This window comes from Methylobacterium frigidaeris (genome assembly GCF_022179185.1).
GTDB lineage: Bacteria > Pseudomonadota > Alphaproteobacteria > Rhizobiales > Beijerinckiaceae > Methylobacterium > Methylobacterium frigidaeris.
Genome location: NZ_BPQJ01000031.1, coordinates 1 through 54,041, shown reverse-complemented (window position 1 = coordinate 54,041; position 54,041 = coordinate 1). Strand labels below are relative to the sequence as shown.

At 70.5% G+C, this 54,041-nt stretch carries 55 protein-coding genes and 1 other RNA gene (1 of these 56 running past the window's edge); 22 read left to right on the top strand and 34 right to left on the bottom strand.

The genetic code is table 11. The annotated features are described in order from the left end of the window. Positions 1–182, bottom strand: partial view of a phosphonate C-P lyase system protein PhnG gene (gene phnG / locus MFF64_RS25525; protein ID WP_099907454.1) — the 5' portion only. Its footprint begins 292 nt before the window's first position; only the first 182 of its 474 coding nucleotides appear in the window; the start codon lies at positions 180–182; its stop codon lies off the left edge, out of view. Positions 183–283: 101 nt separating this feature from the next. Here phnG and phnF point away from each other — a divergent pair, with 101 nt between their 5' ends. Both phnF and MFF64_RS25515 read left to right on the top strand, forming a co-directional pair. Next, positions 284–1,033, top strand: a complete 750-nt coding sequence (gene phnF / locus MFF64_RS25520) for a phosphonate metabolism transcriptional regulator PhnF (RefSeq protein ID WP_099907452.1) — start codon at positions 284–286, stop codon at positions 1,031–1,033. Positions 1,034–1,316: 283 nt separating this feature from the next. Next, positions 1,317–1,556, top strand: a complete 240-nt coding sequence (locus tag MFF64_RS25515) for a hypothetical protein (protein WP_099907450.1) — start codon at positions 1,317–1,319, stop codon at positions 1,554–1,556. A gap of 14 nt (positions 1,557–1,570) precedes the next feature. Here MFF64_RS25515 and MFF64_RS25510 read toward each other — a convergent pair whose 3' ends face one another. From MFF64_RS25510 to MFF64_RS25495, 4 genes are all read right to left on the bottom strand, one after another. Beyond that, positions 1,571–2,806 (bottom strand): ABC transporter substrate-binding protein, encoded by a 1,236-nt coding sequence (locus MFF64_RS25510; protein WP_099907448.1) that lies wholly within the window; start codon positions 2,804–2,806, stop codon positions 1,571–1,573. A 220-nt stretch (positions 2,807–3,026) separates the two neighbouring features. Beyond that, entirely contained in the window at positions 3,027–4,526 is a 1,500-nt protein-coding gene (ubiB, locus tag MFF64_RS25505; protein ID WP_425324410.1) for a 2-polyprenylphenol 6-hydroxylase, read from the bottom strand. Positions 4,527–4,587: 61 nt separating this feature from the next. After that, positions 4,588–5,346, bottom strand: a complete 759-nt coding sequence (ubiE, locus tag MFF64_RS25500) for a bifunctional demethylmenaquinone methyltransferase/2-methoxy-6-polyprenyl-1,4-benzoquinol methylase UbiE (RefSeq protein WP_099907445.1) — start codon at positions 5,344–5,346, stop codon at positions 4,588–4,590. A 116-nt stretch (positions 5,347–5,462) separates the two neighbouring features. After that, positions 5,463–6,119, bottom strand: coding sequence for a hypothetical protein (locus MFF64_RS25495; protein ID WP_238192739.1), 657 nt, complete (start codon positions 6,117–6,119; stop codon positions 5,463–5,465). A 201-nt stretch (positions 6,120–6,320) separates the two neighbouring features. On the opposite strand from MFF64_RS25495, the gene mutM reads away from it, so the two are divergent. Beyond that, complete coding sequence (gene mutM / locus MFF64_RS25490) at positions 6,321–7,211, top strand: bifunctional DNA-formamidopyrimidine glycosylase/DNA-(apurinic or apyrimidinic site) lyase (protein WP_099907442.1); 891 nt, start codon at positions 6,321–6,323, stop codon at positions 7,209–7,211. A gap of 322 nt (positions 7,212–7,533) precedes the next feature. Then, positions 7,534–8,130: a phasin family protein gene (locus MFF64_RS25485; RefSeq protein WP_099907440.1), complete on the top strand. Its 597-nt coding sequence runs from the start codon at positions 7,534–7,536 to the stop codon at positions 8,128–8,130. A gap of 160 nt (positions 8,131–8,290) precedes the next feature. Here the strand turns inward: MFF64_RS25485 and MFF64_RS25480 are convergent, their stop codons facing one another. From MFF64_RS25480 to MFF64_RS25455, 6 genes are read right to left on the bottom strand one after another with little or no spacing between them, the layout of a single operon-like run. After that, positions 8,291–9,040: an SDR family oxidoreductase gene (locus MFF64_RS25480; protein WP_238192738.1), complete on the bottom strand. Its 750-nt coding sequence runs from the start codon at positions 9,038–9,040 to the stop codon at positions 8,291–8,293. A 16-nt stretch (positions 9,041–9,056) separates the two neighbouring features. Beyond that, entirely contained in the window at positions 9,057–9,713 is a 657-nt protein-coding gene (locus MFF64_RS25475) for an ABC transporter ATP-binding protein (protein ID WP_238192737.1), read from the bottom strand. Then, entirely contained in the window at positions 9,700–10,470 is a 771-nt protein-coding gene (locus tag MFF64_RS25470; RefSeq protein ID WP_238192736.1) for an ABC transporter ATP-binding protein, read from the bottom strand. The genes MFF64_RS25475 and MFF64_RS25470 overlap by 14 nt, the downstream gene beginning before the upstream one ends. Then, complete coding sequence (locus tag MFF64_RS25465; RefSeq protein ID WP_099905991.1) at positions 10,467–11,399, bottom strand: branched-chain amino acid ABC transporter permease; 933 nt, start codon at positions 11,397–11,399, stop codon at positions 10,467–10,469. The genes MFF64_RS25470 and MFF64_RS25465 overlap by 4 nt, the downstream gene beginning before the upstream one ends. A 31-nt stretch (positions 11,400–11,430) precedes the next feature. Then, entirely contained in the window at positions 11,431–12,363 is a 933-nt protein-coding gene (locus tag MFF64_RS25460; protein WP_099905989.1) for a branched-chain amino acid ABC transporter permease, read from the bottom strand. Positions 12,364–12,367: 4 nt separating this feature from the next. Further along, positions 12,368–13,705, bottom strand: coding sequence for an ABC transporter substrate-binding protein (locus MFF64_RS25455; RefSeq protein WP_238192735.1), 1,338 nt, complete (start codon positions 13,703–13,705; stop codon positions 12,368–12,370). 536 nt (positions 13,706–14,241) lie between these two features. Between MFF64_RS25455 and MFF64_RS25450 the strand changes: the two genes are divergently transcribed. Beyond that, positions 14,242–15,240: an SDR family oxidoreductase gene (locus MFF64_RS25450; protein ID WP_099905987.1), complete on the top strand. Its 999-nt coding sequence runs from the start codon at positions 14,242–14,244 to the stop codon at positions 15,238–15,240. A gap of 39 nt (positions 15,241–15,279) precedes the next feature. After that, positions 15,280–15,603, top strand: coding sequence for a YnfA family protein (locus tag MFF64_RS25445; RefSeq protein WP_099905986.1), 324 nt, complete (start codon positions 15,280–15,282; stop codon positions 15,601–15,603). A 7-nt stretch (positions 15,604–15,610) separates the two neighbouring features. On the opposite strand, the gene MFF64_RS25440 is transcribed toward MFF64_RS25445, so the two are convergent. Continuing rightward, positions 15,611–16,609, bottom strand: coding sequence for a helix-turn-helix domain-containing protein (locus MFF64_RS25440; RefSeq protein WP_099905984.1), 999 nt, complete (start codon positions 16,607–16,609; stop codon positions 15,611–15,613). Between the two features lie 210 nt (positions 16,610–16,819). Between MFF64_RS25440 and MFF64_RS25435 the strand changes: the two genes are divergently transcribed. Beyond that, positions 16,820–18,223: an amidase gene (locus tag MFF64_RS25435; RefSeq protein ID WP_238192734.1), complete on the top strand. Its 1,404-nt coding sequence runs from the start codon at positions 16,820–16,822 to the stop codon at positions 18,221–18,223. Between the two features lie 115 nt (positions 18,224–18,338). On the opposite strand, the gene MFF64_RS25430 is transcribed toward MFF64_RS25435, so the two are convergent. The 8 genes from MFF64_RS25430 to MFF64_RS25395 form a co-directional block, all read right to left on the bottom strand. Next, a complete protein-coding gene (locus MFF64_RS25430; protein WP_238192733.1) occupies positions 18,339–19,025 on the bottom strand; it encodes an urease accessory protein UreF in 687 nt (228 codons plus the stop codon). Further along, positions 19,018–19,554, bottom strand: a complete 537-nt coding sequence (locus MFF64_RS25425; RefSeq protein ID WP_099898540.1) for an urease accessory protein UreE — start codon at positions 19,552–19,554, stop codon at positions 19,018–19,020. The genes MFF64_RS25430 and MFF64_RS25425 overlap by 8 nt, the downstream gene beginning before the upstream one ends. A gap of 18 nt (positions 19,555–19,572) precedes the next feature. After that, positions 19,573–19,941, bottom strand: coding sequence for a DUF29 domain-containing protein (locus MFF64_RS25420; protein WP_099898543.1), 369 nt, complete (start codon positions 19,939–19,941; stop codon positions 19,573–19,575). Positions 19,942–19,983: 42 nt separating this feature from the next. Then, positions 19,984–21,711: an urease subunit alpha gene (gene ureC, locus MFF64_RS25415; protein ID WP_238192732.1), complete on the bottom strand. Its 1,728-nt coding sequence runs from the start codon at positions 21,709–21,711 to the stop codon at positions 19,984–19,986. Between the two features lie 16 nt (positions 21,712–21,727). Next, positions 21,728–22,129 (bottom strand): type II toxin-antitoxin system VapC family toxin, encoded by a 402-nt coding sequence (locus MFF64_RS25410; RefSeq protein ID WP_238192731.1) that lies wholly within the window; start codon positions 22,127–22,129, stop codon positions 21,728–21,730. Beyond that, positions 22,126–22,476: an AbrB/MazE/SpoVT family DNA-binding domain-containing protein gene (locus MFF64_RS25405; protein ID WP_099898546.1), complete on the bottom strand. Its 351-nt coding sequence runs from the start codon at positions 22,474–22,476 to the stop codon at positions 22,126–22,128. Before MFF64_RS25405 ends, MFF64_RS25410 begins: the two co-directional genes overlap by 4 nt. A gap of 8 nt (positions 22,477–22,484) precedes the next feature. Beyond that, positions 22,485–23,105: an urease subunit gamma gene (locus MFF64_RS25400; protein ID WP_099898549.1), complete on the bottom strand. Its 621-nt coding sequence runs from the start codon at positions 23,103–23,105 to the stop codon at positions 22,485–22,487. A 120-nt stretch (positions 23,106–23,225) separates the two neighbouring features. After that, positions 23,226–24,086, bottom strand: coding sequence for an urease accessory protein UreD (locus MFF64_RS25395; RefSeq protein ID WP_099898552.1), 861 nt, complete (start codon positions 24,084–24,086; stop codon positions 23,226–23,228). A gap of 200 nt (positions 24,087–24,286) precedes the next feature. Between MFF64_RS25395 and MFF64_RS25390 the strand changes: the two genes are divergently transcribed. Together MFF64_RS25390 and MFF64_RS25385 are read left to right on the top strand one after the other, a co-directional pair. Further along, the gene (locus MFF64_RS25390; RefSeq protein ID WP_099898555.1) at positions 24,287–25,615 is read left to right on the top strand and encodes an NAD(P)/FAD-dependent oxidoreductase; all 1,329 of its coding nucleotides are present in this window, start codon (positions 24,287–24,289) and stop codon (positions 25,613–25,615) included. Between the two features lie 48 nt (positions 25,616–25,663). Next, entirely contained in the window at positions 25,664–26,101 is a 438-nt protein-coding gene (locus MFF64_RS25385) for a cupin domain-containing protein (RefSeq protein WP_099898557.1), read from the top strand. A 7-nt stretch (positions 26,102–26,108) separates the two neighbouring features. Here the strand turns inward: MFF64_RS25385 and MFF64_RS25380 are convergent, their stop codons facing one another. After that, the gene (locus tag MFF64_RS25380; protein ID WP_099898559.1) at positions 26,109–26,897 is read right to left on the bottom strand and encodes an alpha/beta hydrolase; all 789 of its coding nucleotides are present in this window, start codon (positions 26,895–26,897) and stop codon (positions 26,109–26,111) included. A gap of 268 nt (positions 26,898–27,165) precedes the next feature. On the opposite strand from MFF64_RS25380, the gene MFF64_RS25375 reads away from it, so the two are divergent. Together MFF64_RS25375 and infC are read left to right on the top strand one after the other, a co-directional pair. Next, positions 27,166–28,398, top strand: a complete 1,233-nt coding sequence (locus MFF64_RS25375; protein ID WP_238192730.1) for a glycosyltransferase family 4 protein — start codon at positions 27,166–27,168, stop codon at positions 28,396–28,398. Positions 28,399–28,645: 247 nt separating this feature from the next. Beyond that, the gene (gene infC, locus MFF64_RS25370; protein ID WP_063928361.1) at positions 28,646–29,167 is read left to right on the top strand and encodes a translation initiation factor IF-3; all 522 of its coding nucleotides are present in this window, start codon (positions 28,646–28,648) and stop codon (positions 29,165–29,167) included. Between the two features lie 130 nt (positions 29,168–29,297). Here the strand turns inward: infC and MFF64_RS25365 are convergent, their stop codons facing one another. After that, complete coding sequence (locus tag MFF64_RS25365; protein ID WP_099898589.1) at positions 29,298–31,562, bottom strand: amylo-alpha-1,6-glucosidase; 2,265 nt, start codon at positions 31,560–31,562, stop codon at positions 29,298–29,300. Positions 31,563–31,880: 318 nt separating this feature from the next. Next, positions 31,881–33,014 carry a glycosyltransferase family 4 protein gene (locus MFF64_RS25360; RefSeq protein WP_099898561.1) on the bottom strand — a complete coding sequence of 378 codons (1,134 nt, stop codon included), beginning with the start codon at positions 33,012–33,014 and terminating at the stop codon, positions 31,881–31,883. A gap of 349 nt (positions 33,015–33,363) precedes the next feature. On the opposite strand from MFF64_RS25360, the gene rpmI reads away from it, so the two are divergent. The 8 genes from rpmI to MFF64_RS25320 all read left to right on the top strand — a co-directional run bounded on the left by rpmI (position 33,364) and on the right by MFF64_RS25320 (position 41,874). After that, positions 33,364–33,567, top strand: coding sequence for a 50S ribosomal protein L35 (rpmI, locus tag MFF64_RS25355; protein ID WP_007561407.1), 204 nt, complete (start codon positions 33,364–33,366; stop codon positions 33,565–33,567). A 66-nt stretch (positions 33,568–33,633) separates the two neighbouring features. Then, positions 33,634–34,011: a 50S ribosomal protein L20 gene (rplT, locus tag MFF64_RS25350; RefSeq protein WP_048451616.1), complete on the top strand. Its 378-nt coding sequence runs from the start codon at positions 33,634–33,636 to the stop codon at positions 34,009–34,011. A gap of 171 nt (positions 34,012–34,182) precedes the next feature. Beyond that, positions 34,183–35,265, top strand: a complete 1,083-nt coding sequence (gene pheS / locus MFF64_RS25345) for a phenylalanine--tRNA ligase subunit alpha (RefSeq protein ID WP_099898563.1) — start codon at positions 34,183–34,185, stop codon at positions 35,263–35,265. 23 nt (positions 35,266–35,288) lie between these two features. Further along, positions 35,289–35,603 carry a hypothetical protein gene (locus MFF64_RS25340; protein ID WP_099898565.1) on the top strand — a complete coding sequence of 105 codons (315 nt, stop codon included), beginning with the start codon at positions 35,289–35,291 and terminating at the stop codon, positions 35,601–35,603. Further along, a complete protein-coding gene (locus tag MFF64_RS25335) occupies positions 35,603–36,082 on the top strand; it encodes a hypothetical protein (RefSeq protein WP_099898567.1) in 480 nt (159 codons plus the stop codon). Before MFF64_RS25340 ends, MFF64_RS25335 begins: the two co-directional genes overlap by 1 nt. A 17-nt stretch (positions 36,083–36,099) precedes the next feature. After that, positions 36,100–38,523, top strand: coding sequence for a phenylalanine--tRNA ligase subunit beta (gene pheT / locus MFF64_RS25330; RefSeq protein ID WP_099898569.1), 2,424 nt, complete (start codon positions 36,100–36,102; stop codon positions 38,521–38,523). A 62-nt stretch (positions 38,524–38,585) separates the two neighbouring features. Next, positions 38,586–39,503: a DUF1186 domain-containing protein gene (locus MFF64_RS25325; RefSeq protein ID WP_099898571.1), complete on the top strand. Its 918-nt coding sequence runs from the start codon at positions 38,586–38,588 to the stop codon at positions 39,501–39,503. A gap of 388 nt (positions 39,504–39,891) precedes the next feature. Then, a complete protein-coding gene (locus MFF64_RS25320) occupies positions 39,892–41,874 on the top strand; it encodes a methyl-accepting chemotaxis protein (RefSeq protein WP_238192729.1) in 1,983 nt (660 codons plus the stop codon). A 28-nt stretch (positions 41,875–41,902) separates the two neighbouring features. On the opposite strand, the gene MFF64_RS25315 is transcribed toward MFF64_RS25320, so the two are convergent. Beyond that, positions 41,903–42,682: a HesA/MoeB/ThiF family protein gene (locus MFF64_RS25315; RefSeq protein WP_099898573.1), complete on the bottom strand. Its 780-nt coding sequence runs from the start codon at positions 42,680–42,682 to the stop codon at positions 41,903–41,905. Between the two features lie 135 nt (positions 42,683–42,817). On the opposite strand from MFF64_RS25315, the gene dapE reads away from it, so the two are divergent. Both dapE and MFF64_RS25305 read left to right on the top strand, forming a co-directional pair. Next, positions 42,818–44,008: a succinyl-diaminopimelate desuccinylase gene (gene dapE / locus MFF64_RS25310; RefSeq protein WP_425324285.1), complete on the top strand. Its 1,191-nt coding sequence runs from the start codon at positions 42,818–42,820 to the stop codon at positions 44,006–44,008. Positions 44,009–44,073: 65 nt separating this feature from the next. Then, on the top strand, positions 44,074–44,643 hold the full coding sequence (locus tag MFF64_RS25305) for a hypothetical protein (RefSeq protein WP_099898575.1): 570 nt from the start codon (positions 44,074–44,076) through the stop codon (positions 44,641–44,643). A 125-nt stretch (positions 44,644–44,768) separates the two neighbouring features. Here the strand turns inward: MFF64_RS25305 and MFF64_RS25300 are convergent, their stop codons facing one another. From MFF64_RS25300 to ffs, 8 genes are all read right to left on the bottom strand, one after another. Beyond that, positions 44,769–45,119, bottom strand: coding sequence for a CCDC90 family protein (locus tag MFF64_RS25300; protein ID WP_099898577.1), 351 nt, complete (start codon positions 45,117–45,119; stop codon positions 44,769–44,771). Positions 45,120–45,197: 78 nt separating this feature from the next. Further along, complete coding sequence (truA, locus tag MFF64_RS25295; protein ID WP_099898579.1) at positions 45,198–45,950, bottom strand: tRNA pseudouridine(38-40) synthase TruA; 753 nt, start codon at positions 45,948–45,950, stop codon at positions 45,198–45,200. Then, positions 45,950–46,882: a methionyl-tRNA formyltransferase gene (fmt, locus tag MFF64_RS25290; protein ID WP_099898581.1), complete on the bottom strand. Its 933-nt coding sequence runs from the start codon at positions 46,880–46,882 to the stop codon at positions 45,950–45,952. Before fmt ends, truA begins: the two co-directional genes overlap by 1 nt. A gap of 5 nt (positions 46,883–46,887) precedes the next feature. After that, positions 46,888–47,403: a peptide deformylase gene (gene def, locus MFF64_RS25285; RefSeq protein ID WP_099898583.1), complete on the bottom strand. Its 516-nt coding sequence runs from the start codon at positions 47,401–47,403 to the stop codon at positions 46,888–46,890. Positions 47,404–47,505: 102 nt separating this feature from the next. Next, positions 47,506–48,111, bottom strand: a complete 606-nt coding sequence (recR, locus tag MFF64_RS25280; RefSeq protein ID WP_099898585.1) for a recombination mediator RecR — start codon at positions 48,109–48,111, stop codon at positions 47,506–47,508. Between the two features lie 67 nt (positions 48,112–48,178). Then, positions 48,179–48,499 carry a YbaB/EbfC family nucleoid-associated protein gene (locus tag MFF64_RS25275; RefSeq protein ID WP_099898587.1) on the bottom strand — a complete coding sequence of 107 codons (321 nt, stop codon included), beginning with the start codon at positions 48,497–48,499 and terminating at the stop codon, positions 48,179–48,181. 78 nt (positions 48,500–48,577) lie between these two features. Then, complete coding sequence (locus MFF64_RS25270; RefSeq protein ID WP_238192728.1) at positions 48,578–50,548, bottom strand: DNA polymerase III subunit gamma/tau; 1,971 nt, start codon at positions 50,546–50,548, stop codon at positions 48,578–48,580. Positions 50,549–50,611: 63 nt separating this feature from the next. Next, positions 50,612–50,708, bottom strand: an RNA gene (gene ffs, locus MFF64_RS25265) — signal recognition particle sRNA small type. 299 nt (positions 50,709–51,007) lie between these two features. On the opposite strand from ffs, the gene MFF64_RS25260 reads away from it, so the two are divergent. Further along, positions 51,008–51,997 carry an alpha/beta fold hydrolase gene (locus tag MFF64_RS25260; RefSeq protein WP_099903826.1) on the top strand — a complete coding sequence of 330 codons (990 nt, stop codon included), beginning with the start codon at positions 51,008–51,010 and terminating at the stop codon, positions 51,995–51,997. Between the two features lie 93 nt (positions 51,998–52,090). Here the strand turns inward: MFF64_RS25260 and MFF64_RS25255 are convergent, their stop codons facing one another. Both MFF64_RS25255 and MFF64_RS25250 read right to left on the bottom strand, forming a co-directional pair. Continuing rightward, positions 52,091–52,678, bottom strand: a complete 588-nt coding sequence (locus MFF64_RS25255; RefSeq protein WP_238192727.1) for an NUDIX domain-containing protein — start codon at positions 52,676–52,678, stop codon at positions 52,091–52,093. Between the two features lie 91 nt (positions 52,679–52,769). After that, a complete protein-coding gene (locus MFF64_RS25250) occupies positions 52,770–53,906 on the bottom strand; it encodes a M20 family metallopeptidase (RefSeq protein WP_099899209.1) in 1,137 nt (378 codons plus the stop codon). Positions 53,907–54,041 lie beyond the last annotated feature (135 nt).

Sequence of the window (54,041 nt, the reverse complement as noted above, 5' to 3'; positions counted from 1 at the left end):
CGGCCGCGGGTCATCACCAGGCCGGTCTCCGGCGCACGCAGGTCCTCGGGCTCATCGGCGGCCCCGATCTCCGCGAGGGCGGCCCGCAGTTCCTCCGCACGGGCCTCGCCGCACAGGGCCATCACGGCGCGGCGTGCGGCGAGATCGGGCGCTGCGCCCAGGGATGAGGTATGGTCGGGCATCGGGGCTGCCTGCTGGCTTCCGTGCTATCGCGTGGCTGTGTCGGTTGTCTAATGGTATAGACAACCGACAACCGAGGAGCAAATGAAACTTGGATGACGGTATGAGCGCGGGCGGCGACGGCCCAGTGACGGTCCTGGCGCGGGGCGAGGGCCTGGCGGCGTGGCGCCAGATCGCGGACGGCCTGACTGCCGAGATCGAGGCCGGGCGCCTCGCGGCCGGGGTGCAACTGCCGACGGAGGCGGCCCTGGCGGCGCGGTTCGGCGTCAACCGCCATACCGTGCGCCGGGCGCTGGCGGTCCTCGCCGAGCGCGGGCTGGTGCGGGCGACGCAGGGACGCGGCACCTTCGTGGAGACGCCACGGCTCGCCTATCCGATCGGCCGGCGCACCCGCTTCTCGGAGATCGTGAGCAGGGCTGGCCGCGAGGCCTGGGGCGACCTGATCGCGGCGGACAGCGTGCCGGCCGACCCCGCCACCGCGGAGGCGCTGGGGATCGCGCCCGGGGACCCGGTGCTCGAATTGCAGACGATCCACCGCGCCGACGACACGCCGCTCTCGACGGCCCGCACCTGCCTGCCGCTGCCGCGCTTCGCCGGGCTGGACCAGGCCTACGCGGCGCTCGGCTCGCTCACCCGTGCCTACGCGGAGTTCGGCATCACCGATTACACCCGCCGCTCGACCCGCATCACCGCCCGCCCCGCCAGCGCCGACGAGGCCGCCCGTCTCGACCTCGCGCAGGGTCGTGTCCTGATCGTGCTCACCAGCGTCAACGTCGACGCGGCGGGCGTGCCGATCCAGGCGACGCGCAGCCTGTTCGCGGCGGACCGGGTGGAGCTGGTGGTGGAGGGGTAGGGACCCTTCGATCCAAGCTCCCCCTTTCCCGGACGACTGGAGCGAAAGCGGAAGGAGATCCGGGATCCGGAGCGAACGATCGCGAAGCGTCCGCCTGTCTGCAGCGTTGCAACAACAGAGCCGCTACGCGGCACTTCTTCCGCTGGATCCCGGATCTCTTTCCGCTTCGCTGCAATCGTCCGGGACAGGGGAGCATGGGAAATCGGCCCGCTGGCACGGGCACTCGTCCCGAACTTCCTGCCGCAGCGGAAGTTGTCCCGGCAACGTCAACCCGGAGCCCCCGATGCCCACCCGCCTGACCTGCCTCGCCCTGTTCTCCCTCGCCGTCGCCCTGCCGCTCGGCTGGCCCGTACCCGCGGCGGCCGGGCCGGCGCAGGACTACCAGTACCAGCGCAGGCAAACCGGCCGCGGACAGTTCTGCCGGCCGCCGCTGAAATTCGCGGCCGGCGCTTGCGTGCGGCGCTGCCCCGCGGGCTACCAGGACAATGGCGGCTATTGCCGCCTGCGCAACATGCAGCGCTGACCGAGGGCCAGGCCCTACTTCGCCGCTGCCTTCACCAGAGGGCAGCCGCCCTCGGCGAGCGGCCGGAACGCCTCGTCGCCGGGCACGGTGGCGACGAGCTTGTAGAGGTCCCACTCGCCGGTCGACTCCTTCGGCGTCTTGACCTGCATCAGGTACATGTCGTGGACCATGCGGCCGTCCTCGCGGATCCGGCCGTTGGTCGCGAACATGTCGTTGACCGGCATCTCGCGCATCTTCGCCACCACGGTCTTCGCGTCGTCGGTGCCGGCCGCCTGCACGGCCTTGAGGTAGTGCAGCACCGAGGAATAGACGCCGGCCTGGTGCATCGTCGGCATCAGCCCGGCCTTCTCCTTGAAGCGGTTGCCGAACGAGCGGGTCTCCGGCGTGCGGTCCCAGTAGAACGCGGTTGTCAGAAGCAGGCCCTGCGCCACCTCGATGCCGAGGCTGTGGACGTCGTCGATGTTGATGAGCAAGGCCAGCAAGGTCTGGCCGCCCTGGACGATGCCGAATTCATGCGCCTGCTTGATCGCGTTGACGGTGTCGCCGCCCGCATTGGCGAAGGCGATGAGCTTGGCGCCGGACCCTTGCGCCTGGAGCAGGAAGGACGAGAAGTCGGCGGTGGCGAAGGGCGCGCGGACGGTGGACAGCACCTTGCCGCCGGAGCGCTTCACCTCCGCGATGGCGTCGCGCTCGAGCGCGTGGCCGAAGGCGTAGTCGGCCGTGACGAAGGCCCAGGTGTCGAGCCCCTTCTTCACCGCGGCGCTGCCGGAGACGTGGGAGAGCGCGTAGGTGTCGTAGGTCCAGTGGATGCCCGTGGGCGAGCATTGCGCGCCGGTGAGGTCCGAGGTGCCGCCGCCCGAGACGATCAGCACCTTGCCCTTCTCCTTGGCGATCTGCTGCACCGCGAGCGCCACCGAGGAGGTCGGCACGTCGAGGATCACGTCGACGCCGTCGCGGTCGTACCATTGCCGGGCGATGTTGGAGCCGACGTCGGGCTTGTTCTGGTGATCGGCGAAGACGACCTCGATCGGCTTGCCGTCGAGGGTGCCCCCGAAATCCTTCACCGCCATCTCGGCGGCGATCACCGAGCCGCGGCCGGTGGAATCGGCGTAGACGCTCGACATGTCGTTGAGCACGGCGAGCTTGACCTTGCCGTCGCTCAGGCGCGGCTCGGCGGCGGGAGCCGGGGCGGCAAGGGCGCAGAGAGCCGCGGCGGTGAGCAACGTGGCGCGGAGGGCGGTGAAGGGCATGAAGGGCGTTCTCCCGGGCGCGTCCGCTTCTGGTCGAGCGGATCGTGGCGCCCCGGGGCCCATCAGAGGGGGCGGAGCGGCCGGGCGCAAGCCCCGATAGGGTAGGGGAGTGCCAGCGCGGATCGCCAACCACCGACCTGCCACCGTCACTCCGGGATCCGCGACGCGGCCCCGGGATGACGGAGAGAAGCGGAAGAAGCGGATGCTGGTTCTTCCACCTTTACCGCAAAGCGATCGCCACCAGCGACCCGGCGATCACCCACCAGGCCAGGGTCGACCACACCATCCGCCTCGTCTCGATCCGGATGCGGCGCTCCACGCGAGACACCTCGCGCAGGCCCTCCTCGTCGAGGCGCACCAGCACGCGCTTGGCGCGCTGGGCGAGGTCGGGCACGTCCGCCACCACGTCGGCGAGCGTCAGAACCGCCCGGCGCGCCTGGTCGGCCCGGCCGATCGGCCCGAGGTTGCGCGCGAGCCAGCTCCGCACCACCGGCTCGGCGGTGGTCCACATGTCGAGGCGCGGGTCGAGCGAGCGGGCGACGCCCTCGACCACCACCATAGTCTTCTGGAGCATCACCAGCTCGGTGCGGGTGCTCATGTCGAAGAGCGCGGTGACGTCGAAGAGCAGCGTCAGCACCTTGGCCATCGAGATCTCGTCGGCCCGGCGCTGATGGATCGGCTCGCCGATCGCCCGGATGGCTTGCGCGAAATCGTCGACGGAGTGGTGCGAGGGCACGTAGCCGGCCTCGAAATGCACCTCCGCCACCCGGCGGTAGTCGCGCAGGATGAAGCCCAGCAGGATCTCCGCCAGGAAGCGGCGCTCCTTGAGGCCGAGCCTTCCCATGATGCCGAAATCGACCGCGACGAGCCGTCCGGCCGGATCGACGAACAGGTTGCCCGGGTGCATGTCGGCGTGGAAGAAGCCGTCCCGGATCGCGTGGCGCAGGAAGGACTGGATCACGGTCCGTCCGAGGGCTGCCGCGTCGTGGCCGGCCGCCACGATCGCCTCGCGGTCGTTGAGGCGGATGCCGTCGATCCACTCGCTCGCCAGCACGTCCCGGCCCGTCAGCTCCCAGACCGGCTGCGGCACCCGGAACTCGGTGTCGTCCTTGATGTTCTCGGCCAGCTCCGAGAGGGCGGCGGCTTCGAGCCTGAGGTCCATCTCCATCGCGACGGAGCGGGCCAGCGTCTCCACCACCTCGCGCGGGCGCAGGCGCTCGGCCTCGGGGCGCAGGGCCTCGACCACCCGGGCCATGAAGCGCATCGCCTGGATGTCGCGGGCGAAGCGCTCGCGCACCCCCGGCCGCATGATCTTGACCGCGACCACCCGCTCGGTGCCGTCGGGCTCCCGCAGATGCGCCTTGTGGACCTGGGCGATCGAGGCGGCGGCGATCGGCTCGCTGAACGAGGTGAACAGCTCGGAGAGCGGCTTGCCGAGCGTCCCCTCCAGGGTCGCGACCGCGACCGCCTGCGGGAAGGGCGGCACCCGGTCCTGCAGTCGCTCGAGGTCGCGGGCCGCCGCCATGCCGACGATGTCGGGCCGGGTCGCCAGGAACTGGCCGAACTTGACGTAGGACGGCCCGAGCCGCGTCAGCGCGGCGGGCAGGCGGCCCGGGCCGAGGCCCGGGCGCTCGAGCTTGCGGCCGAGCCGTAGGACGAGGCGCAGGTGGGGCGGCAGTTCGGCGGCGTCGACGAAGGCGAGGGCGCCCTCGCGGGCCATCACCCAGCCGACATGGATGCCCCGCGCGAGGTGGGCGACGAGGCTCAGCACGGGCGGCGGCTCACGCGAGCTTCCAGCCGGAATGGATGGCGCAGATGCCGCCCGAGAGCGGCCGGTGGGTGACGTGGCCGAAGCCGGCCTCCTCGATCATCCGGGCGAAGCTCCCGGCGGTCGGGAAGCGGCGGATCGACTCGACGAGGTACTGGTAGGATTCCTTGTCGCCGGCAACGAGCGAGCCGAGGCGCGGGATGACCTTGAACGAGTAGGCCTCGTAGATCTTGTCGAGCCCCGGCACGTCGACGTGGGAGAATTCGAGGCACAGGAAGCGCCCGCCGACCTTGAGCACCCGGTGGGCTTCCTTGAGCGCCAGCTCGATCCGCGGCACGTTCCGGATGCCGAAGGCGATGGTGTAGGCGTCGAAGGTCTCCGAGGGCAGGGGCAGCGACTCGGCGTTGCCGGCGACGAAATCGATGCGCGAGCCGTAACGATGGCCCGCCCGCTCGCGGCCGACGCCGAGCATCGCCTCGTTGATGTCGAGGACGGTGACCTTGGTGTCGGGCCCGCCGGCCTCGAGCGTCCGGAACGCGATGTCGCCGGTGCCGCCGGCGACGTCGAGCAGGCGGAACGGCCGGGTGCGCGAGGGCCGCAAAGTCGACACGAAGGCGCTCTTCCACGCCCGGTGCAGGCCCCCCGACATCAGGTCGTTCATCAGGTCGTAGCGCTTGGCCACCGAGCGGAAGACCTCGTTGACGCGGTCCTGCTTCTCCGCGAGCCTGACGCGCTCGAAGCCGAAATCGGTGCTGGTCTCGTCGCCGGCCATGCCTTCAGGTCCCCTGTCGTGGCGGCCTGCATAGCGAAGGTGAGGGGAAAGCACCATCTTACGCAGCGCGTTCGAGGGGTGCGCTTCGTCGCGCCCACGGCTGTACCGGCGAGGGCTCAGGCTTCCGCAGCGGCGACGCGGTACAGCCCCGCCTCGTCGGTCGTGACCAGGACGGGCGTCTCGCCGCTCTTGTCCTTCCCCGACAGGCCACGGTCGCGTTCCAGCATCTCGATGATCCTGTCGGCGTCGCTGCCCTGCAGGTCCTGCGCGGCGGCGACGAGGCCGGTGAGCGAAATGCCGAGCGTGTCCAGTTCGAGGTGCTTCTCGATGAGATGGAACAGCAGGTCCGGCGTCTTCTGCTGCCTCAGGATCGAGACCGTCTCGGGATCAAGCTTCATCCGCTCGGCGATCCTGTTGATCATGGCCCCGTCGTCCGGCCTCGCGGTCAGCGTGATCATGGCCTCCCTGATCGCGACGCTGAACTCGGCGAACGTCTTGTACTTCGATCGCTCGACACCGAGCACGTTGCCCAGCTGCTCGGCGCGCTGCATCAGCAGCGTCTCGCCGGTCACGCGGTTCACGCTGAACAAGGCGGCGGTCGCCGCGGCGCGAGCCTTCCGGTCGGCGCCCGGGCCGGCGGCGAGGGGGTCCTTCGTCGGGTCCTGCGGCGCGAGGCTTCTGGGGGTCACGTGCGGCAAGCCGGCCTCCTCACGGATGGCGGTCCGTTGCAGCATCAGCAGGGCCGCATTCCCGGTGGTGGGGACAATCTTCATCGCACGCTCCGCCGTCTGCGGCATCGGGCCGTGATCGGGAGCGAAGCCCTGCCGCCGGCGACCAGCAACCTATCCATTCTAACCTAAGGTCAGGTGAACGACGGCGATCGGACGTAGCGAAACCTCAGGGCCGCCTTGGCGAAACCGGTGCGGCGCCCCCATCTCACGGGACCGGGCTCCGCGCCCGCGTCCCAGGATGCCATGCCAGAACTGCCCGAAGTCGAGACCGTGCGCCGTGGCCTGGAGCCCGCCCTGGTCGGCGCCCGCTTCAGCGAGGTCGTGCTGAACCGGCCGAACCTGCGTTTTCCCTTCCCGCACCGCTTCGTCGAGCGGGTGAAGGGGCAGGAGGTCACCGCCCTGTCGCGGCGCGCCAAGTACCTGGTAGCCGAGCTGTCCTCCGGCGAGGCGCTGATCATGCATCTCGGGATGAGCGGGCGCTTCGACGTGCACCTGCCCGATGGCCGCACGGTCTCGCCTGGCGACTTCTACCTCGAAGGGGCGCAGGGGCAGGCGAAGCACGATCACGTCCGGTTCGGCCTCTCGAACGGCGCCCGGGTGGTCTACAACGATGCGCGCCGCTTCGGCTTCATGGACCTGGTGCCTTCCGCCGATCTCTCCTCCTGCCGCCACTTCGCCGGCATGGGCATCGAGCCGCTCGGCAACGCACTCTCGGGCGAGGCGATCGCAGGGCTGTTCGCGGGCAAGCGCACGCCGCTCAAGGCCGCGCTCCTCGACCAGCGGCTGATCGCGGGCCTCGGCAACATCTACGTCTGCGAGGCCTTGCACCGGGCGAAGCTCCATCCGGAGGCCCCGGCCGGCACGCTGGCGGATGCCGCCGGCCGGCCGACCCCTAAGGCCAAGCGCCTCGCCACGGTGATCCGCGATGTCCTCACCGAGGCGGTGGCAGCGGGCGGCTCGACCCTGCGCGACTACGTCCATACCGACGGCAGCCAGGGCGCCTTCCAGCACGCCTTCCGGGTCTACGACCGGGAGGGACTGGGGTGCACGGCGAAGGGCTGCCGCGGCGTGGTGCGGCGGCTGGTGCAGTCGGGGCGGTCGACGTTCTTCTGTGAGACGTGCCAGCCGCGGTGAGGACGGATCGCCCCCCGATCGCCTGTACACTGGTCCACACGAAGGGTTGTGCGCCTCGCCCCTCTCCGTGCGCCAAGAGAGGCGCCTGCCCGTGCATGGGACAGGACACGATGATCGTAATCCCGACCCTCCTCGAAATTTCCGATCGTATCTTATGTTATCGCACGCCCGTCCCAGTTGTATTTTAAGCACGTTGCACCGCAAAAAATCAAGAACAGCGATGCTGAAGTAAAGCAAAATCAACGAAAATCCTGAGACGAATTCCATCCTGGGGAGGAATGGGGCTGAAGCGCATCGATTGGCAGAGACCAGGAGAAGCGAAATGGCGACGACCCAGCAATCCGAACAGTCCAAGAAGACCGAGCCGATGAAGGGCGCTCTCGACGGCACCTCCAACGGAATCGAGAACGGCGCCGCGCAGGCGTCCAAGATGGCCGACATCGCCAAGGACAGCATCGACAAGGCCGGGGCGCTGCAAGGACGAACCGCCGACACCGCGCAGCAGATCGTGCAGATCGGCGTCGAGACGGTCTCGCGCACGGCGCGGGAGTTCAACGAGCAACTGCAGCGCACCATGGGCGTCGGCAGCGAGGACGGGGCGCGGTTCGCCGAGCAGGCCCGGCAGAACTCCGAGGCCGTCAGCCGCTGCGGCACGGTGATGAACCACGCCCTGCAGGATGCCTGGCGCAGCTCCGTCGAGCTCGGTCAGAAGCGCTGGCAGCGCAACCTGGAAGGGCTCAAGCGCCTCGCCGGCGCGCGCACGATGCAGGAATTCTCGATGCTCCAGAGCGAGATGATGCGCGAGAACGTGCAGAGCCTGGTCGAGGATGCCCGCACCATCGCCGAGACGTCCCTGCGCTCCTTCGAGGAGGTGGGGAAGATCTGTGCCAGCGTGAAGCCGCTGCCGGCCTCTCGCTGACGCGAGCGGGCCCGCGCTCCCGGACCGGGGGGCGCGGGCCCCAAGCAGGGTCGCATCGCGCAACTCTGCTTGGGATCTTGGTTTACCATCATTGTCGCCGCCGAACCGGTGACCGCTCCGGCACCGGCCGGTTGCGGGCGGCGGAACGATGCTTGGCGGATCAGACCGTGCGGCCGCCGTCGATCGGCATCTCGACGCCGGTGATGAACTCGGCCTCGTCGGAGGCGAGGAAGAGCGCCACGTTGGCGATGTCGGAGGCGCGCGACATCCGGCCGAGCGGGATCGTGGCGACGAACTTCGCGCGGTTCTCCGGGGTGTCCGGCACCCCCATGAAGGCCTCGAGCAGGCCTGTCTCGCCCATCACCGGGCAGAGCGCGTTGACGCGGATCTTCCACGGCGCCAGCTCGACGGCGAGCGACTTCGACATCAGGTTCACCGCCCCCTTCGAGGCGTTGTACCAGGTCAGGCCCGGCCGCGGCCGGATGCCGGCGGTCGAGCCGACATTGAGGATCACGCCGCCGCCATTGTCGCGCATCGCCGGGGCCAGCGCCCGGACGAAGTGGAAGATCGACTTCACGTTCACGCGGAACACCCGGTCGAAGACCTCTTCGTCGACATCCATCAGCGGCTGGTTGCGATGGGTGGTGCCGGCATTGTTGACGAGGATGTGCGGCGTGCCGAACGCCTCGGTGGTGCGCCGCACCGCCGCCTGCACGTCCTCGGCGCTGCCGACATCCGCCGCGATGGCGATCGCCGCCGCGCCGATCTCGCCCGCCACCCGCTCGGCGGCGTCGCCGCGCAGGTCGAGCACCGCGACCTTGGCGCCTTCCTCGGCGTAGCGCTTGGCGATGCCCTCGCCGAAGCCGCCGCCGGCGCCGGTGACGATCGCGACCTTGCCGTTGAGTCTCATGGACAACTCCTTAACATCAGGCGGCCGAGATCTCGCCGCGCTCGATTTGGATGGTGGTGTCGACCAGCGCCCGCAGCAGGTCCGGGCTGCTCTCGGTGATCAGGATCGCGACGTCGGGAAGCGCAGCGCGCAGGCGCGCCAGGGCCTCGGCGTAGCGAAGGGCGAGCGCCGGGGCGAGGCCCTGGAACGGCTCGTCGAGGAGGACCGCCCGCGTGCCGACCATCAGCGCGCGGCCGAGCGCCACCATCTTGCCCTGGCCGCCCGACAGGCCCGCCGCCTTGCGGGGGGCGAAGTCCTTCAGCTCCGGCAGGAGCGCGTAGACCGCGTCGAGCCGCCGCGAGACTTCCGCCTTCGGCAAGCTCAGGACCTGGGCCGGCAGCAGCAGGTTGTCCTGCACCGTGAAGCTGCCGAACAGCTTGCGCTCCTCCGGCGCGTAGCCGATGCCGAGTCTGGCGCGGTGATGGGCCGGCACCTCCCCGGCCTCCTGCCCGTCGAGCACGAGCCGCCCGGCCTGCAAGGGGAGGAGCCCCATCAGGGCGCGGAGCGTCGTGGTCTTGCCGGCGCCGTTGCGGCCGATCAGCGCCACGCGCCCGCCCGGCGGCACCTGGAGCGAGACGCCGCGCAGGACCGGAGCCCCCGCGATCTCGACCGCCGCTCCCTCAAGCCGCAGCATGTGTGCCTCCTACGGGTGCGATGCCGATCACCGTGCGCTGCACCTCCGGATCGTTGAGGATCTGGGACGGCGGTCCCAGAGCCGCGATCCGTCCCTGGCCCCACACCGCGACCCGGTCGGCGAAGCGCCCGACCACCTCCATGTCGTGCTCCACGAACACCGCCGTCACGCGGGCCTCGCGCAGGACCCGCACCAGGGTCTCGACGATGGCCATCTTCTCGGCGGCCGCGACGCCGCTCGTCGGCTCGTCCATCATCAGGAGGCGAGGGCGGAGGGCCACCGCCATCGCGATGTCGACGAGCTTGCGGGCGCCCTCGTTGAGGGCGTCGGCCCGCACCTCGGCGATGCGGGTGAGGCCGAAGCGCGCGATCAGCTCCGCCGCCTCGTCGCGGAAGCGCGGACGCAGCAAGGGGTTGAGCACCGACCACACCCCCTCGCGGGCCGCCACCGCCAGCGCCACGTTCTGCAGCACCGTGTGCTCGGTGAAGAGCTGCGGCAGCTGGAAGCTGCGCGCCACCCCGAGCCCGACGATGCGGCGCGGCGACAGGCCGAGGATCGGCTTGCCCTCGAAGGCGATCGTGCCGCCCTGGGGTTTGAGGTACCCGGTCGTCATGTTGATGAAAGTGGTCTTGCCGGCGCCGTTCGGGCCGATGATCGCCAGGAACTCCCCCGCTTCCACGTCGAGGTCGATCCCATCGGCCGCCTTGAGGCCGCCGAAGGCGAGGCGCAGGCCCTTGGCCGAGAGCAAAGCGGTCATGCGGCCCTCCTGCGGCTCGAGATCATTCCCCAGATGCCGCCCGGCGCGAACACGATGACGCCGAGGAGCACGAGGCCGAGCACCATCTGCCAGGCATTGGCGAAGGTGGCCGCGGCGTAGACCCGGGTCAGCTCGTAGGCGGCCGCCCCCAGGAACGGCCCGATCACGCTGCCGGACCCGCCGAGGATCGCGATGAAGACGAGTTCGCCGGACGTGGTCCAGTAGCTGAGGGCCGGGGTGACGTGGCGCGTCGTGAGGGCGATGATCGCGCCGGCGAAGCCCGCCATCACGGCGGAGGCGACGTAGGCGGCGAGCAGCACGCGCTTCGGCGACACGCCCATGAAGTCGAGCCGCGTCTCGCGGGTCTTGATGCCGGCGAGCGCTTCGCCGAGCGGCGAGGCCAGCGCCACCCGCACCAGGGCGCCGCAGGCGAGCGCCAGGACGAGGGCGAGGCCCAGCACCGTCCACTCGCCCGTCTCGCCGGCGAGCGGCTGGCCGAGGACGGTGACCGGCGGGAGCCGGATGCCGTCGGCGCCGTGGGTCAGCGCGTAGAACTTCTCCAGCACCGAGTAGAACACCATGCTGAGCGCCAGATTCAGCATGCCGAAGAAGATCTCGCGGTAGCGCACCACGAAGAGCCCGATCAGCAGGCCGAGAACGCCGGCGAGCAGGGCCGCGAGGGGCAGGAGCAGCAGCGCCTCCGGCACGGCCATCGCCCCGAACGCCACCGTGTAGGCTGCGAGCGCGAGGTAGAGCGCGTGGCCGAAGCTGACCTGGCCGGCCCGCAGCAGCAGAAGGATGCCGAGCACCGCCAGTCCCTTGGCGAGCGCGATGGTGAGGACGAAGCGCAGCCACGGCACCGCGTAGGCGAGCACGACGATCAGGGCGGCGCCGGCGAGGGCAAGGAGAGTTTCCGATCGGCGGGTCATGGCGCCACGCCTCCTTGGGTGAGAGCGCAAGTCATATCCGCCGGGTCTCCGCCACGCCGAACAGGCCTTGGGGCCGGAACAGCAGCACCGCCACCATGATGGCGTAGGGCACCACCACCTCGAATTCGGGAGCGACGTAGACCGCGAAGGAGCGGCCGAGGCCGATGAGGAGGGCCGCCACCGCGGCACCCTCGATCTGGCCGAGGCCGGCGGTCGCCACCACCGCGAAGGACAGCACGATGGTCGAGGCGCCGACCCCCGGCACCAGGGACACGGTGGGGGCGGCGAGCGCCCCCCCGAGAGCCGCCAGCGCGGCCCCCACCGTGAAGGTGAGCATCGTCACCTTGGCGGCGTCGATCCCCATGGCCCGCGCCGCCTCGCGGTCGACCGTGACCGCCACGACCATCCGGCCGGTGAGCGTGTAGCGAAGCACATAGGCGAGGATGGCGAGGGTGGCGAGCGCCACCCCCGGCAGCACGTAGAGCTGGTAGGCGGTGAACGGGATCACGTCCGTGCCGAAGGGCACGTCGACGGTGCCGAGCCACTTGAGCGGCGCGTCGAACACCACCGGCTGCACGCCCCAGACCAGCTTCTGCAGGTCTTCGAGGATCATGAACAGCGCGAAGGTGACGAGGAGCTGCAGCACCGGCTCGCGGTCCTGCATCCGGCGCAGGAGCAACCGCTCGATCACCGGCCCGAGCAGGGCGCCGACCAGCACCGACGCCGCGAGCAGGATCGGCAGACCGAGCCAGGGCGGTGCGCCGAGCGACGCGGCGAACAGCCCGAGCGAGGCGGCCGCATAGCCGCCGATGGCGTAGAGGCTGCCATGGGCGACGTTGAGCACCCGCAGCACGCCGAACACCAGGTTCAGCCCGACCGCCACCATGAAGACGGCGGCGGCGTAGGACAGCCCGTCGAGCAGGGCGAGCCCGACGAGGATCCCGTTCTCCGACAACCAGGCCATGACGCTACTTGAACGCCTGCGCCTGCGGGAGCTTCGCCACCATGTCGGGGGTCAGCGTCTTGAGCCAGTCGGCGCTCTTCTGGCCGGCAGGCGTCGTCACGGTCTCGGCCGGGAAGACGATCATGTCGGTGAGCACCGGGAAGGGGTACTTGTCCGAATGCAGCGTCGTGCCGATGAGCTGGTTCTCGAGGCCCTGGCCGTCCTCGCGGATGCGCACGCTGGCGGTGGGCGAGGGGAATTCGAGGCCCTTGAACGCGGCCGCCAGCTCGGCGTCGGTCGGCCAGCCGCCGCCCTTGGCGGCGACGGCCTTCTCGATGCCGACCTTCATCGCCGAGACGGCTTGCGCCATGTGGAAGCAGGGATAGATCGGCCAGGCATTGTACTTGGCGCGGTAATTGTCGCTGAACCGCTTCAGCCGCTCCGGGTCCGCCGGGGAGGGATGCAGGAACCAGTGGTCGCCGCGCGCGCCCACGATGTGGCCGGCCGGCAGCGCCTTGCCGACGCGCTGGAGCGAGGATTCGGCGAGCGGCATCACGAAGGTCGAGCGCTCGAACAGCTTGCGGTCCGAGGATTGGCGGATCAGCGCGTCGAGGTCACCGCCCCAGGAGGTCGACAGGACCACGTCGGGCCGCAGGGCCAGCACCCGGGTGATCTCGGTCGAGAAGTCGGTGGCGCCGAAGCGCGGAAACAGCTCGGCCGAGACCTTCACCCCGGGCTTCAGGGTGTTCATCGCGGTGCGGAAGATGTCCCAGGAATCGCGGCCCCAGGCGTAGTCCTGGTTGATCACCGCGATCGACTTGAAGTCCGGCTTGACCTTCAGGAGGTAGAGGAGCGCCGACAGGATCTCCGGCGTGGCATTGGCCTGGGTGCGGAAGGCGTAGTTGTAGCGGTTGTCCTCGAAGATGCGCTGGGTGCCGCAATCCCACAGCAGGGTCGGGCGCTTCAGCTCGTCGGCGAGCGGCGCGCAGGCGATGCAATCGGCCGACGAGATCGCCGCGAAGATCAGGTGCACGCCCTCCGACTGCACCAGCCGGCGGTACTCGCCGACCACGTGGTCGACGCCCGGACCCTCGTCGACGAAGATCGGCCGCACCTTCACCCCGGCGATGCCACCGGCGGCGTTGATCTCGTCGAACAGCATCTCGGCGGTCTGGCGGCCGGGCACGCCGAAGACGCTGGCCGGGCCCGACAGGTAGGTGGCGATGCCGACCTTCAGCTCGGCGGGCTTCGCCCCCTGCGCCCAGGCCGCGCCGCCCGGCAGCATCAGGCTTCCTGCCGCCGCGCCCGCTCCGATCAGCGCCTCGCGCCGCGTGACCATACCGGCACGCCCCGTCCCTGCCATAGGCTTCCTCCCTGATTTCACGCGCGGACGGGCCCCTCTGGAGTTTGGCGTCGGGTGCCTCGTCGCGAGCAGGATCATGGGGGCCTGGTGTCCTCGTGTCCAATAGCTTGTTCGGGCTCGTGCCAGAGGATCGAGATATGGGACGGGCGGGTGCGGCTTCGTCGTGGTGCGGAGCGGTGCGTGGCGACAGAGGCGAGATCGCGATCGGGCAGAAAGTCACCTGAGCCTCGATCCAGACAATTACTGCGCCCCTTCCCGGACGACTGCAGCGAAGCGGAAGGAACGCCGGGATCCCGTAGGGAAAGCGCCGCGAAGCGGCTCTATCTTTGCAACGCGACGGGCATACGGCCGTTTCGCGATTCCTTGTGCTGGATCCCGGTTCTGCTTCCCCTGACGCTCCAATCGTCCGCAAAAGGGGGGAGAGAGGCCGAATCGGTCGCGGAACGCCACCTGCATCCATGCCGGCGCACCCGAATGAACGAAGGCGGCCCACCATCGTTAGGGCCTGGATACCCCCATCCTGTACGGAGGATTCCATGAGCCACGCCCACAAGCCCCTCGACCAGCAGGTGATCGTCATCACCGGCGGATCCAGCGGCATCGGGCTCGCCACCGCCCGCATGGCGGTGCGGGCCGGCGCCCGGGTCGTGCTCGCCTCGCGCAACGCCGAGGCGCTGGCGACGATCCAGGAGGAGATCGAGGCGGCGGGCGGCGAGGCGACCCACGTCGTCGCCGATGTCGGCCGACGCGAGGACGTGCAGGCGATCGCCGACAAGGCGGTGCAGCGCTTCGGCGGCTTCGACACCTGGGTCAACGATGCCGGCATCTCGATCTACGGCCGCCTGGAGGAGGTCTCGGACGAGGACCACGACCGCCTCTTCCAGACCAACTTCTGGGGCGTGGTCTACGGCTCGCTCGTGGCGGCCCCTGCCTTGCGCCGGCGCGGCGGCGCGATCATCAATCTCGGCAGCATCGCCTCCGACCTCGCGATCCCGCTCCAGGGCATGTACTCGGCGAGCAAGCACGCGATCCGCGGCTTCACCGACGCGCTCCGGGCCGAGCTGGAGCAGGACCGGGCCCCCGTCTCGGTGACGCTGATCAAGCCGGCGGCGATCGACACGCCGTTCCCGCAGCACGCCCGCAACTATCTCGACCGCGAGCCGAAGCTGCCGCCGCCGGTCTACCACCCGGACGAGGTCGCCCACGCGATCCTGCACGCTGCGGTCTACCCGCAGCGCGAGATCATCGTCGGCGGCGGCGGTCGCGCCATGACCGGCCTGAAGAAGCTCGCGCCGGGCACCTTCGACCGCCTCGGCAGCGTGATGGCGGGCCAGCAGCTCCGCGCCGAGCCGCCGCGAGACCCGCATGGCGCGCTCCATCAGCCGACCCAGGACGGCCACGTGCGCGGCGACCATCCGGGGATGGTGCGCCACACCAGCACCTACACGAGGGCGAAGCTCCACCCGCTCACTACCGGCGCGGTGATGGCCGGCGTCGGCCTCGCGGCGGCGGCGCTGATGAAGCGGCGGGCCTGAGGCTTTCCGGGTGCGGCATGGCGTGGGAGAAGCCCCGCCATGCCGACCTTCCTCCTGTACGCCGCCGCCGCCCTCGCCGAGATCGCCGGGTGCTTCTCGGTCTGGGCCTGGTGGCGGCTCGCCGCCTCGCCGCTCTGGCTGCTGCCGGGGATCCTGGCGCTTTGTGCCTTCGCGTTCCTGCTGGCGCTCACCGAGTCGGACGCCGCCGGCCGGGCCTTCGCGGCCTATGGCGGCATCTACATCGCGGCGTCGCTCGCCTGGCTGTGGGGCGCGGAAGGGCAGCGGCCGGACCGGTTCGACTGCGCCGGGGCCGCCCTGTGCCTCGCCGGAGCGGCGGTGATCGTGCTGGCGCCGCGGGGATAGCGCCGGCTCAGCCCGCCGCCCGCAGCACCGATTTCGGCATCACCCCGTAGGCTTTCTTGAAGGCGCGGCTGAAATGCGAGAAGTCGCTGAAGCCGCATTGCATCACCACCTGACCGACATTGCGGGCCTGGCCCTCCTCGAGAAGCCGGTGGGCGAGCGCCAGCCGCTGCTGCCAGAGCCACCGGATCGCCGTGGTTCCGTCCGCCGCGAAGGCGCGGCAGAGGGTACGCAGGGATACGCCGAGGCGGTTCGCCACCGTGGAGAGGTCGAGGTCGGGATCCTCGATATGGGCGAGCAGGAAGGTCTTGGCCTGGCGCACCAGATCGTCGTCGGCGACCTTGCGCCCCGGGGCCGTCAGGCTCGCCTCCAGCGAGGCGGTGAGCAGCTCGAGAAACGAGTTGCCGAGGCGCTGCGAGCAGCTCTCGCTCAGGGGCGTCTCGAGCTCGACGATGTCGGTGAGGGTGTGGGCGATGGTCGAGGCGAGGGGCTGGTCGGGCCGGATGATCCGCGCGGCCAGGTGCTCGAAGTCGGGCAGCCGCGCCGCCATCTGCCGCCGGGCGATGCGGGCGACGATCATCCGGGTGTCCTGCTCGAACTCCCACAGGAACGGCCGGGCCGAATCGTAGACCACCAGGTCGCCGACGGCCGGAAGGGCGCAGCGGTCGTCCTGCACCAGCCGGCCGGTGCCGGTCTTCATGAGCGCGACGAACACGTCGTCGTCCGGCATCCGCCGCAGGCAGGCCGCGTCGCGGCGATTCTCCATCGGCGAGAACCGGATGTCGCAGACATTCACCTTGCCCAGAGCCACCTTGCGCAGCCGCGCCGCGAACGGTGCGTCGTCGATCTTCCGCATCGTCTCCGACGGGCTCAAATGGGCGCAGATCGCGTCGCGCCAGTAGGAGAAGCGGTACTTCTCGGCGAGCACGGTGGTGTCGAAGGTGGTGATCGGCGCGGGCGACGGCGATGGGGACGAGGCCGATGGCGACGAGGCGGTGAGCGATGCCATGAAGTCCCTCCGGCGGATCGACGGCGTGGACGTGAGCGGCTTCGGCCGTCGAGCGAACCCATGATGCGCGTCGCGTCCGCACCCGATCAAGCAATGACGATGCCAGCCATGACGAGCGCTGACGATCATAGGCCAAGCAGGGTGGCCCGTCGGAGCAAGACGGGTGCAGGGCCCTTTGCAAGGATGCGGCCGCACGACGGGAGGACAGCGATGACCGCGACCCTGCACGACGAATCCCTGGTCTTCATCGCCGGGGCGATCCGCCGGCGACAGGTGAGCGCGGTCGAGGTGACGACAGCGATGCTCGCGCGCATCGACGCCCTCGACGGCGAGCTTCGCAGCTACACCACGGTCACGGCGGATCACGCGCTCGCGGCCGCCGCGCGGGCCGACCGGGAGACGGCGCTGGGCCTCAGCCGCGGGCCGCTGCACGGCGTGCCGCTCGGCATCAAGGACCTGTGCGACACCCGTTTCGCCCCCACCGGCGCCGGCACGGCGATCCATCGCGAGCGCGTGCCCGAGGCCGACGCCACGGTGGTCGAGCGGCTGGAGCAGGGCGGGGCGGTGATCCTCGGCAAGCTCGCGATGACCGAGGGCGCCTATACCAGTCACCACCCCGACAATCCGGGCCCGCTCAACCCATGGGGCCGGGGCCACTGGCTCGGCTCGTCCTCGACCGGCTCGGGCGCGGCCACCGCGGCGCGGCTGTGCTTCGGGTCGCTCGGCTCCGATACCGGCGGCTCGATCCGCTTCCCGTCCGCGACCTGCGGGCTCACCGGCATCAAGCCGACATGGGGGCGGGTGAGCCGCCACGGCGTGTTCCCGCTGGCGGCCTCCCTCGACCATGTCGGCCCGATGGCCCGCAGCGCGGCCGACGCGGCGGCGATCCTCGGCGTCATCGCGGGCGCCGACCCGCGCGACCCGACCGCCTCGGCCGCGCCGGTGGACGACTATCTCGGCGGCCTCGGCCGGCCGATCCGCGGCCTCACGATCGGCATCGACCGGCACTTCACAACCGAGGGAATCGACCCGGAGGTGGTGGCGGCCCTCGACGCGGCGGAGGAGACCTTGCGCGACCTCGGCGCGCGCATCCGCGAGGTCGCGATGCCGCCGACCGACCGGCTGGTCCGCGGCTGGATCCCGTTCTGCTCGGTCGAGACCGCGCTCGCCCACCGGGAGACCTACCCGGCCCGAGCGGCGGAGTACGGCCCGGACCTCGCCGGGCTGATCGACCAGGGCCGGAGCGTCACCGGCCGCGAACTCGGGGCGGTCTACCACGACCGGCTGGACTTCTCGGGCGCGCTCGCCGCCTTGTTCGAGGAGGTCGATCTTCTCCTGGTGCCGACCATGCCGGTGCCGGTTCCGAGCCTCGCCCGGATGGGTGAGTACGGCCAGGATCCGGAGGTCCTGCTGCGCATCTTGCGCTTCACCGCGCCGTTCAACTTCTCCGGCAGCCCGACCATCACCCTGCCGGCGGGGATCGACGCCGCCGGGCTGCCGCTCAGCGTCCAGCTCGTCGGGCGGCCTCTGTCGGAGGCGCTGCTGTGCCAGGCCGGCCACGCCTTTCAGCAGGTCACGGATTGGCACGCGCGGCGGCCGGTGGATCTGGCGTAGTCGCGGTCCAGCACCGCGACCCTTCCCGAGACATCTTTCCGTTGACGCCACGATCGTGCGATCGACGGTTCGACGGTTCGACGCAGAGAGCCCGTCACCGGGCTCCGACAAACAGTTACGACCGGAAGATCCGCGTATACTGCGTCTCGTGCCGGAAAGAGCCGAGATCGAGCCGCACGGTCCCGGTCCCGGCCTCGTCGAGCGGCGCCCCTTGCACGGCTCGCGCCAGGGCCGCGGCCCGGGGCATCAGCGCAGCCACCACCCGCGTACCGGCGGTCTGACCGACGGGGGCGAGGCGCAAGCTCGCCGAGACGAGGTTCTGCAGGAAGGCCGCGAGATAGGCCGCCAGCACCGTGCCGCGATCGAGCCCGTGGGCGCCCGACGCGGCGCCGACCGCGACCGGGTAGGCCACCGGCCCGTCGAGATGGGGCCCGAGTTCCGCGAGGTGTGGCACGTCCCAGGCGGCGCGGGTCGCGTCGAGGAACGAGCGGCCCTGCTGGCTGGTCTCGAGGTGCAATTCCCGCGACGGGCTGAGAGCCAGGGCAAGGTCGTTCACGGCGACCAACGCGTCCGCGTCGCCCGCCGCCGCAGCGGCATGCGCGTGGGCGGCCAGGATCGCGTCGCTGCGGCCGGCGCCGTGCTCCAGGACGTCGGCGAGCCAGTCGCGCAGGGACGCCTCGTCGCGCACGTCCCCGGCCTCCACCGCCCATTCGAGCCCGTGCGAGTAGGCGTAGGCCCCCACCGGGTAGCCGGGGGAGAGCCAGGCGAGCAGCACCAGGGCGTCCGGGACCCGCTCAGCCATGGGAGTGGTCGTGCGGGTGGCCGTGATGGTGGTGATGCCCGTGCCCGCCATGCCCTTTCCCCGCCGCATGATCGTGCCCGTGATCGTGCGCGTGCCCGCCCGCATAGGCTCCGCCCTCCGGCCGGAACGGCCGCTCCACCGGCGTCGCGGTGCCGCCCAGGCCCTCGACCATCGCGGCGAGCACGTGGTCGTGGGCGATCCAGAGCGCGTCCGCGCCGATCTCGGCCGGGATGTGCCGGTTGCCGATGTGCCAGATCAGCCGCTTGAGGGCGTGGTCGGTGGGAGCGCGGATCTCGAGCAGCCGCTCGGGCGCCGCCTCGACCCAGACCAGGCGGCCATCCTCGAGCCTGAGCGCGTCGCCGTCGTCGAGCAAAGCGGGCTCGGGCAGGTCGAGCAGGAAGGCGAGGCCGCCGACGCCCCGCATCGCCATGCGGCGGCGGTGCCGGTCGCCGGAATCGAGCACGATGCGGTCGACGATCTCGCCGGAGCCGAGGGCGTCGCGGCGGATGACGCGGGTGGCGCGGATCATGGGCGGTGTGATTCCAATCTAAAGATAATCAGACGACATCCGGCTCCTCCGGACCCGGATAGAACCGCTCGCGCGCAGGCTCGGGCTCATCGTCACGACGTCGTCCAGACTCACGCGCTGCTCGACGATCGTCGCCCGCCACCCGTATCTCCGCTGCTGGAGCTTGAACTCCCATTTCAGCAGGTGATGCAGGAGGACGGTCAGGCGAGAGCGGATCTCGGATTTCTGCGATCCGCCCAAACCGGCGATCTCCTCCGCCAGGGCCTCGCGATCGAGCGCGGCCCAACGGCCGGCCCGGATCAGAGCCGCTTGCTCCTGCGTCCAGAGGAAGTAGTCGGTCTCGGGCGAGACGCCGGCATCCGGCGCCCGCTCGGCGAGCTTGGGCATGGTCGAGCCCTCCTGCCCCCAGGATACCCCAAAGGGCATCACTCAGAACAGGAAGTAGCGCTGCGCCATCGGCAGCACCTCGGCGGGCTCGCAGACCAGCAATTCGCCGTCGGCGCGCACGTCGTAGGTCTCGGGGTCGACCTCGATCACCGGCGTGGCGTCGTTGTGGATCATGCTCTTCTTCGAGATTCCGCCGCGCACGTTCTCGACCGCGACCAGCTCCTTCATCACCCCGAGCTGCTCGCGAAGTCCCGCCTCGATCGCGGCCTTCGACACGAAGGTGAGCGCGGTCGTCGCCGGCACGCGGCCGAAGGCGCCGAACATCGGGCGGTAATGCACCGGCTGCGGCGTCGGGATCGAGGCGTTGGGATCGCCCATGGGGGCCGCCGCGATGGCACCGCCCTTGACGACGAGGTCCGGCTTCACCCCGAAGAAGGCCGGCGACCACAGCACCAGATCGGCGAGTTTGCCGGGCTCGACCGAGCCGATATGGCGCGAGATGCCGTGGGCGATGGCCGGGTTGATCGTGTACTTGGCGACGTAGCGCTTGGCCCGGGCATTGTCGTTGCCCGTCGCGTCGCCCGGCAGGGCGCCGCGCTGACGCTTCATCTTGTCGGCGGTCTGCCAGGTGCGGATGATGACCTCGCCGACCCGGCCCATCGCCTGGCTGTCCGACGACATCATCGAGAGCGCACCGATATCGTGCAGGATGTCCTCGGCGGCGATCGTCTCCTTGCGGATCCGGCTCTCGGCGAAGGCGAGGTCTTCCGGAATCGACGGGTCGAGGTGGTGGCACACCATCAGCATGTCGAGATGCTCGTCGATGGTGTTGCGGGTGAAGGGCCGCGTCGGGTTGGTGGAGGAGGGCAGCACGTTTGACAGCCCGGCCACCTTGATGATGTCCGGCGCGTGGCCGCCGCCGGCGCCTTCGGTGTGGAAGGCGTGGATGGTGCGGCCCTTGAACGCCGCGATCGTGTCCTCGACGAAGCCCGATTCGTTGAGCGTGTCGGTGTGGATCATCACCTGGATGTCGTGGGCGTCGGCCACCGACAGGCAGCAATCGATCGCCGCGGGCGTCGTGCCCCAATCCTCGTGCAGCTTGAGGGCGCAGGCGCCGGCGCGGATCATCTCCTCCAGGCTGTCGGGCTTCGAGGCGTTGCCCTTGCCGGCGAAGGCGAGGTTCATCGGGAAGGCGTCCGCCGCCTCGATCATCCGGGCGATGTGCCAGGGCCCGGGGGTGCAGGTGGTGGCGAAGGTGCCGTGGGCCGGCCCGGTCCCGCCGCCGAGCATGGTGGTGACGCCCGAATTCAGCGCCTCGTCGATCTGCTGCGGGCAGATGAAGTGGATGTGACTGTCGAACCCGCCGGCGGTGAGGATCTTGCCCTCGCCCGCGATCACCTCTGTGCCCGGCCCGACCACGATGGTGACGCCGTCCTGGATGTCCGGGTTGCCGGCCTTGCCGAGGGCCGCGATGCGCCCGCCCTTCAGGCCGACGTCGCACTTCACGATGCCCCAATGGTCGAGGACGACCGCATTGGTGATGACGGTGTCGACGGCGCTGCCGGCATTGCTGGCCTGGCTCTGCCCCATCCCGTCGCGGATCACCTTGCCGCCGCCGAACTTCACCTCCTCGCCGTAGCGGGTGTGGTCCTGCTCGACCTCGATGACGAGAGAGGTGTCGGCGAGGCGGATGCGGTCGCCCTTGGTCGGCCCGAACATCGCCGCGTAGGCGGCGCGGGGGAGGCTGGCGGGTTTGGGGGTGTTGGACATGGTTGGCGTGGTCCGGTCAGGCGGGCATGGGCGAGAAGGTCGGGTGCTTCGCTGCTGCGACGTCGAAGGTGAAGGTCGTGCGCAGGCCGCGCTCTCGGTTAAGGCAGCCGATCAGGTAATCCTGGAAGCCCGCCTTGCCGGTGCGCCACGTCTCCACCGCCGCCGCGACGGCGGACCTATCGGCAAAGATGATCCGGCGTGATGCGAGCAGTTTATCGAGCATCGCGATGGCGTCGTCTTTTTCAAAGCCATCTTGGCGCAAGACTGTCCAAACGAATTCGAGCAGGACGACGAGGTTGACGAAAGCTGGTTCGCTCAACCGATCGTCGCTCTCCAAGAGGGCTGCCGCTCGCGGCGACTGCCTGGCATCATCGTCGAGCGCGTAACGAAGCAAGACGTTCGTATCGATTCCGATCATCGGCCGGACTTCGTGCGCTCGTCCTCGGCCAGAAGATAATCGCCGATCGGATCGTCGCTGGGCGCGGGCGGCCGGGCGCGGGCCCGGGCGCGGCGAGCGATGCTCCTCAGGCTGAACAAGGCATCGGGCTTCTCGAGGGTCGCGCGCCCGGCATCGTCCACAACAAGAGTCAACCGTTCACCCGGCGCGACGCCGAGGGCGTCGCGGGCCTCTGCCGAGAGGGCGACGTACCCTTCCGGCGTGAGCGTGAGTGCGAAGTGCCGCATGATGCCTCCCGCTAGATCTGCCGCGCGCTCAGCGAACGCCTTGTATGGAACGTGGTCGGTGCCCGGGCCGATCGCCAGCACGAAATGTTTCAGAGGGTGCCCATCACATCACCCCGGAACCCGTACACCGCGCGCCCGCCGCCCATCGGGATCAGCACCACCTCCCGGGTCGAGCCCGGCTCGAAGCGCACCGCCGTGCCCGGCGCGATGTCGAGGCGCTGGCCGCGGGCCTTGTCGCGGTCGAAGCGGAGCGCCGGGTTCACCTCGAAGAAATGGTAGTGCGAGCCGACCTGGATCGGCCGGTCGCCGGTATTGGCGACCTCGATCACCGTGCGGGGCGATCCCTCGTTGAACACGATCTCGCCGTCCGGGGTCGTCACCGCGCCCGGCACGTCGGCGGCGGGGGTGCCGCGGATCGGGTGGTGGACGGTGACGAGCTTGGTGCCGTCCGGGAAGGTCGCCTCGACCTGGATGTCGTGGATCATCTCCGGCACCCCCTCCATCACCTGGTCGGCGGTGAGGACCTGGGCGCCTAGACGCATCAGCTCGGCCACGGTGCGGCCGTCGCGGGCGCCCTCGACCACGAAGTCGGTGATCAGCGCCACCGCCTCCGGGTGGTTGAGCTTCACGCCCCGGGACAGGCGGTTGCGGGCCACCATCGCCGCCATGGCGACGAGGAGCTTGTCCTTCTCGCGGGGTGTCAGCAGCACGGGAGAATCCTCTGGGTCAGCGTTGCCTCCATCCTTCTCCGAGGCTTGGGCACGAGGCAAGGCCGAGACTCGTGCAGGGTCCGGGAGCAGGAACCGAGGAGCAAGAACCGAGCCGCGCGCTCACGTCTGCCACACCCGCGGCAGGGGGCGGCCGCGGAACCCTTCGAGGATCCGCGCGGCGACGAGGCGCAACGGCCCGATCTCCGCCCCGAGCAGGCGCAGAACCAGCATGCCGTTCCAGGCGCTGGCCCCGGCCTCGACCGAGACGGCGTCGCAGCCCGACGCCGCGATCAGGTCGCGGGCCTGGTCCAGGCGGCTCTCGGCGTCGGGGGCGAGGTGGAGCAGCGTCGCCATCGCGCGGGCACCACCCGCCACCGCCTTGCGGGCAAGCCTGTCGGCGATGTCCCCGTCGAGGCGGAACGTGTCGGCGTAAGCGAGGCGCCCGGCGCGGCGGATGCGCCAGGAATCGGCGAGCAGGCCGTCCCGCATCACCTCGCCCTTCGCGGCGCGTCCGAACACCAGGGCCTCGAACAGGGTGAGCCGCGCGTCGATCGCCATCTCGGCGGAGAAACCGCGGGCGAGGCGCGCGCCGTCGAACAGGATCGTCTCCTGGGGCAGCCAGGCCAGGGCGGCCTCGGCCCCGAGGGTCAGCGCCACGTCGAGCCGCGTCACCGGCCCGTCCGAGCGGTAGATCTTCTCCGCTGCCGTGGTGGTCAGCACGAGATCGGCTCGGTCCGCCAGCCCCGCCTCGATCGTGAACCGGTCGCCGCAGGCGATGCCGCCGGCGGTGTTGAGCAGCACCGCCTCCATCGGCCCAGCCCGCGGGCCATGTTCCGGGCGGGGCAGACGCAGGCGCAAGGGGCCGGATTCGGCGAGATCGGTGATCCGCGTGGCGCCGCCCGGCATCCGCGCCACCGCGAGCGCGACGTGCCCGATCGAGCGCTGGCGGCGGAGGGCGTCGGGACCAGGGGAAGCTTGCATCGTGAGCCCGCAGGCGGGCGCGGACGGCCCTCTCGGTCACGCTTAGACCGCGCCGACGGCCCGGCAGGCAAGCCCCTCTCGGCATCGGATCATGCCGGAGAGCCGCCGAACGCACGGCAGAATCTGCTGCGAAGCCCGGGCTCTCCGGCGCCCACGCGCGGGCGCCCCTGCTACGGTCTCCCGATCAACGGGAGCCCTCGATGCCAGCACCTCTCCTCCATATCGACACCACGCCGGACCTGCCGGCTGCCGTCGACGTCGTGGTGATCGGCGGTGGCGTGGTCGGCACCTTCGCGGCCTATTACCTCGCGCGCCGTGGCGTCAGCGTGGCTCTCGTCGAGAAGGGCCGCGTCGGCGCCGAGCAGTCGAGCCGCAACTGGGGCTGGTGCCGGCAGCAGAACCGCGACGCCCGCGAATTGCCGATGGCGACGAAGAGCCTCGACCTGTGGGACCGCCTCAAGGCGGAGATCGGCGAGGATCCGGGCTTTCGCCGCTGCGGCCTGCTCTACCTCAGCAACGACGAGGCCGAGATCGCCCGCTGGGCGAAGTGGCGCGACTTCGCGGTGGCGGAGGGCGTCGTCACCCACATGCTGAGCGAGGGCGAGGCCCGGGCGCGCGGCAGCGCCACCGGGCGCAGCTGGAAGGGCGGGGTGTTCTCGCCCGCCGACGGCATCGCCGACACCTCCCGGGCGGTGCCGGTCGCGGCGCTCGGCGTGATGAAGGCGGGCGGCAGCGTGCATCAGTCCTGCGCCGCTCGCGGCCTGGAGCTCGAGGGCGGCCGGGTGTGCGGCGTGGTGACCGAGAAGGGCACCATCCGCACCCGCATCGTGGTGATGGCCGGCGGCGCCTGGGCCTCGTCGTTCTGCCGCCAGCTCGGCATCCGCTTCCCGCAATCGGCGGTGCGCTCGTCGATCCTGGCGGTCGGCCCCCACATCGCCGACCTGCCGGACGCGCTCCACACCGCCGAGATCTCGGTGACCCGCCGCGGCGAGACCGGCGGCCACACGCTGGCGATCAGCGGGTGGGCCAGCGTCGATCCCACGCCGCAGCAGATCCTGTTCGCGCGAGAATTCGTGCCGATGTTCGCCAAGCGCTGGCGCGCCCTGCGGCCGGGCGGCACCGAGGGCTGGCGCAGCGGCCACGAGACCGCGTCGCGCTGGCGCCTCGACGAGCAGACCCCGATGGAGCGCATGCGCATCCTCGACCCACGGCCCGACGCGCGGCTGGTGGCCGAGACGCATCGCCGGGCGCTCGACTTGCTGCCGGCCCTGCGCGGCACCGCGATCACCGCCTCCTGGGCCGGCTACATCGATTCGACCCCCGACGGCGTCCCGGCGATCGGCGAGGTCACGGGCGTGCCGGGTCTGATCCTGGCGGCGGGCTTTTCCGGCCACGGCTTCGGCATCGGCCCGGGCGCCGGCCACCTCGTCGCCGATCTCGCGACCGGCGCCGCGCCGATCGTCGATCCGCGTCCCTACCATCCGGACCGGTTCGCGGCCGCGGCCTGGGGAAAGGTGGCGGATTTCTAAAGCTCGTCGTCTTGGCCTAAGCTCCTCCGCTCCAGCGGAGGACGCGCCATGGACCTGTCGTCACCCCAGATCCCATGCCGGGTCGTTCGCCCGGGTCCCGATTACGTCGGCAAACAGGCCCTCACCTACGCGCCGGCGGTCTCGGCCGAATCCGTGGGGTCGAAGGGGCTGCACATGCAGCTCGTCACCCTGCCGCCGGGAGCCCGCGCGAAGGCGCACCTGCACGAGGCGCACGAGACGGCGCTCCACGTGCTCTCAGGCGTCGCCGGCATGTGGTACGGCGAGCGGCTGGAGCAGCACCTGTGGAGCCGGGCCGGCGACTTCGTCTACATCCCGGCCGGAATGCCGCACCTGCCCTACAATGCCAGCCGGACCGAGACCTGCACGGCGGTGATCGCCCGCACCGACCCGAACGAGCAGGAGAGCGTGGTCCTGCTGCCGGAGCTCGACGGGCTGCGGCCGGCGGAGGGGGACGTGATGGCTTAGGAGCCTGTCACGTCCCCGTCGTCGCTCCGCGTGCCGCACCCTCGCCCAGAGCGATGCCCTCGACGGCCGAGACCAGCCGGTCGAGGTCGGCGGGACCGGATAGGCGGTGATCGCCCTCCTTGATCAGGGTGAGGACCACGCCGGCCTCCGGCAGCCGCTCGACGAGTCGCATCGCGTGCGGCCACGGCACGTCCGGGTCGGCCATGCCCTGCAGGATGTGCACCGGGCAGCCCGGATCGATCGGTCCGCCGAGCATCAGGTGGCGCCGCCCGTCCTCGATCAGGGCGCGGGTCACCGGCGTCGGCTCGGGCGAGTACTGCGAGTCGCGCCGCCACACCCCGTCCTGCATCACCTGCCGGCGGATCTCATCCGGGAACTGCTCCCACATCAGCGCTTCGGTGAAGTCCGTCGCCGGGGCGATCAGGACCAGGCCGGCGGGCCGGACCTCGGCCGCGGCGAGCAGCGCGATCCAGCCGCCCATCGAGGAGCCGACCAGGACCGGCCGCTGCGGCGCCAGCGCGGCGATCACGTCCTGCGCGTCGGCGAGCCAGTCCGAGATCGTGCAATCGGCGAAGGTCCCTTCCGATTCGCCGTGACCCGTATAGTCGAAGCGCACGAAGGCCCGGCCAACCCGCGCCGCCCAGGCATCCAGGGCCTCGGCCTTGGTGGCGCGCATGTCCGACCGGAAGCCGCCGAGCCAGACCACCGGCGGTCCGGCGCCGGGCCGCACCAGGGTGGCGAGGCGGCGGCCCCGCACGGGCAGCATCTGGGCGGGTAGGCGTGCCGGCTCTTGCATGACGTTATCCCCGTTATTCCGTGTGCAACCCTGGTCGCGGGCGGCCGGCGCCCAAGGTTTACCGATCCGCAACAAGGCCGCGCGACCTTGATGCATCGTCCGTAAGTGGACCGCGACGGCCGGCTTCTACACCGGCGGCGGCCGGCGACCATATGCGAGATCCGGCCGGCACCCACCGGCCATTCGTTGATTCCTGCTGTCGATTCCTGCGCGGAGCGGGCACCGTCACGCCGCGAGTGCTGCGATCAGAACACTGACCCGGAGTCCCATGCCGTCGAGCCAGGCTACGCCGTTCCCGGCCGCGAGCCATCCGCTGGCGGGCCGCACCGTTCTGCAGATCATCCCGGAACTCGACGCCGGCGGCGCCGAGCGCACCGCCGTCGACGTGGCGGCCGCCCTCGCCGCCGCGGGCGCCCGGGCGCTCGTCGCCACCGAGGGCGGGCGCCTCGTCGGCGAGTTGCAGGCCAAGGGCGGCGCCTGGGTGCCGTTCCCGGCGCGTGCCAAGAACCCCTTCGCCATGGCGCTCAATGTCGGGCGGCTGATGCGGATCTGCCGGTCGGAGCGGGTCGACCTGATCCATGCCCGCTCGCGCGCCCCGGCCTGGGTGGCCCTCGGCGCGGCGCGGCGGCTGCGCGTCCCCTTCGTCACCACCTATCACGGCAGCTATGCCGGCCGCTCGCCGGCCAAGCTCCTGTACAATTCGGTGATGGCCCGCGGCGACGTGGTGATCGCCAACTCGCACTTCACCGCCGACGCGATCCGGCGCCTCTTCCCGCAGGTCGCCGGGAACCGGGTGCGGGTGATCCACCGCGGCACCGATCTCGCCGCCTTCGCGCCCGCCCAGGTCGCGCCGCAGCGGGTCGAGGCCCTGCGCCGGGCCTGGGGCGTCGCTCCGCACGAGCGGGTGGTGCTGCTCGCCGCCCGCCTCACCCCATGGAAGGGCCACCGGGTGCTGATCGAGGCGGCTGCCGCGCTGCGCGCGCAGGGCCTCGCCGAGTTCACGGTGGTGCTGGCGGGCGATCCGCAGGGGCGCAACGCTTATGTGCGCGAAATCGACGCGATGATCGCCGCCCACGGCCTAGCGGACCAGGTGAAGCGCGTCGGCCATTGCAGCGACATGCCGGCGGCCTACCGGGCGGCCTCGGTGGTGGCGGTGCCCTCGACCGAGCCCGAGGCCTTCGGCCGCTCCGCGGTCGAGGCCCAGGCCCTCGGCACCCCGGTCGTGGTCTCGGATCTCGGCGCCGTGCCCGAGACGGTGCTCGCCCCGCCGGAGGTGCCGGCGCACGAGCGCACCGGCTGGCGCGTCCCCGCCGGCGACCCGCAGGCGCTGGCCGGCGCCGTCGCGGAGGCGTTGCAGCTCGGTGCCAGCGCCCGCGACGCCCTGGTGCGCCGCGCCCGCCGCCACGTCGAGACGCACTTCTCCCTCGAGCTGATGCTCGCCGACACCCTGGCGGTCTATGCCGAACTGCTCGGCGCGGATCCCGCAAGGGAGGGGGCCTGAACGGGGATATGGCGGCCCCGCCCAGGTCAAGACTTCGGCGATGTTTGGTTGCCCACCGTTTGGGCATCCGGCAACCAAGTCCCGCATCCGTGAGTTGACAAATCGGGCGATCTCGCCAAGGTGCTAGCGTACACCCGAGTATGCCCGCGCGGTGGTTCGGGACCGGTCCGGAACGGGCGCGGTCGGCGGGCCGCCGCCGGACGACGTGATTGAGGAGAATGAAGCCATTCGCAGACCTATGAGAGCCATGCCGGCCCCGCAGAAAGACGGGCCGCGCGCCAACCGGGACATCCGCGGCGTCCGCGAGGTGCAGCTCATCGACGATACCGGCCAGAACCGCGGTGTCATGGGCTTCTTCGAAGCGCTGCAGGTCGCCGAAGAGGCGGGCCTCGACCTCGTCGAGATCGCGCCGAACTCCGTGCCTCCGGTCTGCAAGCTTCTCGACTATGGCCGCTTCCGCTTCAACGAGCAGAAGAAGCAGGCCGAGGCGCGCAAGCGGCAGAAGACCGTCGAGGTCAAGGAGATCAAGCTCCGGCCCGGCATCGACAAGCACGACTACGAAGTCAAGATGAAGGCCGTGCAGCGGTTCTTCGAGGAAGGCGACAAGGTCAAGGTGACGCTCCGCTTCCGCGGTCGCGAGATGGCGCACCAGGATCTGGGTCTGCGCCTGCTCGAGCGCGTCAAGGCCGAGACGCAGGAAGTCGCCAAGGTGGAGAGCGAGCCGCAGCTCGAAGGCCGCCAGATGATCATGATCCTAGCGCCGCGCTAAACCGCACGGCGCCTTCTCCGCGTTTCTTTAGCAGCGCGGGATGGATCACGGAGCGCTCCGGGCGCGGGCTTCTTAAAAAACCCGCGCGGGGAGCATCGAAGGGCCGGGCATGTCCCGGCCCATCGCTTGTCTACTTCAGCAGAACGACCTGCGCGTCGCCGGTCCGGCGCACCACGTTCACCGTCACGTCGCTGCCGTGGCGATGGATCAGCAGGTCGACGCGGCTGTCGCCGAGCTTCAGGTTGCGGATCAGCACGTCGTCGAGGAAAGTCGGCAGGATCGGCTCGCGGAAACGGATCCGGTTGCGGTCGTGGCGCAACTCAAGCCCGAGGCAGGCGGCCAGGAACGCGAAGGGCGCCGCCGCTGCCCAGGCCTGCGGGCTGCATGCCACCGGATAGTTCGTCGGCCCGCGCTGCTTGCGCTGGATGAAGCCGCAGAAGAGTTCCGGCAGCCGCCGTCCTTCCTGGTAGAGCGAGGCGCCGTGCTGGCCCTCGAACACCCGCGCGGCCTCCGCCTTCAGGCCGTAGCGGGCGAGGCCCAAGGCGATCAGCGCGTTGTCGTGCGGCCAGATCGAGCCGTTATGGTACGACATCGGGTTGTAGCGCGCCTCGCCGCTGGCGATGGTGCGCACGCCCCAGCCGTTGAACCCGTCCTTCGACATCAGCGCCGCAGCGACGCTCTCGGCGCGCTCCGGATAGGCGATGCCGGTGAACAGCGCGTGGCCGGCATTCGAGGAGCGCACGGCGCAAGGGCGCTTCTCGCCGTCGAGGGCGAGGGCGTAGGTGCCGAGTTCGGGGAGATAGAACTTCTCGTCGAACGCCTGGCGCAACCGCTCGGCCTCGCCCTTCAGCCGCTCGGACAGACCATCGTCGCCCATGAGGGCGGCAAGTTTCGCGGCGCTCTTCTTGCCGGCGTAGACGTAGCCCTGCACCTCGCAGAGCGCGATCGGCCCCTGCGCCATCCGGCCGTCGGCGTGGAAGATCGAATCGTGGCTGTCCTTCCAGCCCTGGTTGGCCAAGCCCTTCTCGGTCTCGCGGGCGTACTCGACGAAGCCGTCCTTGTCCCGGTCGCCGTACTCGTCGATCCACTTCAGGGCGGCCAGGATGTTGGGCCAGATCGCCCGGATGGTCGCCTCGTCGCCGGTCTGCTCGTAATACTGTCCCGCCAGCATCACGAAGAGCGGCGTGGCGTCGATCGTGCCGTAATAGAGCCGGAACGGCACCTCGCCGAGGATCGCCATCTCGCCGTTGCGGGTCTCGTGCAGGACCTTGCCGGGCTGGGCGTCGGCGGCCGGATCGACGGTGGTTGCCTGGGTCGCCGCGAGGTGGCGCAGCACGCCCTTGGCGATCTCGGGATCGATCCACAGCGTCATCATGGCGGTGATGATGCCGTCGCGGCCGAAGACCGTGCTGTACCAGGGGATGCCCGCATAGGGGTAGACGCCGTTCGGCGTGCGACTGAGCAGCATGTAGAGGTCGGCCGTGGAGCGGCAGGCGGCCTCGTTGAACTGGTCGTTCGAGCTCTCGATGGTGGTGATGTTGGCGGTGGCCTTGCGCAGGTCACGGCGCGCGTCGCGGTAGGCGAGCGCGAAGGTCATGCCCTCGCCCTTCGGGTGGCCGTCCTCGCGGCGCGGGCTCGGATAGGCGGCGTGGGTGAAGGGCAGGGCGCTGCCGACCGCGGCCATACCCTCGCGGCCGAGATCGACCGTGTCGCAGATCGCCCGCACGAAGATCGAGGCGCGCCCGCCGGGGGCGAGCCGGACCTCGAACTCGGCCCTGTTCGCCTCGAGCCGCGCGGGCCTGGGGCCGAAGCGCAGGCGGGTGGTGCGGCGGCGCTCGTCGAGCCCGTCATAGGTGAACGTCACCTCGTTGGCGCCCGTCACCTCGACGCTGCGCTTGCCCCGATGGGCCCGGTCGCTGCCGCGTACCTCGAACAGGTCGCGGAAATCGGCGTCGAAGCTCAAGGTCACGCGCAGATGGCGCGGCTTGGTGTCGTAGTTGCGCAGGCCGATCCGGTCGTAGCAGGTGCCGCGGAACAGGAACTTGGTCCGCTCAAGCGCGATGATCTCGCGCGGGATGCTGGTCTCGTCGCCGGCGTCCAGCCGGATGTCCGGCGTCGTCAAGTCGACAGAGAGGGCGCCGTTGTCGTCCTGCACCACCGAGCCGAGCAGCATCGGCCGCTGGCCCTCGACGGTCAGCTCCAGGCGCGACAGGAAGCGCGTGTCCTGGAAGTACAGTCCCTCGGGCCCCGGGAAGACGCCGATATCGCCGTAGCTGTCGAGCACCGCGAAGGCATCGCCGTGCTTAAGCGAGCGCAACTGGCGCTCGACCAGCGAGGTCTGTGCCTCGATGTGGTATTGCGGCAGCGTCTCGTCGTCGGGGGCGGTCGCGACCATCGGCACGGCTTCACTCCTAAGGGCATTCGCTTCGCGAGGCGTCGCGGGGATCGGGGGCGAGATCTCGGGGCTCCGGACGGGCGTCCGGGCGGCAGCGGGAGGCGTGACCCGCGGCGATTCGCGGGTTGGCGTCCCACGCTAGAGCGAATGTGGGCCATCATGCGGCGGGCGCCAGGGGGAGGCGGGCGGTGTTTCGATCCGCGCTGCGCCCAAGAAGCCGCGCCCAAGAAGCCGCGCGCAAGAAACTAAGCCCAAGAAAAAGGCCCGGCCCCCTCGCGGGAACCGGGCCTCGTCGTCATCGACGGCTAGAAAGGTGGGTCAGACCGCCCGGAGCACCGGGCGCACCGTGGCACCATTGGCCGCACCGTTGAGGGCGGCGGGGGCGCCGATGGTCAGGCCCGGGATCTTGATCGCGTCCATGTCGCCCGCGAGCAGCGACTCGTAGGCGGCGACGTAGGAGCGGGCCATGACGCTCGCGGTGAAGCGGGTCTCGAAGTAGCGGCGCACGCCCTCGCGGCTCATCGCCTTGCAGGTCTCGACCGCCGCGATGGCCTCCTCCATCGAGTCGACCACGACGCCCGAGACGCCGTCCTTGATGACCTCCGGCACGGATCCGTTGCGCCACGCGATCACCGGGGTGCCGGCCGACATCGCCTCGATCATCACCAGGCCGAAGGGCTCCGGCCAGTCGATCGGGAAGGCCAGCGCCAGGGCATTGCCGAGGAATTCGTGCTTCTGGTCCTCGTTGATCTCGCCGATATACTCGACCAGCGGGTGGTGGGTCATCGGCTCGATGACCTCGTCCCAGTATTCCTGGTCCGCCTTGTCGACCTTGGCGGCGATCTTGAGCTTCACGCCCGAGGCCTTGGCGATCTCGATCGCCCGGTCGGGACGCTTCTCGGGCGAGATACGGCCGAGGAAGGCGAGATAGCCGCCGTCCTTCGAGGTGGCCGAAAAACGGCAATTCTCCGCCGGCAGGCCGTGATGGATGGTCTCGAGCCAGTTGGCGTTCTCGGGCATCGGGCCGCGCTGGTGGTCGGAGATCGACACCAGGGGCATGCCCGTGAAGGTGCGGTAGACCGGCATGAAGTCCGGCACGTCGAGCCGCCCGTGCAGGGTGGTGACGCACTTATGGTTCAGGTCCTCGAACAGCGGGTACTGCAGGAGGTCGATGTGGAAGTGGATGACGTCGAACTCGTCCGCCCGCCGGCGCAGATGATAGAGCATGGCGAGGTGGCTGGCGACGTGGTCGCGGATGCCGGCGAGCCGGAGCCCCTCCGGGCAGCAGGCGACCAGCTTGGCGCTGGTCTCCGAGTCGCCGCTCGCGAACAGCGTGACGTCGTGGCCCTGCCGGACCAGCTCCTCGGTGAGCCACGAGACGACACGCTCGGTGCCGCCGTAGAACTTCGGCGGAACGGCTTCCGCGAGAGGGGCTACCTGGGCAATGCGCACGACGGATTCTCCTGAGACGCCAAACGGGGGCGGTTCACGTTGGCGGGGACTAAGCAGGATGGGGCCTGAGCGGGACATGAACGAAACCGCGCACCCACGCTTATGGTTCCGGTGCATTGCACAACGCTACCGCGAGGGCCGGTTCGTTCCCGTCTCACACAGGGGTGCAGCGCCCGACGATGCGACGATTGCGTGAAGCCCCGGTCCCTGCTATAGCGCGCGCCTCGCCGAACCGCCCGGCCGTGAGGGCTGCCGTGGCGGTTCGTGTCGCTCCACACCTTCGATCGAGCGCGATCGTCGGGGCCCGCCCGTGGCGGATCCCCGGTGGAGTTCGCGTCAGGAGAGCAAAATGCCCAAGCTGAAGACCAAGTCGGGCGCCAAGAAGCGCTTCAAGATCACCGGGACCGGCAAGGTCATGTACGCCCAGGCCGGCAAGCGCCACGGCATGATCAAGCGGACCACGAAGCAGATCCGCAACCTGCGCGGCACGACCACCCTCTTCGAGGGCGATGCCGCCAACGTGAAGAAGTACTTCCTGCCGAACGCCCGGTAAGAGCCGGCTTCGCCGAGAAGACGCTTCGTCCCGCACTCTGTTTCGTAGAACCCCCAGGAGATCACCATGGCCCGCGTCAAGCGCGGCGTGACCAGCCACGCCAAGCACAAGAAGGTTTTCAAGGCCGCCAAGGGCTATTACGGCCGGCGCAAGAACACGATCCGGATCGCCAAGCAGGCGGTCGAGAAGGGCATGCAATATGCCTACCGCGATCGTAAGAACAAGAAGCGCAACTTCCGCGCCCTGTGGATCCAGCGCATCAACGCCGCGGTCCGCCCGCACGGCCTGACCTACTCGCGCTTCATCGACGGCCTGGCCAAGGCCGGCGTGCAGGTCGACCGCAAGGCCCTGTCGGAGCTCGCCATCCACGAGCCGGCGGCCTTCGTCGCCGTGGTCGAGACGGCCAAGTCGGCCCTGCCGGCCGAGCTCGTCAAGGCGGCGTAAGCCGCCGGCACCTCGGGCCCGCACCCTCACGCGGGCCTGATCCGTCGAGACTGCCCCATCACGGCCCGCCCGCGCGGGCCGTTTTGCGTTGCGACGACCGTTTCCGCCGCCCGGGTTGACGGAGCGGGGCGGCGCGTTGCAGGGCATCCGCGAGCCCCGATTGAGCAGACCATGACCGATCTCACCAGCCTCGAAACCGATCTCCTTGCCAAGGTCGCCGACGCCGCCGACGAGGCGGCGCTCGACGGCGTGCGCGTCGCGGCCCTCGGCAAGAAGGGCGCCGTCTCCGAGCTGCTGAAGACCTTAGGGACCATGAGCCCCGAGGCGCGCAAGGAGCAGGGCCCGTTGATCAACGGCCTGCGCGACCGGGTCCAGGGCGCGATCCAGTCCCGGCGCGAGACCCTGGCGGAAGCGGCGCTGACGGCGCGCCTCGCCGCCGAGCGGATCGACGTGACCCTGCCGGTGCGCGAGGGGCCGGAGACGCGCGGGCGCATCCACCCGATCACCCAGGTGATGGACGAGATCACGGCGATCTTCGGCGATATGGGCTTCTCGATCGCCGAAGGCCCGGACGTCGAGACCGACGAGCTGAACTTCACGGCGCTCAACTTCCCCGAAGGCCACCCGGCCCGGGAGATGCACGACACCTTCTTCCTGCGGCCCGACCGGGACGGGAAGCGCAAGCTCCTGCGCACCCACACCTCGCCGGTCCAGGTTCGTACGATGCGGTCGGTCCAGCCGCCGATCCGGGTGATCTGCCCCGGCCGCACCTACCGGCACGATTCCGACCAGACCCACACCCCGATGTTCCACCAGGTCGAGGGCCTGGTGATCGACCGCCAGGCGAACATCTCCCATTTGAAGTGGATCCTGGAGGAGTTCTGCAAGGCGTTCTTCGAGGTCGACAGCGTCAAGATGCGCTTCCGGCCGTCGTTCTTCCCCTTCACCGAGCCCTCGGCCGAGGTCGACATCCAGTGCTCGCGCAAGGGCGGCGAGATCCGCTTCGGCGAGGGCGACGACTGGCTCGAGATCCTCGGCTGCGGCATGGTGCACCCGAACGTGCTGCGCAATTGCGGCCTCGACCCGGACACCGTGCAGGGCTTCGCCTGGGGCATGGGCATCGACCGGATCGCGATGCTCAAATACGGCATGCCGGACCTGCGCCCGTTCTTCGAGGCCGACGTGCGCTGGCTCGAGCATTACGGCTTCCGGCCCCTCGACATCCCGAGCCTGGTCGGCGGCCTGACCGGCTGAGAGACGCTTCGGAGAGGCGCGCCATGACCGTGGACGAGATCACGACGATCGCCGACGAGATTCTGACACGCAACTATGCCGGAGCCGGCTACGAGCGGGTCGAGGTGCGCCCGGGCTACAACCAGACCGACGAGCGGTCGCTGTTCGTCGTCGCCCCTTTCGAGCCCGGTGCAGGACTGACCGGCGGGGCGGAAGCGAACGCTGCGAATGCGGCGATCCGGCGAGTGCTGCTCGAGCGAGGGGAGGAGCGCTTCCCCTACCTCGATTTCGACTATCCGGACGACGAGATCCTCGGAGACGACGACGAGAATTACCGGGACGCGGAAGAGGACGCCTGATGCCGCGGCTCGGTAATCCCCTCGTCTACGATCTCCTCGATGTCGCCGACGCGCTCGCCGAGCAGGGTGGGCGTCGCAACCTGCAGAAGGCGGCGATGCGGCGCGCCGTGAGCAGCGCCTATTACGCCGTGTTTCACGGGCTCTGCTTCGTCTGTGCCCGGGCGCTCGGTGTCTGGACACGCGATGCTGCGTTGGTCGAGCCGATCTACCGGCTCCTCGATCATGGCCAGGTTCGCAAGCGCCTGGCCACGCGCGAGGCCGCCGAGCTCGGGCCGGTCATCGCGGAGATCGGGGTCGCCTTCGCTGATCTGCAGGATCGCCGGCACAAGGCCGATCACAGCCCGCCGGGCCTGGACATCAGTCGCGACGCCACCCGCATCGCCGTCGCCCGCAAGACCATTCCCGACCTCGAATCCCTCGACGACGACCAGCGCCGCCGGCTGGCCGTCCTCCTCATCACGAAGACCCGGCTCGCCTGAGCCGAGAGGTTACACGCATGAAATTCACCCTCTCCTGGCTCAAGGACCACCTCGACACCGACGCCCCCCTCGACGTGATCGTCGAGACGCTGACCCGCATCGGCCTGGAGGTCGAGCGCGTCGAGGACAAGGCCGCGGATCTGTCGGCCTACCGCATCGCCGCCGTGCTCACCGCCGAGCAGCACCCCAACGCCGACCGGCTGCGGGTCTGCACCGTCGACACCGGCGAGGGCGCCCCCGTGCAGGTGGTCTGCGGCGCGCCGAACGCGCGCGCCGGCATGAAGACCGTGTTCGCCCCCCCCGGCACCTACGTGCCGGGCAAGAACATCACCCTGTCGGTGGGCGTGATCCGCGGCGTCGAGAGCCGGGGCATGCTGTGCTCCGGCGCCGAGCTCGGCCTGTCGGACGACCATGACGGCATCCTCGACCTGCCCGCCGAGGCGCCGGTCGGCCAGCCCTACGCGGCCTTCGCCGGCCTCGACGACCCGGTGATCGAGATCAACCTGACGCCGAACCGGCCCGACTGCACCGGCATCCACGGCATCGCCCGCGACCTGGCGGCGGCCGGCATCGGTACCCTGCGGCACGAGCAGCTCGCGCCCGTGCGGGGGGAGGGGGCCTGCCCGGTCTCCGTGACCCGCGACTTCGCCCCCGAGGATGCGCATCTCTGCCCGCTCTTCGGCCTGCGGCTGGTGCGCGGCGTGAAGAACGGGCCCTCGCCCGAATGGATGCGCCGGCGCCTGACCGCGATCGGCCTGCGGCCGATCAATGCGCTCGTCGACATCACCAACTACATCACCTTCGACCGCGGCCGGCCGCTCCACGTCTTCGACGCCGCCAAGGTGAAGGGCAACCTCACCGTGCGCCGCGCCCGCGACGGCGAGGAGGTGCTGGCCCTCGACGGGCGCCAGTATCGGCTCGACGACGGCACGATCGTCATCGCCGACGAGAACGGCGTCGAGTCGATCGCCGGCATCATGGGCGGGGAGCATTCGGGCTGCGACGAGGGCACGACCGACGTGCTGATCGAATCGGCCCTGTGGGACCCGCTCACCATCGCCCGCACCGGCCGGCGCCTCGGCATCGTCACGGATGCCCGCTACCGCTTCGAGCGCGGGGTCGATCCGGCCTTCGCCCTGCCGGGCCTCGACCTGGCGACGCGCCTGGTGCTGGACCTCTGCGGCGGCAGCCCGAGCGAGGCGACCGTGTCGGGCGAGGTGCCGGACACCGACCGCATCATCGACTTCCCCTGGACCGAGGTGCGCCGGCTCTCCGGCCTCGACCTGCCGCGGCCGGAGATGAAGGTGACGCTGGAGGCGCTGGGCTTCCACGTCGCCGGCACCGGTGACCGGGCCAAGGTGCTGGCCCCGTCCTGGCGCCCCGACGTCGAGGGCAAGGCCGACCTCGTCGAGGAGATCGTGCGCATCGCCGGCCTCGACCGGATCGAGCCCAAGCCCCTGCCGCGGATCGAGGCGACGGTGATCCGCCCGGTCCTCACCGTGATGCAGAAGCGCACGCGGCAGGCCAAGCGCGAATTCGCGGCGCGGGGCCTCGTCGAGGCGGTGACCTGGTCCTTCATCGCGCATGCCGACGCCACCCTGTTCGGCGGCGGCAAGCCGGAGCTGGCGCTGGCCAACCCGATCGCCGCCGACCTCTCCGACATGCGTCCGAGCCTGGTGCCGGGCCTCGCCCGGGCGGCGCAACGCAACGCCGACCGCGGATACGGCGACGTCGCCCTGTTCGAGGTCGGACAGTGCTTCGCCTCCGACCAGCCGGAGGGCCAGACCACCAAGGCGACGGCGCTTCGCCGCGGCTCCGCCCGCCACGGCGGCGCCGGCCGGCACTGGGACGGATCGGCCCGCCCGGTCGATGCCTTCGAGGCCAAGGCCGACGCGCTCGCGCTGCTCACCTCCCTCGGCGTGCCGACCGGCGGCCTCCAGGTCGTCGCCGGCGGGCCGGACTGGCTGCATCCCGGCCGCTCCGGCACGCTCCAGTTCGGGCCGCGCAACCCGGTCGGCTTCTTCGGCGAGCTGCACCCGCGGGTGCTGAAGGCGCTCGACATCAAGGGCCCGGTGGTGGTCTGCGAGATCACCCTCGACGCCCTGCCGCTGCCGAAGCACCGGCCGACCAAGATGAAGCCGGCGGCGAGCCTGCCGGACTTCCAGCCGCTCACCCGCGACTTCGCCTTCGTGGTCTCCCGTACCGTGGCGGCGGGCGATATCCTGAAGGCGGCGCAAGCGGCCGAGCGCAACCTCGTCACCGGCATCGAGGTGTTCGACGTCTACGAGGGCGCCGGGATCGGCGAGGACCAGAAGTCCGTCGCCGTGGCTTTGCGGCTCCAGCCGACCGAGCGCACCCTCACCGACGCCGAGATCGAGGCGGTGAGCCAGAAGATCGTCGCCGAGGTGACGCGCAAGACCGGCGCGACCCTGCGGGGCTGATCTTGAAACCGGCCGGCGGCGCGTTGCGCGCCGCCGGGAGAGACAGGCGGGAGGAGGCGGGCATGGCAGAGACCGATCTGATCCGGGCGCTGTCGGGGGCGACCTATCTGCCGGAGGAGGCCCTGGAACGGGCGCTGGCGGCGCCGGACTCGATCGCCGAGCAGGTTCTGGCGATCCTCGACCGGGCCGCCGACGGCGAGGAGCTGACCGAGCCCGAGCGGTGCCTGCTGTTCTGGGGCATCCACGTCCTGGCCTCGGTCCGGGACACCCGGATCCACGCAGCCCTGATGCGCCTCCTGCGCCGCGACGACGACGCGATCGCGGCGGCACTCGGCGAGGATTACCCGAACACCCTCGCGAGCCTCGTCGCCAGCAGCTTCGACGGCGATGCCGACCGGCTGCTGGCCGCCATCGCCGGCGAGGCTCCCGTCGGCATCGCGCGGATGCAGCTCTTCCACGCCCTCGCGCTGCTGACCGCGGACGGGCGCGTCGATCGCGACACGGTGAAGGCATTCCTGGTCCGCTTCGACGACGAGCGCCTGGGCGCTCCCGACGCGGAGGAGGTCTGGCAGGGCTGGGAGGACGCGATCTCTCTGCTCGGCTTCGACGACCTCGTCCCCCGCCTCAAGGCGGCGCGCAAGGATGGCCGCAATGCCGGTACCATCGTCGGCTGGAAGATGGTGCAGGACACCCTCAAGGAAGCCCGCCTGCGACCGAAGAGCCGCGATCGCTTCGCCGATCTGACGATCGACTACCTCGATGACCTGATCGGTGTGCTCGATCACACCCGCGAGGGCGCCGACGACTACCTGCCCGATCTCGACAAGAACGGCCTGCCGATCCCCGAGCGCAACCCCTACCGCGACATCGGCCGCAACGATCCGTGCCCTTGCGGCAGCGGCAAGAAGTTCAAGAAGTGCTGCCTCGACAAGGTCGAGCAGGGCTTCGCCGCCCTGCCGCCGCTGCCGCCGCTGCGCTGATATCGGGGGGTCGGACCGCGCCCGAGGTGGACGGCACGCTGACGTGTCGTGGGCGCGCCGTGATCCGTTCCGCCGTCCAGGCGCGACGCTGCAAGCGACGCGCCCTCCCTTCCGTATAAGGTAAATTTCGCATCTAAGTGCCGCAAAAGCGGGCAATTGCCCGTGCGGCATACTTGATGAAACCTCCGCGATCCGCACCTTCGTCATGCGCCGGCACGATTGTTGGCTTTCATAACGATGGCGAAGAAACAGTTATATAGAAGATCATTGCGATGAATATATTCCTAAAAACGACAATGTCAAAATTGTTTACGGAATTTTCTGAAACATGGCGCAGCGTTGGCCTCATCGTTCTTTGAGGTAGGTGAGCCATCCGATGCGAATCCACATGCGTGCACGCTTGTACGGCGGCTTCACGCTTCTGGCGATCCTTGCGGCCGTGATGGGCGGTTTCGCCTATCGGCAGTCCGAGAGTCTCGACGAGATGTACAAATACAAGGCTCAGCTTGAGCGGGCGGCTCGCGAACTCTACACGGTGAACGGCCTGACCGACCGCTTCCTGGCTCAGAGCCTGAAGTACCGGATGACGCCGAGCGCGGACGCGGCGGCCGGCATGCAGTCCAGTCTGTCGGACATCACGCAACTGACCGAGGGACTCGTGCGGCGGGCTTTGTCGAATGAGCGGCGAGCGCTCTACGCCGGTCTGCACGACCAGTCGAGCCGTCTCGCCGCGGAACTCCCGAAACTGGTCGCACTCGGCACGCAGATCCGCGAGAACAAGGCCGGGGTCTACACCTCGGGCGACGACCTGACCAAAGCCTCGGGCGCGCTCAACACCCAGCTCCGGTCCGGCGACGAGACGATCCTGGATCAGGCGGTGGAGATCGAGCGAACCCTGCTGCTGTTTCGTGTCATGAACTGGCGCTTCCTGGCGACGACCGACCCGAAGACCCGCGCGCTCTCGGCCGCGACCTTCACCAGCGCCGAGGCGACGATCGCGAAGCTGAAGCCGCTGAACCTGACGTCGGCGCAGCGGCGGGATCTCGGCATCGTCGAGGAGGCCCTGCTGCGCCTCAACCGGCACATCACGGCCGCCGCCGCCGCGATGCTCGAGAGCGAGGCGCTCTACGAGCAGAGCCTGAAGACCAAGGCGGAGGCGCTCGTCGCCACCGGCACGGAGGTGCGCGCCAAGCTGGACACCGTGCTGCAGGACATCACCGCGCGCAGCAGCGCCACGATGGAATCGACGAAGCAGGTGCAGGTCGTGCTGCTGGCGCTGATCCTGGCGATCAGCGCCGCCCTGGCCGTCCTGATCGGGCGCAGCATCACCCGCCCGATCTCCGGCATGACCCGGGCGATGAGCCGCCTCGCTGCGGGCGAGACCGCCATCGCGGTCCCGTCGCAGGATGCCACCGACGAGATGGGCGAGATGGCGCGGGCCGTGGAGGTCTTTCGTCAGAACGCGGTGGCGCGCGTCGCGCTGGAGGCCGACCAGGCCGCCCAGCAATCCGCCCGCCAGCGCCGCGCCGACCGGGTCGACGCATTGATCAGCGCCTTCCAGCAGCGGGTCGCCGGCTCGCTCGAGATCGTCACCTCGGCCGCCTCCGAGCTCGACGTCACCGCCCGCTCGATGACCCAGGTTGCCGACGGCACCAACGCCCAGGCGGTCGCCTCCAGCGCCGCCGCCGAGGAGACCTCGGCCAACGTCCAGACCGTCGCGGCGGCGGCCGAGGAGATGGTGGCCTCGCTGCGCGAGATCGAGCGCCAGGTGGTGCATTCACGGGAGGTCGCCGGCCACGCGGCGCAAGAAGCCGACGCCACCAACGTCGCCATGGCGAGCCTCGACACCGCAGCGACCCAGATCGGGGCCGCCGTCACCACGATCTCGGCCATCGCCAGCCAGACCAACCTCCTCGCCCTCAACGCGACCATCGAGGCCGCCCGGGCGGGCGCGGCCGGACGCGGCTTCGCGGTGGTGGCGGCGGAAGTGAAGGAACTGGCCGGCCAGACGGCGCGGGCGACCGAGGAGATCGGCGGGCAGATCACGGCGATCCAGGCCGCCACCGATCGGGCGAGCACCGCCATCCGGCAGATCGGCGGCACGATCGCAGTGCTGAACGAGATCAGCAGCGCCATCGCCGCGACGGTCGTGGAGCAGACGGCGGCGACGGCGGAGATCTCCCGCAACGCCAACGAGGCGGCGCGCGGCACCCAGGACGTTTCGTCCAGCGTCGCCCGCGTGCTGTCGCTGGCGGACGAGACCGGCGGCGCGGCCTCGCAGGTGCTCGCGGCCGCCGCCGACCTGGCGACTCAGTCCCTGACCGTCAAGCAGGAGGTCGACGGCTTCCTGGGCGAGATTCGGGCGGCCTGAGCGATTTCGGGAACAGGTGGGGCGGCGTCTAGCGGTCCGCCCCGCTCAAGGGGTTGCCTGGGTCCCAGGCGTAGGACAGCGTCTCGAAGCGCAGAGAACGGGCGTCGACCATCAGCAGGCGCCCCACCAGGGGCTCCCCGAAGCCGGCGATGGCGCGGATCACCTCGAGCGCCATCAGCGAGCCCATCAGGCCGGCGAGGGCGCCCAGCACCCCCGCCTCGGCGCAGGTCGGCACCGAGCCGGCCGGCGGCGGGCTCGGGAAGAGGCAGCGATAGGTCGGGTTCGGCCGTCCGTCCGACCCGGTCTCGTGAGCTCGGATCGTGGTGAGCGAGCCGTCGAACTGGCCGAGGGCTGCGGTCACCAGCGGCCGGCGGGCCCGGTAGCAGGCATCCGAGACGGCGTAGCGAGTGGAGAAATTGTCCGAGCCGTCGGCGACGAGGTCGTAAGCAGCGATCAGCGCTTCCGCGTTCTCCGGCGTCAGCCGGGTGGCGTGGGCCTCGATCCGGACATTCGGGTTGAGCCGGGCCACCGCCTCCGCCGCGCTCTCGACCTTCGGCCGGCCGATATCGGGCGTGCCATGAATCACCTGGCGCTGCAGGTTCGAGAGCGAGACCGTATCGTCGTCGACGATGCCGATCGTGCCGATCCCGGCCGCCGCCAGGTACTGGATCAGCGGCGCGCCGAGGCCGCCGGCGCCGATCACCAGCACCCGCGCCGCCTTGAGGCGGACCTGGCCGGGGCCGCCGACCTCCCGCAGCACGATGTGGCGGGCGTAGCGTTCGATCTCGTCGGGGCTGAGCGCGGTCATGCGGCACTGGTTAAGCGAGACGCCGGGCGCGGGGAAGGGCCTCGGGGGAAGGGCTGCCATGGCGATGGTTCTCATCCGCGCCGATCGGCGCTACGGCTCGCGGCCATCCGCAGGCCCTCGAACCACCGGCTGCCCGTGACCGACTCGCACGCCCCCCTCACCGATTCCCCGCTGGACCTTGCCCAGGGGCTGATCCGCTGCCCCTCCGTGACGCCGCACGAGGGCGGGGCGCTCGCCTACCTCGCCGGGATCCTCGACCAGGCCGGGTTCGTGGTCGAGCGTCCGGTCTTCTCCGAGCCGGGCACGCCCGACATCGAGAACCTCTACGCCCGCATCGGTCACGGGCCGTGCCTGCTGTTCGCCGGCCACACCGACGTGGTGCCGCCGGGCGACGCCGCTGCCTGGCGTCACGATCCGTTCGCCGGCACGGTCGAGGGCGGGGAGCTGTTCGGCCGCGGCGCCGTCGACATGAAGGGCGGCATCGCCTGCATGCTGGCGGCAGTGCTCGCCTTCCTCGCGCGGCGCGGGCCGGATTTCGGCGGCGCCATCGCGTTCCTGATCACCGGCGACGAGGAGGGGCCGGCGGTGAACGGCACCGTCAAGCTCCTCGACTGGGCGCGGGGCCGGGGCGAGCGCTTCACGCATTGCCTCCTCGGCGAGCCGACCAACCCAGACACCCTCGGCGAGATGATCAAGATCGGCCGGCGCGGCTCGCTCACCGCGAGCCTCACCGTGCATGGGGTTCAGGGCCACGTCGCCTATCCGCACCGGGCCGAGAACCCGATCCCCGGCCTCCTGCGTCTGGCACAGGGGCTGCTGGCTGAGCCGCTCGATGCCGGCACGGCGCATTTCGACGCCTCGAACCTCGAATTCACCACGATGGATGTCGGCAACCCGTCGACCAACGTGATCCCGGCCGAGGCGCGGGCGACCTTCAACATCCGCTTCAACGACCTCTGGACGCCCGAGACCCTGGCCGCCGAGCTGGAGCGGCGCCTCGCCGAAGCCGCGGGAAACCGCGTGCGCTACAGCCTCGACGTGCGCCCGACCAACTCCGTCGCCTTCCTGACCGCGCCCGACGCCTTCGTGGAGCAGGTCGCGGACGCGATCGAGGCCGAGACCGGCCGCCGGCCCGTCCTCTCGACCACTGGCGGCACGTCGGATGCCCGCTTCATCAAGGATGCCTGTCCGGTGATCGAGTTCGGCCTCGTCGGGCAGACGATGCACCAGGTCGACGAGAGGGTGACGGTCGCCGATCTCGACCGGCTCACGGCAATCTACGAACGGGTGCTGGAGGCGTATTTCCCTCTCGCCCCCGCGACGTAGCGTCAGGCTTGACCGGCATTAGACGAAAGTTGAATCTGCCGGTCTTGATCCCCGGGAGGCCGTCGATGTTCGTGAGCGCTGACGAGGTGGTCCGCTCCTTGCGCGGCACCGCCGGCCTGATCGGCTTCCGGTCGGATGCCCTGCACCACTTCGACGTGAGCGAGCGCGGCTTCTGGCGCTCCTTCGGAGCTGTCTGGCTAACCGCGCCGGCGGTCACGGTGGCTCTCGCCCTGGAGCGTGGGGCCGGCACGGCGCCGTTCCAGCTCGACCACGTCACGGTGGCGGTCCTCGCCGGGGTGATGGCGGGCTTCCTCGCCGTGCCGCTGGCGATGATCGCCGTCCTGCGCCGTCTCGGCCGCACGCGGGCCTACGTGCCCTTCGTGGTCGTCACCAACTGGTGTCTCGCGACGGGCCTCGCCGCCCTGGCGCTCCCGGGCTGCCTGCTGCTCCTCGACCTCGCGACGCCGGGCCTCGCGGCGCTCGATGCCGGCGCCTTCCTGGTGGTGATGCTGTGGCTGCACGGCCGCGCCACCCGGGCGATCCTCGACCTGCCGGGACCGGCTGCGGCCTTCGTCACGCTCGCCTGCTTCGGGCTGATCGCCGGCATCGCCGGCGGGGCGCACACCCTGGTGTGACCGAATTTTCGCCGCGACACAGCTCAATGCCCAACGTGCGGCAAGTAGCGGATGGCCGCGATCAGGATGCCAACCCCCGCCGCGGCCAGCGTGCCGAGCTTCACGATCATCCGCTGTTCGAGGAGCTATAAGTCGGCCCGGCCCGCCGCCAAACCCAGATCCGTTCGGTGGGACAGGTCCACGATCTTCTGGGCGAGATCGACGATTTTCGCGTCCAGGCGAAGTTCGGTCTCTCGCAGGTCTGCCTTCAACCGATTCTCGGTCTCCCGCAGATCGGTCTTCAGCGAGGCCTCGGCCTCTCGCAGGTCCGTCCTCAGCGCGATCTCGCTCTCCCGCAGGTCGACCTTCGTTGCGAGCGATGCCAGATCCGACTCGCGCCCATCCTTCAACACGCCCGTGATCGCCTCGGCCTGATCCTCCGACAGACCGGGCGCCTTGAGCCGGCGGACGAGGGCGTCGGTGTCGAAGGCGGTCATGGTCGGTCGCTCGGCTCCGGCACTCCCAACGATGTCAGAAACGCCTCAGGCGGCCAAGCGTGCAGCAGTGACGCAAGGTCATCCGAACTCAACCGGATAATCCACCCCGATCAGCGTCAGCCCGCCGGAGGGGGCGAGGGGCCCGCAGCGGGTGCGGTCGCGGGAATCGAGCACGTCGCGCACGCCCTGGGGCGTCAGTCGGCCGCCACCGGCCAGCATCAGGGTGCCGACCATGCCGCGCACCTGATGGTGCAGGAACGAGCGCGCGGCGGTGATGACGACGATCTCCTCGCCCTCGCGCGCCACGTCGAGCCGGTCGAGGGTGCGTACCGGGCTGTTGGCCTGGCACTCCGCCGCCCGGAAGGCGGAGAAATCGTGCCGGCCGAGCATCAGCTGCGCGGCTTCGTGCATCCGCCCGGCATCGAGGGCCCAGGGCACGTGCCAGACGAAGCCGCGGGTCAGCGCCGGCGGGGAGCGGCGGTTGAGAATGCGGTAGCGGTAGTGGCGCTTGATCGCCGAGTGGCGGGCGTCGAAATCCGGCCCGACCTCGGCCGCCGCGATCACCGCCACCGGCTCGGGCCGCAGATGGGCGTTGGCGGCGTCGCGCACGGTGTCGGTGCGCCAGGGCTTGTCGAGATCGAGATGGACGACCTGATGCGTGGCGTGCACGCCGGCATCGGTGCGCCCGGCGCAGTGAACCCGGACCGGCCCGCCGACGAATCGGGCGATCGCCTCTTCCAGCGCCTGCTGCACCGAGCGATCGGCGGCTTGGCGCTGCCAGCCGGCGAAGGCGGTGCCGTCATACTCGACGACGAGCTTGTAGCGGGGCATCAGGCGAGGCGGGTGCCCGGCGCGAGCCGCCGGCCGCGGGCGAAGTCCTCGAACGGCATCGCGCCCTTGCCGGCGGGCTGCACGGTGACGAGGCGCAGAGCGCCCTCGCCGGCCGCGACCGTGCCGGCAGCATCGAGCAGCGTGCCGGGCTCGCCCGACCCCTCGGCGAGCCGCGCCCTCAGCACCTTCACCCGCTCCGGCCCGCGGCCGAGATCGGCCGTGACGTAGGCGCCGGGGAAGGGCGACAGGCCGCGCACCCTGTCGTGGAGGGTTTTAGCCGGCTGCGACCAGTCGAGCCGCGCCTCCTCGTTGGTGATCTTGTGGGCGTACTCGACACCCTCCGGGCTCTGCGCCCGGAACTGAAGGTTGCCGCGCTCCAGCGCCCCGAGCGCCCGCGCCATCAGGTCGGCGCCGAGCGGCATCAGCCGGTCGTGCAACTCGCCGGACGTCATGTCGGGGAGAATACCCACCCGCTCGACCATGCCGACCGGGCCGGTATCGAGGCCCGGCTCCATCCGCATCACCGCGACGCCGGTCTCCTCGTCGCCCGCCATCACGGCACGCTGGATCGGCGCCGCGCCGCGCCAGCGCGGCAGCAGCGAGGCGTGCAGGTTGAGGCAGCCGAGGGCCGGCGAATCGAGGATCGCCGGGGGGAGGATCATGCCGTAGGCCACCACCACGGCGACGTCGGCCGCATGGGCGCGGAAGGTCTCGGCCGCCTCCTCGGTGCGCAGGGTCTTCGGCGTCAGGACGGGGAGGCCGAACTTCTCCGCCAGGGCCTGGACCGGGGAAGGCCGCAACGCCATGCCGCGGCCGGCCGGGGCCGGCGCGCGGGTATAGACCGCCACGACCTCGTGGCCGCCGCCGACGATCTCGGCGAGGGTCGGCACCGCGAAATCCGGGGTGCCCATGAACACGACCTTGAGGGGCATGATCGTTACGCGGCTTCGCGCTTGGCCGCCTTGGCGAACTTCTTCATCACCCGGTCGCGCTTGAGCTTCGACAGGTGGTCGATGAACAGCACGCCGTTGAGGTGGTCGATCTCGTGCTGGAGGCAGGTGGCGAGCAGGCCGTCGGCCTCCTGCTCCACGGTCTCGCCATCGAGGGTGCGGAAGCGCACCCGCACCCGGTCGGGCCGGATCACCTCGGCGTAGTAGTCGGGGATCGACAGGCAGCCCTCCTCGTAGGGCCGTGTCTCCTCCGAGGACCAGACGATCTCGGGATCGAGGAGAACCAGCGGCTTGCGGTCCTCCTTCTCCTTCGAGGTGTCGATGGTGACGATGCGCACCGGCTCGCCGATCTGGATGCCGGCGAGGCCGACGCCGGGGGCGTCGTACATCGTCTCCAGCATGTCGGCCGCGAGCTTCCGCACGTCGCCGGTGATCGTGCCGACCGGCGCCGAGATCTCGCGCAGGCGCGCGTCCGGCAGGATGACGAGGGGACGGATGCTCATTCTTGCGCCAGGAATTCGGGGAGTCGGGCGCCGATCGGCGCCCGCAAGTCTCCGGGAGATAAGGATTCGTGTCCACCGGGTCAAACCCGATGACGGCCGACGCTAGAACGCGGTGCGCTGGCGGATCGCCGCCGACAGGGTGCCCTCGTCGAGGTAATCGAGCTCGCCGCCGACCGGCACGCCGTGGGCGAGCCGTGTCACCTTGATCGGCAGGTGGGTCAGGAGCTCGGTGACGTAGTGGGCGGTGGTCTGGCCATCGACCGTGGCGTTGAGCGCCAGGATCACCTCGCGCATCTCGGGCGCGCTCACCCGCTCGACCAGGCGGCCCAAGTTCAGGTTCTCGGGTCGCACTCCGTCGAGAGCCGAGAGCACGCCGCCGAGCACGTGGTAGCGGGCCGTCACGGCGCCGGAACGCTCCAGCGCCCACAGGTCCGACACGTCCTCGACCACCACCAGCATCGAGGGATCGCGGCTCTGGTCGCGGCAGATCGTGCAGGGATCCTGCGTGTCGACGTTGCCGCATTCGTGGCAGACCACGATCCGGTCGGCGGCGACCCGCATGGCGTCGGCCAGCGGCGCCAGCAGCGTCTCGCGCTTCTTGATGAGCTGGAGGGCGGCGCGGCGGGCCGAGCGCGGCCCGAGGCCGGGCATGCGGGCCAGGAGCTGGATCAGCCGCTCGATCTCCGGGCCCGCGACGGCCTGGGGCATGAAACTCGGGCCCTGTCTTGAGGAGGATGCGCGATGTCTCCCTCCCCCTGCGGGGAGGGGAGACGGGCTAGAACGGCAGCTTCATGCCCGGAGGCAGGGGAAGGCCCTTGGTCAGCTCCTGCATCCGCTCCTGGGCGGCGCGCTCGGCCTTGGCCTTGGCATCGTTCAGCGCCGCGACGATCAGATCCTCCAGGATCTCCTTCTCGTCCGGCACGAGCAGAGCGGCGTCCAGGGTGAGGCCCTTCACGTCGCCCTTCGCGGTCATCGTCACAGAGACGGAGCCGCCGCCGGAGGCGCCCGTGACCTGGACGGCGTCGAGCTCGGACTGAAGGTCGGCCATCTTCTGCTGCATGGCCTGGGCCTGCTTCATCAGTCCCATGATGTCCATGGCGGCGTCCTCGCGGTGTGAGAGAGCATTCAGGAGGAATGTGGGGTGTCGGCGGGCTGCCGGCTACCGGTCTGGCCGTTACAGGTCCGGATCGTCGGAATCCGGCGGCGGGACGTCGCCGAGATCGGGTGGGTCGGGCGCCTTGTCGCGCACGTCGACGATCTGGGCGCCCGGGAAGTTCTTCAGCACCGCCTGGACCAGAGGATGGCTCGCGGCGCCCTGGTGGCGGCTCTGAACCGCGGCCTTGGCGCGGGCATCGAGCGTCGCCTCGCCGGTCTCCTGCGACAGGGCGACCACCCAGCGCCGGCCGGTCCACAGAGTCAGGGCGTTGCCGAGTTCGTTGGCGAGCGTCGGTCGCCCGCCCTCGGCGAGGCGGAACTCGATGCGTCCGTCCTCGAACCGGACGAGATGCACGTCCCGCTCCAGGGCCATCTTCAGGCCGATGTCGCGGCGCTCGTCGGCGAGCGCCACCACGTCCTCGAACCGCCGCAGGCGCGGGCCGGATTCGGCTTTCGCGGCGGGGTTGGACCGGGCCGCATCGGGCCTGGCGGCAGGCGCGGGCTGGACCAGGGTCGGGCGCGGCATTGCGGCGGGCGGAGCCGGACGGGGCGCCGCTTCGGCTGGGGAAGCTTCCGGCAGGCTGCGCGCCAGGGCTGGCGCCGCGGGACTCGCGGCGCGCAGGACCGTGGCGGAGGCCGGAACCGGGGCTGCGGTCTGCATCACCGGGGCCACCGCCGGGGCCGCCTGCATCGTGGGCGCGCCCGCGGACGTGCCCGCGGACGTGCCGGCCGGTGCCCGGACCGGGAGAGCGAGGCTGCCGCCCTCCTTGATCTGGCGCAGGGCCTCGTCCGGCGTCGGCAGATCGGCGGCGTAGATCAGGCGCACGAGCGCCATCTCGGCCGCGGCCAGCGGCCGGGTCGCCGTCTGCACCTCGGGAATCGCCTTGAGCAGGATCTGCCAGGCACGGGACAGGGCCCGCACCGAGAGCCGGTCGGCGAAATCGCCGCCGCGCACCCGCTCGACCTCGCTGAGCGAGGTGTCGGCGCGGGCGGAGTCGGGGGCGAGCTTCAGCCGGGTGACGAGATGGGTGAACTCGGCAAGATCAGAGAGCACCACCGCCGGATCGGCCCCTGCCTCGTGCTGGGCCCGCAACTCCGCGAAGGTGGCGGGAACGTCCCCGCGCATCGCCGCCTCGAACAGGTCGACGACCCGGGCCCGGTCGGCGAGGCCGAGCATGTCGCGCACCGTCTCGGCGGTGACGTGGCCGGCACCGTGGGCGATCGCCTGGTCGAGGAGCGAGAGCGAATCGCGCACCGAGCCCTCGGCGGCCCGCGCGATGGCTGCGAGCGCCTCAGACTCGGCCGCGACGCCCTCGGCGTCGCAGATCTTCTGGAGATGCGCGATCAGGGCGCCGGCCTCGACCCGGCGCAGGTCGAAGCGCTGGCAGCGCGACAGGATGGTGACCGGAACCTTGCGGATCTCGGTGGTGGCGAAGACGAACTTCGCGTGCGGCGGCGGTTCCTCCAGCGTCTTCAGGAAGGCGTTGAACGCCTTCTCGGACAGCATGTGGACCTCGTCGACGATGTACACCTTGTAGCGCGCCGAGACCGGCGAGTAGCGGATGCCGTCGATGATCTGGCGGACGTCGTCGATGCCGGTATGCGAGGCGGCGTCCATCTCCAGCACGTCGATGTGCCGGGATTCCATGATGGCGGCGCAGTGGAGGCCGAGCCGGGGAAGCCGGATCGTCGGCCCGGCATTGGGATCGTCGGGCAGGGCGTAGTTGAGGCCACGAGCGAGGATGCGGGCCGTGGTGGTCTTGCCGACGCCGCGCACGCCGGTGAGCATCCAGGCCTGCGGGATGCGGCCGGCCGCGAAGGCGTTCGCCAGGGTGCGCACCATGGCCCCCTGGCCGATCAGGTCGTCGAAATCCTTCGGGCGGTACTTGCGCGCCAGGACCCGGTAGGCGGGGGCCGGTGGAGTCGGAGCGGCGCTGAACCCGGGGAGACCCGGCTCGTCGATCGAGGGCGTGCCGGAGGTCTCGTCCATGCGCTCGCAGGGTCGTGAGGGCGGCCCCCGGGAAGGGGGCGCACGCGCTCCTGAAAGGGGGTGGGTGGGAGGCTGGACGAAAACCCGCTCGGTCTCGTTAGGGCTGCTTCCTTCCGGACCTGACCCGGTTGGCGAGTGAAACGTCCCTCGCCAACCTCCCGGGCCTTATATGGCGGGACGCCGCCGGAAACGCAAGCGCGGGTCTGGCCTGGTCGCGTCCCCAGGTTTGAGTCGGCCGGCAACCGAGCCGAGCCTGCGCCCCGCACTCGTCCCGTCCGCCCGCGCGATCCTGTCGTCTGGGTTTCCGTGGCCCCGAACCGGGAGAATCGCATGTCCTGCTACGTCGGAGCCGGTGGGAGCCGGTAGGGTGCTCGACCTGAGACGCTGCCTCCGGGGGGCGCATGGCTCCGCGGCGGTGGCGCGTTGTAAGAGCTTCGTCGTCACCGGAGACCCTGCCGCATGCGCCTCCCGCTTCTCGCCGTCGCCCTTCTGACCGCCAAGGCGGTGTCCGCCGCTCCCACCTACGGGCCCGAGCTCGAGGGTTTCGACTATCCCTACCCGGTCAAGCGCCACGCCCTCACGTCGCAGGGACAGGACCTGTCGATGGCCTTCATGGACGTGACGCCGGAGCGCCCGAACGGCCGCACCGTGGTGCTGCTCCACGGCAAGAACTTCTGCGCCGCCACCTGGGGCGACACCGCCGGCGTCCTGGCGCGGGCCGGCTACCGGGTGCTCGCCCTCGACCAGGTCGGGTTCTGCAAGTCGACGAAGCCCGTCGGCTACCAGTTCAGCTTCAACCAGCTCGCCACCAACACCCACGGGCTGCTCGCCGCCCTCGGCATCCGGCGAGCCACCATCGTCGGGCACTCGATGGGCGGCATGCTGGCGGCCCGCTACGCCCTGATGTTCCCCGACGCGGTCGAGCAGCTGGTGATGGTCGATCCCCTCGGGCTCGAGGACTGGCAACAGAAAGGCGTGCCCTATCAGACCATCGACGACGCCTACGCCGCCGAGCGCAAGACGAGCGCGGCCGGCATCAAGGCCTACCAGCTCAAGTTCTACTACGACGGCCAGTGGAAGCCCGAATACGACCGCTGGGTCGAGATGCAGGCCGGGCTCTACGCGGGTCCCGGCGCCGAGCGCGTGGCCTGGAACCAGGCCCAGACCTCGGACATGGTGTTCACCCAGCCAGTGGTGCACGAATTCGACCGCCTGGTCGTGCCGACCGTGCTGATGGTCGGCGACAAGGACCGCACGGCTCCGGGCGCCAACCGCGCCGCGCCGGCCCTCGCCGCGACGCTGGGGCGCTACGACCGGCTCGGACCCGAGGTGACGGCGCGGATCAAGGGGGCGAGGCTGGTGATGTTCGAGGGGCTGGGCCACTCGCCGCAGGTCGAGGCACCGGACCGGTTCCATGAGGCGCTGCTGAGGGAGCTGGCGGCCAGATGAGGCGGCCCGGTGAGGCGGCCTTTACCGGCCGCTGTTGCTGAGCTGTCCGGGGAAAGAAGAGGCGCGGGGAGAGGGGAAGAACCCGCGCCTGAGCTACTCCCGGACCAACCCCAACAGATCCTCCGGCAGATCCCCACGCCGGGCCCGCTCGGCCAGGCACAGGAGCAAGGCCACGCTCGGCCCGTCGGTGATCGCCCCCGACAACGATTCGACCACCGCCTCGGCGAAGGGCAGGCGGCGCACCCGCAGGCTCTCCTGCGGGTCCGGATGGGCCGGACCGCGGCGCAGGTTCCAGGCGACGAAGCCCGGCACCCGCTCGCTCGAGATGCCCGGCGAGGCGTCGAGGCGCAGCAGCTCGAGCCAGGATTCGGCCTCGTCGCCGGTCTCCTCCGCGAGTTCGCGCCGGGCGGTGGCGAGGGCATCGTCGGTGACCGGACCGGAGCCGCGGGGCAGTTCCCAGGTGAAGCGGTCGAGCACGTAGCGGTACTGGCCGATCAGGGTGACCCGGCCTTCGGGATCGACCGGCAGCACCGCGACACCGAACACCTTGAAGCGCAGGGCGACGTGGGGGTGCTCGCGGCCGGATTCGTGGCGGAGCTGATCCAGATCGACGCCGAGATAGCGGTCCTCGTAGCGGCGCTCGCGCGCGAGCGTCACCCAAGGGTTGGTGCGGTTGATCATGCGCGCCTGCCGTCCGTGGCGATTCCGCATCCTTGCAGGATGCGGGCCGGCAACGCGGGGCGGGCGCGAAAGATCGCTCCGCCCCGGATCCTCACAGCGTTTCGAGCAGCCGCTGCATCAGCCGCGTGCGCGGGGCGATCGAGGAGATCAGGCCGTATTCCTGGAGCGTGTGCGCCCCGTCGCCGTCGATGCCGAGGCCGTCGAGGGTCGGGACGCCGAGGGCGGCGGTGAAGTTGCCGTCCGAGCCGCCGCCGGTCAGCGGCACCTCGCCGAGCTCGATCCCGAGCTCGTCCCGCGCCAGCGACCGGGCATGGGCATAGAGCGCGGCACCCGCTCCGGCGTCGTAGGGCGGCCGGTTCATGCCGCCGGTCACCGTCACGCGAAAGTCCTCGGTGGCGGAAAGCCCGAGGATCCGGCTCGCGTAATCCTGCCCGTCCGCCGCGGTGACGACCCGCAGGTCGACGGCGAAGCGGCAATGCTGCGGCACCACGTTCTCGGCGGTGCCGCCGGCGATGATTCCGACCGTGATGGTGACGCCGCGGGCGTAATCGGTCAGCCCCTCGATCTCGAGGATCAGCCGGGCGGCCTCCCGGATGGCGTTGCGGCCGTCGGCGTGGCGGGTTCCGGCGTGCGAGGGGCGGCCCTCGACATGGACGTCGAAGCGCCCGACGCCTTTGCGTCCGGTCACCACCTTGCCGCCGTCGCGGCCGGGCTCGGTTACCAGAACGGCGGCGCTTCTGCGGCCCAGATCCTCGATCAGCGAGCGGGTCGATTGCGAGCCCGTCTCCTCGTCGCTGGTGAACAGGAAGGTAAGGGGGCGCCGCGCAAGGCCGGACCGGGACGCCGCCGCGAAGGCCTGGAGCGCCAGCCAGGCACCGCCCTTCATGTCGTAGACGCCCGGGCCGTAGAGCCGGTCGCCCTCGACCCGTACCGGCAGATCGCTGGCGAGCGTGCCGATCGGGTGCACGGTGTCGAGATGGGAGAGGACCAGGATGCCGGGCTCGCTCGTTCGCGGCCCCGCCCGCAGGATCAGGTTGTCGCCGAACCCGTCCCGACCCGGCACCCGCTCCGCGGCGAGGCCGAGAGTGGCGGCCTCGTCAGTGACGAGGTCCATCATCCGGTTCACGCCCTCGGCCGAATCCGTCGGGCTCTCCACCGCCAGCCAGCGCGAGATGGCCGCGACGGCGCGCTCCGGCGAGACGTCGGTGGGCAAGGGGGACGGGGTCATCGGGAGCCTCGGGAATGATCTAACAGAGAGACGGCGTCACCGCTTCGGCGCGCGAATTGCGGCGCAATCAAGAAGCGCGCCTCATACCCTCGCGCCTTCGCATCGACGCGTCGATGCGAAGGCGACCGGCGCATC

Excerpts from the sequence above, each read along its gene's own strand:
- phnF (WP_099907452.1), top strand. The coding sequence starts at position 284 with ATGAGCGCGGGCGGCGACGGCCCAGTGACGGTCCTGGCGCGGGGCGAG.
- MFF64_RS25515 (WP_099907450.1), top strand. The coding sequence starts at position 1,317 with ATGCCCACCCGCCTGACCTGCCTCGCCCTGTTCTCCCTCGCCGTCGCC.
- MFF64_RS25510 (WP_099907448.1), bottom strand. The coding sequence starts at position 2,806 with ATGCCCTTCACCGCCCTCCGCGCCACGTTGCTCACCGCCGCGGCTCTC.
- ubiB (WP_425324410.1), bottom strand. The coding sequence starts at position 4,526 with ATGGCCCGCGAGGGCGCCCTCGCCTTCGTCGACGCCGCCGAACTGCCG.
- ubiE (WP_099907445.1), bottom strand. The coding sequence starts at position 5,346 with ATGGCCGGCGACGAGACCAGCACCGATTTCGGCTTCGAGCGCGTCAGG.
- MFF64_RS25495 (WP_238192739.1), bottom strand. The coding sequence starts at position 6,119 with ATGAAGATTGTCCCCACCACCGGGAATGCGGCCCTGCTGATGCTGCAA.
- mutM (WP_099907442.1), top strand. The coding sequence starts at position 6,321 with ATGCCAGAACTGCCCGAAGTCGAGACCGTGCGCCGTGGCCTGGAGCCC.
- MFF64_RS25485 (WP_099907440.1), top strand. The coding sequence starts at position 7,534 with ATGGCGACGACCCAGCAATCCGAACAGTCCAAGAAGACCGAGCCGATG.
- MFF64_RS25480 (WP_238192738.1), bottom strand. The coding sequence starts at position 9,040 with ATGAGACTCAACGGCAAGGTCGCGATCGTCACCGGCGCCGGCGGCGGC.
- MFF64_RS25475 (WP_238192737.1), bottom strand. The coding sequence starts at position 9,713 with ATGCTGCGGCTTGAGGGAGCGGCGGTCGAGATCGCGGGGGCTCCGGTC.
- MFF64_RS25470 (WP_238192736.1), bottom strand. The coding sequence starts at position 10,470 with ATGACCGCTTTGCTCTCGGCCAAGGGCCTGCGCCTCGCCTTCGGCGGC.
- MFF64_RS25465 (WP_099905991.1), bottom strand. The coding sequence starts at position 11,399 with ATGACCCGCCGATCGGAAACTCTCCTTGCCCTCGCCGGCGCCGCCCTG.
- MFF64_RS25460 (WP_099905989.1), bottom strand. The coding sequence starts at position 12,363 with ATGGCCTGGTTGTCGGAGAACGGGATCCTCGTCGGGCTCGCCCTGCTC.
- MFF64_RS25455 (WP_238192735.1), bottom strand. The coding sequence starts at position 13,705 with ATGGCAGGGACGGGGCGTGCCGGTATGGTCACGCGGCGCGAGGCGCTG.
- MFF64_RS25450 (WP_099905987.1), top strand. The coding sequence starts at position 14,242 with ATGAGCCACGCCCACAAGCCCCTCGACCAGCAGGTGATCGTCATCACC.
- MFF64_RS25445 (WP_099905986.1), top strand. The coding sequence starts at position 15,280 with ATGCCGACCTTCCTCCTGTACGCCGCCGCCGCCCTCGCCGAGATCGCC.
- MFF64_RS25440 (WP_099905984.1), bottom strand. The coding sequence starts at position 16,609 with ATGGCATCGCTCACCGCCTCGTCGCCATCGGCCTCGTCCCCATCGCCG.
- MFF64_RS25435 (WP_238192734.1), top strand. The coding sequence starts at position 16,820 with ATGACCGCGACCCTGCACGACGAATCCCTGGTCTTCATCGCCGGGGCG.
- MFF64_RS25430 (WP_238192733.1), bottom strand. The coding sequence starts at position 19,025 with ATGGCTGAGCGGGTCCCGGACGCCCTGGTGCTGCTCGCCTGGCTCTCC.
- MFF64_RS25425 (WP_099898540.1), bottom strand. The coding sequence starts at position 19,554 with ATGATCCGCGCCACCCGCGTCATCCGCCGCGACGCCCTCGGCTCCGGC.
- MFF64_RS25420 (WP_099898543.1), bottom strand. The coding sequence starts at position 19,941 with ATGCCCAAGCTCGCCGAGCGGGCGCCGGATGCCGGCGTCTCGCCCGAG.
- ureC (WP_238192732.1), bottom strand. The coding sequence starts at position 21,711 with ATGTCCAACACCCCCAAACCCGCCAGCCTCCCCCGCGCCGCCTACGCG.
- MFF64_RS25410 (WP_238192731.1), bottom strand. The coding sequence starts at position 22,129 with ATGATCGGAATCGATACGAACGTCTTGCTTCGTTACGCGCTCGACGAT.
- MFF64_RS25395 (WP_099898552.1), bottom strand. The coding sequence starts at position 24,086 with ATGCAAGCTTCCCCTGGTCCCGACGCCCTCCGCCGCCAGCGCTCGATC.
- MFF64_RS25390 (WP_099898555.1), top strand. The coding sequence starts at position 24,287 with ATGCCAGCACCTCTCCTCCATATCGACACCACGCCGGACCTGCCGGCT.
- MFF64_RS25385 (WP_099898557.1), top strand. The coding sequence starts at position 25,664 with ATGGACCTGTCGTCACCCCAGATCCCATGCCGGGTCGTTCGCCCGGGT.
- MFF64_RS25380 (WP_099898559.1), bottom strand. The coding sequence starts at position 26,897 with ATGCAAGAGCCGGCACGCCTACCCGCCCAGATGCTGCCCGTGCGGGGC.
- MFF64_RS25375 (WP_238192730.1), top strand. The coding sequence starts at position 27,166 with ATGCCGTCGAGCCAGGCTACGCCGTTCCCGGCCGCGAGCCATCCGCTG.
- infC (WP_063928361.1), top strand. The coding sequence starts at position 28,646 with ATGCCGGCCCCGCAGAAAGACGGGCCGCGCGCCAACCGGGACATCCGC.
- MFF64_RS25365 (WP_099898589.1), bottom strand. The coding sequence starts at position 31,562 with ATGGTCGCGACCGCCCCCGACGACGAGACGCTGCCGCAATACCACATC.
- rpmI (WP_007561407.1), top strand. The coding sequence starts at position 33,364 with ATGCCCAAGCTGAAGACCAAGTCGGGCGCCAAGAAGCGCTTCAAGATC.
- rplT (WP_048451616.1), top strand. The coding sequence starts at position 33,634 with ATGGCCCGCGTCAAGCGCGGCGTGACCAGCCACGCCAAGCACAAGAAG.
- pheS (WP_099898563.1), top strand. The coding sequence starts at position 34,183 with ATGACCGATCTCACCAGCCTCGAAACCGATCTCCTTGCCAAGGTCGCC.
- MFF64_RS25340 (WP_099898565.1), top strand. The coding sequence starts at position 35,289 with ATGACCGTGGACGAGATCACGACGATCGCCGACGAGATTCTGACACGC.
- MFF64_RS25335 (WP_099898567.1), top strand. The coding sequence starts at position 35,603 with ATGCCGCGGCTCGGTAATCCCCTCGTCTACGATCTCCTCGATGTCGCC.
- pheT (WP_099898569.1), top strand. The coding sequence starts at position 36,100 with ATGAAATTCACCCTCTCCTGGCTCAAGGACCACCTCGACACCGACGCC.
- MFF64_RS25325 (WP_099898571.1), top strand. The coding sequence starts at position 38,586 with ATGGCAGAGACCGATCTGATCCGGGCGCTGTCGGGGGCGACCTATCTG.
- MFF64_RS25320 (WP_238192729.1), top strand. The coding sequence starts at position 39,892 with ATGCGTGCACGCTTGTACGGCGGCTTCACGCTTCTGGCGATCCTTGCG.
- MFF64_RS25315 (WP_099898573.1), bottom strand. The coding sequence starts at position 42,682 with ATGACCGCGCTCAGCCCCGACGAGATCGAACGCTACGCCCGCCACATC.
- MFF64_RS25305 (WP_099898575.1), top strand. The coding sequence starts at position 44,074 with ATGTTCGTGAGCGCTGACGAGGTGGTCCGCTCCTTGCGCGGCACCGCC.
- MFF64_RS25300 (WP_099898577.1), bottom strand. The coding sequence starts at position 45,119 with ATGACCGCCTTCGACACCGACGCCCTCGTCCGCCGGCTCAAGGCGCCC.
- truA (WP_099898579.1), bottom strand. The coding sequence starts at position 45,950 with ATGCCCCGCTACAAGCTCGTCGTCGAGTATGACGGCACCGCCTTCGCC.
- fmt (WP_099898581.1), bottom strand. The coding sequence starts at position 46,882 with ATGCCCCTCAAGGTCGTGTTCATGGGCACCCCGGATTTCGCGGTGCCG.
- def (WP_099898583.1), bottom strand. The coding sequence starts at position 47,403 with ATGAGCATCCGTCCCCTCGTCATCCTGCCGGACGCGCGCCTGCGCGAG.
- recR (WP_099898585.1), bottom strand. The coding sequence starts at position 48,111 with ATGCCCCAGGCCGTCGCGGGCCCGGAGATCGAGCGGCTGATCCAGCTC.
- MFF64_RS25275 (WP_099898587.1), bottom strand. The coding sequence starts at position 48,499 with ATGGACATCATGGGACTGATGAAGCAGGCCCAGGCCATGCAGCAGAAG.
- MFF64_RS25270 (WP_238192728.1), bottom strand. The coding sequence starts at position 50,548 with ATGGACGAGACCTCCGGCACGCCCTCGATCGACGAGCCGGGTCTCCCC.
- MFF64_RS25260 (WP_099903826.1), top strand. The coding sequence starts at position 51,008 with ATGCGCCTCCCGCTTCTCGCCGTCGCCCTTCTGACCGCCAAGGCGGTG.
- MFF64_RS25255 (WP_238192727.1), bottom strand. The coding sequence starts at position 52,678 with ATGATCAACCGCACCAACCCTTGGGTGACGCTCGCGCGCGAGCGCCGC.
- MFF64_RS25250 (WP_099899209.1), bottom strand. The coding sequence starts at position 53,906 with ATGACCCCGTCCCCCTTGCCCACCGACGTCTCGCCGGAGCGCGCCGTC.